The organism is Moorena producens 3L (genome assembly GCF_000211815.1).
Classification (GTDB): domain Bacteria; phylum Cyanobacteriota; class Cyanobacteriia; order Cyanobacteriales; family Coleofasciculaceae; genus Moorena; species Moorena producens.
The window spans coordinates 94,186-151,856 of the sequence record NZ_GL890970.1; the positions used below are offsets into that span (position 1 = coordinate 94,186).

43 protein-coding genes and 4 pseudogenes (1 of these 47 running past the window's edge) are annotated in these 57,671 nt (G+C 43.5%); 27 read left to right on the top strand and 20 right to left on the bottom strand.

The window, feature by feature from the left end; all coding sequences use genetic code 11:
* Positions 1 to 27: 27 nt before the first annotated feature.
* The 5 genes from LYNGBM3L_RS29085 (at position 28) to LYNGBM3L_RS29105 (ending at position 6,217) form a co-directional block, all read left to right on the top strand.
* The gene (locus LYNGBM3L_RS29085) at positions 28 to 1,080 is read left to right on the top strand and encodes a hypothetical protein (protein WP_008189873.1); all 1,053 of its coding nucleotides are present in this window, start codon (positions 28 to 30) and stop codon (positions 1,078 to 1,080) included.
* A gap of 5 nt (positions 1,081 to 1,085) precedes the next feature.
* Complete coding sequence (locus LYNGBM3L_RS29090; protein ID WP_008189877.1) at positions 1,086 to 2,810, top strand: formylglycine-generating enzyme family protein; 1,725 nt, start codon at positions 1,086 to 1,088, stop codon at positions 2,808 to 2,810.
* Positions 2,811 to 3,173: 363 nt separating this feature from the next.
* Positions 3,174 to 4,067, top strand: a complete 894-nt coding sequence (locus tag LYNGBM3L_RS29095) for a formylglycine-generating enzyme family protein (protein ID WP_008189878.1) — start codon at positions 3,174 to 3,176, stop codon at positions 4,065 to 4,067.
* A 324-nt stretch (positions 4,068 to 4,391) separates the two neighbouring features.
* A complete protein-coding gene (locus LYNGBM3L_RS29100) occupies positions 4,392 to 5,498 on the top strand; it encodes a glycosyltransferase family 47 protein (RefSeq protein WP_008189879.1) in 1,107 nt (368 codons plus the stop codon).
* Between the two features lie 488 nt (positions 5,499 to 5,986).
* The gene (locus LYNGBM3L_RS29105) at positions 5,987 to 6,217 is read left to right on the top strand and encodes a hypothetical protein (protein WP_008189880.1); all 231 of its coding nucleotides are present in this window, start codon (positions 5,987 to 5,989) and stop codon (positions 6,215 to 6,217) included.
* Between the two features lie 196 nt (positions 6,218 to 6,413).
* Here LYNGBM3L_RS29105 and LYNGBM3L_RS50685 read toward each other — a convergent pair.
* From LYNGBM3L_RS50685 to LYNGBM3L_RS29130, 5 genes and pseudogenes are all read right to left on the bottom strand, one after another.
* A pseudogene (locus LYNGBM3L_RS50685) lies at positions 6,414 to 6,725 on the bottom strand (type II toxin-antitoxin system RelE/ParE family toxin).
* A complete protein-coding gene (locus LYNGBM3L_RS29115) occupies positions 6,722 to 6,952 on the bottom strand; it encodes an addiction module protein (RefSeq protein WP_008189886.1) in 231 nt (76 codons plus the stop codon). The pseudogene LYNGBM3L_RS50685 and the gene LYNGBM3L_RS29115 overlap by 4 nt, the downstream one beginning before the upstream one ends.
* Before the next feature lie 389 nt (positions 6,953 to 7,341).
* Entirely contained in the window at positions 7,342 to 7,731 is a 390-nt protein-coding gene (locus LYNGBM3L_RS29120; RefSeq protein ID WP_008189890.1) for a type II toxin-antitoxin system death-on-curing family toxin, read from the bottom strand.
* Positions 7,728 to 8,234: a hypothetical protein gene (locus tag LYNGBM3L_RS46780; protein ID WP_008189891.1), complete on the bottom strand. Its 507-nt coding sequence runs from the start codon at positions 8,232 to 8,234 to the stop codon at positions 7,728 to 7,730. The genes LYNGBM3L_RS29120 and LYNGBM3L_RS46780 overlap by 4 nt, the downstream gene beginning before the upstream one ends.
* A 172-nt stretch (positions 8,235 to 8,406) precedes the next feature.
* On the bottom strand, positions 8,407 to 9,663 hold the full coding sequence (locus tag LYNGBM3L_RS29130) for an ATP-binding protein (RefSeq protein ID WP_008189893.1): 1,257 nt from the start codon (positions 9,661 to 9,663) through the stop codon (positions 8,407 to 8,409).
* Between the two features lie 203 nt (positions 9,664 to 9,866).
* On the opposite strand from LYNGBM3L_RS29130, the gene LYNGBM3L_RS29135 reads away from it, so the two are divergent.
* The 12 genes and pseudogenes from LYNGBM3L_RS29135 (at position 9,867) to LYNGBM3L_RS29200 (ending at position 25,142) form a co-directional block, all read left to right on the top strand.
* Positions 9,867 to 10,202 (top strand): cation:proton antiporter subunit C, encoded by a 336-nt coding sequence (locus LYNGBM3L_RS29135; RefSeq protein ID WP_044495399.1) that lies wholly within the window; start codon positions 9,867 to 9,869, stop codon positions 10,200 to 10,202.
* Positions 10,199 to 11,638, top strand: a complete 1,440-nt coding sequence (locus LYNGBM3L_RS29140; protein WP_008189897.1) for a cation:proton antiporter — start codon at positions 10,199 to 10,201, stop codon at positions 11,636 to 11,638. Before LYNGBM3L_RS29135 ends, LYNGBM3L_RS29140 begins: the two co-directional genes overlap by 4 nt.
* Complete coding sequence (locus LYNGBM3L_RS29145; RefSeq protein ID WP_008189899.1) at positions 11,635 to 12,024, top strand: Na+/H+ antiporter subunit E; 390 nt, start codon at positions 11,635 to 11,637, stop codon at positions 12,022 to 12,024. The genes LYNGBM3L_RS29140 and LYNGBM3L_RS29145 overlap by 4 nt, the downstream gene beginning before the upstream one ends.
* On the top strand, positions 12,021 to 12,296 hold the full coding sequence (locus LYNGBM3L_RS29150; protein ID WP_008189901.1) for a hypothetical protein: 276 nt from the start codon (positions 12,021 to 12,023) through the stop codon (positions 12,294 to 12,296). Before LYNGBM3L_RS29145 ends, LYNGBM3L_RS29150 begins: the two co-directional genes overlap by 4 nt.
* Before the next feature lie 183 nt (positions 12,297 to 12,479).
* Positions 12,480 to 13,556 carry an RRXRR domain-containing protein gene (locus LYNGBM3L_RS29155; protein ID WP_008189903.1) on the top strand — a complete coding sequence of 359 codons (1,077 nt, stop codon included), beginning with the start codon at positions 12,480 to 12,482 and terminating at the stop codon, positions 13,554 to 13,556.
* 409 nt (positions 13,557 to 13,965) lie between these two features.
* Positions 13,966 to 14,244, top strand: a complete 279-nt coding sequence (locus LYNGBM3L_RS29165; protein WP_008189907.1) for a monovalent cation/H(+) antiporter subunit G — start codon at positions 13,966 to 13,968, stop codon at positions 14,242 to 14,244.
* Entirely contained in the window at positions 14,237 to 14,911 is a 675-nt protein-coding gene (locus LYNGBM3L_RS29170; RefSeq protein WP_008189909.1) for a DUF4040 domain-containing protein, read from the top strand. The genes LYNGBM3L_RS29165 and LYNGBM3L_RS29170 overlap by 8 nt, the downstream gene beginning before the upstream one ends.
* Complete coding sequence (locus tag LYNGBM3L_RS29175; RefSeq protein ID WP_008189911.1) at positions 14,911 to 15,573, top strand: Na(+)/H(+) antiporter subunit B; 663 nt, start codon at positions 14,911 to 14,913, stop codon at positions 15,571 to 15,573. The genes LYNGBM3L_RS29170 and LYNGBM3L_RS29175 overlap by 1 nt, the downstream gene beginning before the upstream one ends.
* A 232-nt stretch (positions 15,574 to 15,805) precedes the next feature.
* Entirely contained in the window at positions 15,806 to 16,255 is a 450-nt protein-coding gene (locus tag LYNGBM3L_RS29180; RefSeq protein ID WP_008189914.1) for a DUF29 domain-containing protein, read from the top strand.
* A gap of 204 nt (positions 16,256 to 16,459) precedes the next feature.
* A pseudogene (locus LYNGBM3L_RS50690) lies at positions 16,460 to 17,944 on the top strand (RNA-guided endonuclease InsQ/TnpB family protein).
* 524 nt (positions 17,945 to 18,468) lie between these two features.
* Positions 18,469 to 19,851 carry an ATP-binding protein gene (locus LYNGBM3L_RS29190; protein WP_008189919.1) on the top strand — a complete coding sequence of 461 codons (1,383 nt, stop codon included), beginning with the start codon at positions 18,469 to 18,471 and terminating at the stop codon, positions 19,849 to 19,851.
* Positions 19,852 to 20,279: 428 nt separating this feature from the next.
* Complete coding sequence (locus LYNGBM3L_RS29200; RefSeq protein ID WP_008189924.1) at positions 20,280 to 25,142, top strand: WD40 domain-containing protein; 4,863 nt, start codon at positions 20,280 to 20,282, stop codon at positions 25,140 to 25,142.
* Positions 25,143 to 25,310: 168 nt separating this feature from the next.
* On the opposite strand, the gene LYNGBM3L_RS29205 is transcribed toward LYNGBM3L_RS29200, so the two are convergent.
* Entirely contained in the window at positions 25,311 to 25,553 is a 243-nt protein-coding gene (locus tag LYNGBM3L_RS29205) for a hypothetical protein (protein WP_008189927.1), read from the bottom strand.
* A 452-nt stretch (positions 25,554 to 26,005) separates the two neighbouring features.
* The gene (locus LYNGBM3L_RS29210; protein WP_008189930.1) at positions 26,006 to 26,413 is read right to left on the bottom strand and encodes a hypothetical protein; all 408 of its coding nucleotides are present in this window, start codon (positions 26,411 to 26,413) and stop codon (positions 26,006 to 26,008) included.
* Between the two features lie 742 nt (positions 26,414 to 27,155).
* On the opposite strand from LYNGBM3L_RS29210, the gene LYNGBM3L_RS29215 reads away from it, so the two are divergent.
* Together LYNGBM3L_RS29215 and LYNGBM3L_RS29220 are read left to right on the top strand one after the other, a co-directional pair.
* On the top strand, positions 27,156 to 27,608 hold the full coding sequence (locus tag LYNGBM3L_RS29215) for a GNAT family N-acetyltransferase (protein WP_008189932.1): 453 nt from the start codon (positions 27,156 to 27,158) through the stop codon (positions 27,606 to 27,608).
* Complete coding sequence (locus LYNGBM3L_RS29220) at positions 27,609 to 28,049, top strand: hypothetical protein (RefSeq protein ID WP_008189935.1); 441 nt, start codon at positions 27,609 to 27,611, stop codon at positions 28,047 to 28,049.
* Positions 28,050 to 28,327: 278 nt separating this feature from the next.
* Here the strand turns inward: LYNGBM3L_RS29220 and LYNGBM3L_RS29225 are convergent, their stop codons facing one another.
* A complete protein-coding gene (locus LYNGBM3L_RS29225; RefSeq protein ID WP_008189937.1) occupies positions 28,328 to 29,152 on the bottom strand; it encodes an FkbM family methyltransferase in 825 nt (274 codons plus the stop codon).
* Positions 29,153 to 29,390: 238 nt separating this feature from the next.
* On the bottom strand, positions 29,391 to 30,674 hold the full coding sequence (locus LYNGBM3L_RS29230) for a glycosyltransferase (RefSeq protein ID WP_008189939.1): 1,284 nt from the start codon (positions 30,672 to 30,674) through the stop codon (positions 29,391 to 29,393).
* A 323-nt stretch (positions 30,675 to 30,997) separates the two neighbouring features.
* Here LYNGBM3L_RS29230 and LYNGBM3L_RS29235 point away from each other — a divergent pair, with 323 nt between their 5' ends.
* Complete coding sequence (locus LYNGBM3L_RS29235; protein WP_008189940.1) at positions 30,998 to 31,783, top strand: Uma2 family endonuclease; 786 nt, start codon at positions 30,998 to 31,000, stop codon at positions 31,781 to 31,783.
* 319 nt (positions 31,784 to 32,102) lie between these two features.
* Here LYNGBM3L_RS29235 and LYNGBM3L_RS29240 read toward each other — a convergent pair whose 3' ends face one another.
* From LYNGBM3L_RS29240 to LYNGBM3L_RS29250, 3 genes are all read right to left on the bottom strand, one after another.
* Positions 32,103 to 33,170 carry a M42 family metallopeptidase gene (locus LYNGBM3L_RS29240; RefSeq protein WP_008189942.1) on the bottom strand — a complete coding sequence of 356 codons (1,068 nt, stop codon included), beginning with the start codon at positions 33,168 to 33,170 and terminating at the stop codon, positions 32,103 to 32,105.
* 319 nt (positions 33,171 to 33,489) lie between these two features.
* Positions 33,490 to 34,560: an SGNH/GDSL hydrolase family protein gene (locus LYNGBM3L_RS29245; RefSeq protein WP_008189944.1), complete on the bottom strand. Its 1,071-nt coding sequence runs from the start codon at positions 34,558 to 34,560 to the stop codon at positions 33,490 to 33,492.
* A 903-nt stretch (positions 34,561 to 35,463) separates the two neighbouring features.
* Entirely contained in the window at positions 35,464 to 36,999 is a 1,536-nt protein-coding gene (locus tag LYNGBM3L_RS29250; RefSeq protein ID WP_008189948.1) for an S-layer homology domain-containing protein, read from the bottom strand.
* A gap of 160 nt (positions 37,000 to 37,159) precedes the next feature.
* Here LYNGBM3L_RS29250 and lepB point away from each other — a divergent pair, with 160 nt between their 5' ends.
* Positions 37,160 to 37,792 (top strand): signal peptidase I, encoded by a 633-nt coding sequence (lepB, locus tag LYNGBM3L_RS29255; RefSeq protein ID WP_008189949.1) that lies wholly within the window; start codon positions 37,160 to 37,162, stop codon positions 37,790 to 37,792.
* 992 nt (positions 37,793 to 38,784) lie between these two features.
* Positions 38,785 to 39,570, top strand: a complete 786-nt coding sequence (locus LYNGBM3L_RS29260; RefSeq protein ID WP_008189952.1) for a PEP-CTERM sorting domain-containing protein — start codon at positions 38,785 to 38,787, stop codon at positions 39,568 to 39,570.
* A gap of 66 nt (positions 39,571 to 39,636) precedes the next feature.
* Here the strand turns inward: LYNGBM3L_RS29260 and LYNGBM3L_RS29265 are convergent, their stop codons facing one another.
* Positions 39,637 to 42,342, bottom strand: a complete 2,706-nt coding sequence (locus tag LYNGBM3L_RS29265) for a DUF3536 domain-containing protein (protein WP_008189954.1) — start codon at positions 42,340 to 42,342, stop codon at positions 39,637 to 39,639.
* Between the two features lie 861 nt (positions 42,343 to 43,203).
* On the opposite strand from LYNGBM3L_RS29265, the gene cax reads away from it, so the two are divergent.
* Together cax and LYNGBM3L_RS29275 are read left to right on the top strand one after the other, a co-directional pair.
* Positions 43,204 to 44,322: a calcium/proton exchanger gene (gene cax / locus LYNGBM3L_RS29270; RefSeq protein ID WP_008189958.1), complete on the top strand. Its 1,119-nt coding sequence runs from the start codon at positions 43,204 to 43,206 to the stop codon at positions 44,320 to 44,322.
* Between the two features lie 329 nt (positions 44,323 to 44,651).
* On the top strand, positions 44,652 to 45,713 hold the full coding sequence (locus LYNGBM3L_RS29275) for a serine/threonine protein kinase (protein ID WP_008189960.1): 1,062 nt from the start codon (positions 44,652 to 44,654) through the stop codon (positions 45,711 to 45,713).
* Here LYNGBM3L_RS29275 and LYNGBM3L_RS29280 read toward each other — a convergent pair.
* Positions 45,639 to 46,483, bottom strand: a pseudogene (locus LYNGBM3L_RS29280) (IS630 family transposase). The gene LYNGBM3L_RS29275 and the pseudogene LYNGBM3L_RS29280 sit on opposite strands and share 75 nt — an antisense overlap.
* A gap of 76 nt (positions 46,484 to 46,559) precedes the next feature.
* Between LYNGBM3L_RS29280 and LYNGBM3L_RS29285 the strand changes: the two are divergent.
* A pseudogene (locus LYNGBM3L_RS29285) lies at positions 46,560 to 46,790 on the top strand (serine/threonine protein kinase); the annotation flags it as partial.
* 110 nt (positions 46,791 to 46,900) lie between these two features.
* On the opposite strand, the gene LYNGBM3L_RS29290 reads toward LYNGBM3L_RS29285, so the two are convergent.
* Positions 46,901 to 49,168 carry a hypothetical protein gene (locus tag LYNGBM3L_RS29290; protein ID WP_008189965.1) on the bottom strand — a complete coding sequence of 756 codons (2,268 nt, stop codon included), beginning with the start codon at positions 49,166 to 49,168 and terminating at the stop codon, positions 46,901 to 46,903.
* A 90-nt stretch (positions 49,169 to 49,258) separates the two neighbouring features.
* On the opposite strand from LYNGBM3L_RS29290, the gene LYNGBM3L_RS29295 reads away from it, so the two are divergent.
* Positions 49,259 to 50,650: a proton extrusion protein PcxA gene (locus LYNGBM3L_RS29295; RefSeq protein ID WP_008189967.1), complete on the top strand. Its 1,392-nt coding sequence runs from the start codon at positions 49,259 to 49,261 to the stop codon at positions 50,648 to 50,650.
* Positions 50,651 to 50,776: 126 nt separating this feature from the next.
* Here LYNGBM3L_RS29295 and LYNGBM3L_RS29300 read toward each other — a convergent pair whose 3' ends face one another.
* The 3 genes from LYNGBM3L_RS29300 to LYNGBM3L_RS29310 form a co-directional block, all read right to left on the bottom strand.
* On the bottom strand, positions 50,777 to 51,334 hold the full coding sequence (locus tag LYNGBM3L_RS29300) for an ElyC/SanA/YdcF family protein (protein WP_008189968.1): 558 nt from the start codon (positions 51,332 to 51,334) through the stop codon (positions 50,777 to 50,779).
* Between the two features lie 744 nt (positions 51,335 to 52,078).
* On the bottom strand, positions 52,079 to 52,732 hold the full coding sequence (locus tag LYNGBM3L_RS29305) for a DUF2301 domain-containing membrane protein (protein ID WP_008189970.1): 654 nt from the start codon (positions 52,730 to 52,732) through the stop codon (positions 52,079 to 52,081).
* 35 nt (positions 52,733 to 52,767) lie between these two features.
* Positions 52,768 to 53,559, bottom strand: coding sequence for an SAM hydrolase/SAM-dependent halogenase family protein (locus LYNGBM3L_RS29310; RefSeq protein WP_044495410.1), 792 nt, complete (start codon positions 53,557 to 53,559; stop codon positions 52,768 to 52,770).
* A 296-nt stretch (positions 53,560 to 53,855) separates the two neighbouring features.
* Here LYNGBM3L_RS29310 and LYNGBM3L_RS29315 point away from each other — a divergent pair, with 296 nt between their 5' ends.
* Entirely contained in the window at positions 53,856 to 54,494 is a 639-nt protein-coding gene (locus tag LYNGBM3L_RS29315; protein ID WP_008189975.1) for a DUF1361 domain-containing protein, read from the top strand.
* Positions 54,495 to 54,516: 22 nt separating this feature from the next.
* Here LYNGBM3L_RS29315 and LYNGBM3L_RS29320 read toward each other — a convergent pair whose 3' ends face one another.
* Entirely contained in the window at positions 54,517 to 56,718 is a 2,202-nt protein-coding gene (locus tag LYNGBM3L_RS29320; protein WP_008189977.1) for a GumC family protein, read from the bottom strand.
* Positions 56,719 to 57,212: 494 nt separating this feature from the next.
* On the bottom strand, positions 57,213 to 57,671 hold the 3' portion of the coding sequence (locus LYNGBM3L_RS29325) for a GDP-L-fucose synthase family protein (RefSeq protein ID WP_008189979.1). Its footprint extends 486 nt past the window's final position; 459 of the gene's 945 nt are visible here — the last part of the coding sequence; its start codon lies off the right edge, out of view; its stop codon occupies positions 57,213 to 57,215.

The following is a 57,671-nucleotide window of genomic DNA, read 5'->3' on the forward strand; positions in this document are numbered from 1 at the left end:
CGTGTTACACTGTCTTATGAAATTGGTATGAGTAACGTTAATCCCCGCCCTCTGTTAACTCGCCTCTTTTACCGCTTGCGCCGGGATGGGTTTGCCTTGGGAATTAATGAATATTTAGCTGCCTTACAAGCTATGGAGGGCGGCTGGGGAGTGCAGGATGCCAATGCTCTCAAAAAACTTTTGCGGACGCTTTGGTGTCATTCCCTAGCCCAACAAGACCATTTAGAAGTCATTTTTCGTTCCATTAGCGCAGAAGAGAGCCAAGAGGAAGCAAAACCAAGGGAATTTCCATCAGAATCACCGGAATCATCGTCCTCCCCTAAGAATCCTCCTCCTGTATCCTCTGGGGAACAAGTTACCTCAAGGGTAGACTCTCCTACTCCAGTTCCTGAATTATCCTTACTGCCGGTCAAATCATCAATCAATTCATTAGAACAGACAGAAGACCGGGATTTCCAAGGGTATTATCCCATTTCTCGCAGGTATATGGTTTATAGCTGGCGTTATTTACGGCGGATGGTGGCAGATGGTAGAGAAGATGTTCTGGATGTGGAAGGGACAATTGCCAAGGTCTGCCAACAGGGATTTTTTTTAAAGCCCAAATACAGCCGAAGGGAGCAAAATCACGCTGATTTGCTATTGTTGCTGGATCAGGAAGGCTCCATGACTCCCTTTCACCGCTTTACGCGAGATTTAGTGGAAACTGCCCAACACGACAGTAATATCGAACGGGTGCGGGTGGGCTATTTCCACAACGTTCCACCAGAGTATGTTTATAAAGACCCTTATCTAACCGAAAAGGTAAAGTTTGAATCGATTTTGGCAGAGTCCGATGGGGATACCAGTGTTTTAATTGTCAGCGATGGGGGAGCAGCTCGTGGCGATCGCCGTTCGGAAAGATTTTCAGCAACCGCTGAAGTTTTGTGGCACATTAAACAGCATACCAAGTTAATTGCCTGGTTGAATCCCGTTCCCTCTGAACGCTGGCAGGGAAGCACTGCCCAATTTATCGCTCATTTAGTACCAATGTACCCCCTCGATCCTCATGGGTTAAATCAAGCGATCGCACAGATTCGTTAAGATCTATGACAACTTCCTCATCTGACCAATTAACGGGAGAATTAGCCAAACAACAAATTGAACGGTTTGTGGCCAGGTTTGAACCTAACTATCGATATCTAGCTTGTCATTGTGCCTTGCCCTTGGTCTTGACTCCGGAATTGGTGAATTATATCCGAGTGCAATTTTTACTGAACGAGGAAGTGCCTTGGATAGCAGAAGCGGATTTACTGTTATCGGAGTTATGCCGTCCAGTTGGTTATGAATTATATGCCATGACTCCGGCGGTACGGTCTAATTTATTGGCACAATTTGAAACACCAGAATTTCAGCATAAATTTGGCACAAATCGCCTCAAATCCGTCGCCCAATTGCTGATGGACTACGTGACTTATTTAATGGGAACCCATCCCCCTAGCCGACAGGGAGAATTCCAGGCACAACAATGGGCAGCCATGGTGTATTTAGATCAACATCGCACTCAAGCAGAAGAAGAGATTGCCACAGCCCTACAAGGATTGGTTAACCGAGGAAAAAATGGACAGGCAGAATTAGCCCGATTACAGCGTTTAATTCAAGAATTTAGACCCCAGTTGAGTCAATATGACCGATTAATGAAATTTGCTCAATCCCTCGGAATCTGGCTCAAAGATCAAATTCCCCCTGATGCTGGTCAATCCTATGGTGTTCATGGGGTAAACCTTAGCCTTAATCAAGTCACTCAGCTTGAAGGTTTTCCACCTTTGCAAACCTTTGAATGTGAGGTGGTAACCATTGGGCTGGGAGCAGGGACAGAGATTAACGCTAGACTTTTCCTTTCTTCAGGGGAACGGATATCAATAGATCTTGTGCTAGAACGTTTTACGTTTGAAGTGGCAACTATTGAGTTGAAACCAACACGCCGGTTGAGAACAGAAACAGAACTAATTATCAACCGTCATCAGCATGGAGCTTATGGTTTTACCGAAGACTTAGGGAATGGAGTTGAGCTAGAGATGGTTGGCATTCGTGAAGGGAGCTTTATCATGGGTTCTCCAGAAACCGAAGAGGGGCATAGCAAAAGTGAAAGTCCCCAGCATCAAGTCACCGTTAAATCCTTCTTGATGGGTAAATACCCAGTTACCCAAGCCCAATGGCAAGCTGTGGCCGCCCTACCCGAAGTCAAAACAGAACTTGAACCCGATCCATCCTATTTTAAAGGGGAAAACCGACCTGTAGAGAGAGTCTCTTGGTATGATGCGGTGGAATTTTGTGAGCGACTTTCCCAGTATACGAAACGCCAGTATCGCTTGCCCAGTGAAGCCGAGTGGGAGTATGCTTGTCGAGCAGGTACAACGACTCCGTTTCATTTTGGTGAGACAATTACAACCGACCTAGCTAACTATGATGGCAACTATACTTATGGCTCTGGTTCCAAAGGCAAATATCTTGAGGAAACAACCCCAGTGGGGAGTTTTAGGGTAGCCAATGAGTTTGGACTCTACGATATGCATGGAAATGTGTGGGAGTGGTGTGCAGACCATTGGCACTCAAACTATGAAGATGCACCAACTGATGGTAGTGCCTGGGAAGATGAGTCTAACAATAATAACGATAATGATAATCTATCCCGGCTGTTGCGGGGCGGTTCTTGGCGCAGCGACCCTGGATTCTGCCGTTCTGGGTCTCGCCCCTTCTATAATCCGCTCCTCAGGCGCAGCGGCAGCAAGTTTGGTTTTCGTGTGGTGTGTGGGTGTGCGTGGACTCTTTAGCCCTTTACCCTTTTGCCCTTTTGCCCTTTACCCTGTTTTTTTTATTCTTGTGGAACAGGCTTCTAGCCTGTTGCGGGCATAGCTTGCCTGTGTCAAGCTCAATCAACTAATAATATTGGTCACTGGCAAGATCTAATAATATTGGTCACTGGCAAGATGCCAGTTCTACAACTAATAATAATATCACGCGGCAAGATGCCAGTTCTACCGGTAGAAATCTGTTGTATAAGCATCTCTTGTAGAACAGGCTTCCAGCCTGTGATGCATAATCATCTTGATTACTGGCAAGATCTAATAATATTGGTCACTGGCAAGATGCCAGTTCTACACAAGATGCCAGTTTTACATCAGTAAAACCAAACAATGGTGATGGCAGAAACAAGTAAAGAAGAACAGCAATCAGAACTTAATATCAAACGCCATCGGCGACAAATTCAGTACTTCACTGAAGACTTGGGAAATGGTATCACCTTGGACATGGTTGCCATCCCCGGTGGCACTTTCGAGATGGGTTCCCCAGAAACCGAAGAGGGGCATACAGACACAGAAAGTCCACAGCATCAAGTCACGGTTAAATCCTTCTTCATGGGTAAATACCCAGTTACCCAAGCCCAATGGCAAGCGGTGGCCGCCCTACTCCAAGTCAAAAGAGAACTTGAACCCAATCCATCCTATTTTAAAGGGAAAGACCGACCTGTAGATACAGTCTCTTGGTCTGATGCGGTAGAGTTTTGTGAGCGGCTGTCCGAGTATACCAAACGCCCTTATCGCTTGCCCAGTGAAGCCCAGTGGGAGTACGCCTGTAGAGCTGGAACAACCACCCCGTTTCATTTTGGAGAGACGATTACTACAGAGTTTGCTAATTACAATGGAACAGATGATCAACACGGTGGTTGGAAAGGGTCTTATGGTAATGGGCCATCAGGGATTTATCGTAGAGAAACCACCCCAGTGGGTAGTTTTGGGGTAGGCAATGATTTTGGACTCTACGATATGCATGGGAATGTGTGGGAGTGGTGTGCAGACCATTGGCACTCAAACTATAAAGGTGCGCCGACAGATGGCACTGCCTGGCAAGATGAACCGGATAGCCATAATGAAAATGATAATAAATATCGGGGGTGGCGGGGTGGTTCCTGCTACACCTTGCCTAAAAACTGCCGTTCTGGGTCTCGCGGCGTCTTTAATCCGGCCTTGAGGCACCTCGTCGGCAATATTGGTTTTCGTGTGGTGTGTGCCCAGGAGTGGACTCCGTAACCCTTTACCCTTTTCCCAATGTGGAACAGGCTTCCAGCCTGTGATAGGCAGGCAAAATTTTTGGTATGGCAGTTGTAGTAAAGGTTAAGATATATTTCTGCGTTGAAGCTTCCTACTCCCTAAGAATTTTTCAAACTAAATAATTTGGCAAAAAGGCATGGATATAGCCTAAAAGTGTGATTTAATGACGTCTAAAGTGTTAGAGGGTTTTTTTAGCTATTAGGTGAGCTTGACCTTGGCGAATTAAATTCACCACGGGTCGCACCTGAGGTACACAGGATTTTTTCCCTGTTCCCTATTCCCTGTTCCCTAGAGCCTAAAATTATGACTTTGAAAATTTTCTGTGACCAGAACTATCTGCCAGAGGGCATGACCTATGAGGCAATCCTATACCCCTTTTGGGGCAAGCCTCCCGAAAATCCTGAGGATCCCATTAGTAGTTGTTTTGACCACTATGTAGAGATTGGAAAGTCTCTATTTAAGATGTCGTCTCTGGAGGAAGCAGATTTTGCAATTGTACCAGTTAATTGGGCACTATGCAATTCTGAATTGGAACATAAAGCCAGACAATTAGCAGAAAACGTTAAATCAGCAGGCAAGCCCTTAATCAGTTTTTTTGGTGGAACTTCTTCCCATCTTAACTTACCGATTGAAAGTGATTTTGTATTCCGTAACTCCCTCTATCGATCCCTTAGAAAAAACAACGATTTTACCCTACCTCACTGGAGCGAAGACTTTGTTGAAAACTATCTGGACAACAAACTCAATATCCGCCAAAAATGCTTAAAACCGGTAGTTGGTTTCTGTGGTTATGCCGTCAGGAAAAATCCCAAAACCCACTTAAAATTTTTATGGTCTAGAGTCAAAAAGAATGTCTTGAACTTGACAACTACTATTCCTCCCTATAATTGGGGACATGTGTTAAGAGGTCGAGCCTTAGATATCTTAGCCAAAGACCCTAACATAATCACCAACTTTCTGATTAGAGAACGCCCAGTTTTCTTCAATCAACCGGACTTCAAGTTGAAGCAAAAGCATCGGCTGGAATTTGTGTATAACCTAATAGACAGTGACTATATCTTCTGTTGCCGTGGCTCAGGTAACAATTCCTTTCGCTTCTATGAAGCATTGTGTTGTGGCAGAATTCCAGTTCTTGTAGATACCGATTGTGTGCTTCCCTACGACTTTGACATTGATTGGAAGAAATACTGTGTTTGGATAAAGGAGAATGAACTTCATTTAATTGGCGATAAAATTGCTGAGTTTCACGACAATCTATCATCCCGGGAATTTGTAGATTTACAGTATGAATGTCGCCGGATTTGGAAAGAACGAGTATCCCCAGAAGGGTTCTTTCGTAATTTTCATCGTCATCTGCCTATAGCAAAGGGAACAGGGAACAGGGAACAGGCAACAGTAGGGTGCATCTGATATAGCGCTACGCGCAAGTCAGAAGTTAGAAGTCAGAAGTCAAAAGTAAGCTAGGACTAGGTTTCGGAGTTTAGAAATGTCAAACATCTAAATGCGTAGTGCTATTTTTGTAAAAAAGAAGGGAAGTGTGGGGCGGGGGCGCGGGAATTTTATTAGAATTTTTGCCTAATTTCATAAACTAAAAAATATCAGGTCAGTTTGCACGATGAAAGTCACAACTAAACTAGCACAATTAAGGGCGTTGCTGAATTAAGGAATGAATGCGCGATAATCTGGTTTTATTAAAGCCCCCTAAATCCCCCAATTCTGGGGGACTTTGAGAGTTTTTCCCCCCAGAATTGGGGGGCTAGGGGGGCGAAACCATACTCAGAATCAGCAACGCCCAATTAAGAGCTAATTCCGGAAATATCAGTTACGAAGAAATTTCTGAATCTACGGGAATCGATCGGCAAGAATTAAGGGAACTTGAAAATGGGGAAGCGAATGCGATGAAGCGTTCGCAAAGCGTGGCCCAAAGGCCTCAGCTTCCGCTAAGAGCGATCGCTTTTACTACCCTCGCTCAACTCTGCGCCTTCTTTCACTGTAGTCCCAACGATTTATTGATTGTAGACTGGGAGGGGGAAGAAATAGAGAAAGCTTCACAGATAATGAAACAGACATTTACCAATGCTGAGGCGATGCCACCCCGTTATGCGGAGGAAATTTGGGATACTTTTTAAGGGACTATCTAGCTAGGGCAAACGCATCTAAATTCTAGAAGCCTTACTCAGAAGTGATGTAGTGCGGTCTTGGGGAAGCAGGGTCAAATAGCAAATATGAGATCCACCCACTTCGGATCAGTAAAATGTATTAACTTATAACCTTAGTGCTATAACAGCTTAGTTGTCCGAATGACGTACCAAACCTCAGATCATTTTATGCATCTGATGGTTTCTCCCTGACACGCTCTTTCCAATATCCTGGCTCACGACTACAGTGCATCACCGCCACAATTAAAATGTAATCTTCCTCAATAGTGTATAAAATCCCGTAGGGAAATTTACGTGTCAGACATCGAGGAATATCTTCATCAATAACAGCCCAACGAGTTGGTGACGCAACAATTCAGAAAATTGCATCCTCAACTACATTGATAAATGCCTGTGCCAATTCAACTCTACGTTCTGCGTAAAACTCGACTGCTTCACCATATTCAGTCAAGGCTGCTGGGTGAAAGACATATTTCATGGCTCCAGAAGTCGCCTCACTCTAGCTAACCCTTCCTCTCCAGGAATAGGCTGAACCATACCACTTCGGATTTCATCTCGACGCTTCTTAGCTTCACTTACCCAAAGTGCTTGTAGGTTTTCGTCTACATCAAACTCAAGACTTTCAACCAGCTTCTGAGCCAACAATGCTCTCCATGCACTGGGCAAAGATAAAGCTTCTTTGATTACTTGCTCAACAGAGACCATAACATTCGGGCATCATAGATAATACCCAGAGTCTAGCAAAAAAGTAGTAAACATAACACAGAATAAAAATGCGATTGGCCGTAGGTCATCGCTACTTGAGGTGCATCTACTGAATTTGATATCAACTCAATCGCTGGCAAAGCCACAAAGCAAAGACTGGAATTGTGCTTGGGGCTCAACCAATTCAAATGGCGCTGATAAATCCAAAAGATTCACGGGCTTTTGCATCCCAATCCCAAGTGTAGACATCTTGCGGTGGTACACCTTCACTGTTCATGTTTTCTACAGCGTACTAATTTAAGCTTGTACCCATTATCCCCTCAATCGACACAGCAAAGCGCTAGAGCATCGGTTTAGTAATCAAAATCAAAAAATATTGTTATTATTACTTACACTTCCTGGGAGTTACCTGCAATCCAAGTAGCTATAGACTCTTGATTTTCTATTCCTTCTACTAAATTATTAATCTTGATCACGGCTTCTTCTTCTGCGGCCACTAACTCATATCCGTTTAAACGTAAAAAAACGTCGATGACAGCAAGGGCAATTCGCTTGTTACCATCGACGAAAGGATGATTTTTTGCCAAACTAAAAGCGTAGGCTGCTGTCAGATCAAACAGACTAGCACTATCACTGTAAGCAAATAAATGTTTAGGTCTAGCTAAACTACTGGAAAGTAAATTCGGATCTCTTAATCCAAAACATCCGCCATGCTCTAGGATTAACTCGTCATGGATAGCTATTACTGCTTGCTCTGGCACCCAGCGAGGCTCTTTCACTTAGCTAATTCCCGAAAAGCATTGCGATAGTTTTTGCGAGTTATCGCGAAAGCTTCCATTGCTGCCTCGAATTCAGAATTATCTGGAATACTAGCAGGATTTGACACTGTAATACTCATTTCCTTTTGAAGCTGAACCAGAAGTTGCTGAATTGGGACTGATTCTTGAGCTATTTCCTTAGCTGAAGCTACAGAGTCTGAGGCATTTAACACCGTAATAAAATTCCGAAGGTCTTCTTGATAACTCTCGGCTGCATCTTCAAAATCAGACCCAGCGCAATTGAGGCGTTCTCCTGGGTCAGCTTGCAAAATACCACGAGCCTTCTTGTAAGCCTCTTCCAAGGGAGCCAAACCCTTAGCCAAGAAATGAAGATTGGAAACACCGGAGGGAAACTCCTTCCCAAGGGCATTTAACTCACCCTGAAGTTCCGCTGAGAGTGAATCCTCTAGCTGAGTTAGGGCGACCAAGAAGGCTTTGAGGGTGATTGCATCTAGGGAGTTCATGGCTTGAAGTGTGCGTTTATTAGCTCAGGCAAGTCAAAAAGGATAAAGCGTCTTTCATTGGGCATCATAGATAATACCCAGAGTGTAGCAAAAAAGTAGTAAACATAACACAGAATAAAAATGCGATTGACCTACAGTCACGCTACTTGAGGTGCATCTACTGAATTTGAGATCAACTTAAACGCTGGCAAAGCCACAAAGCAAACAGAGGTAAAGCCAGTCGGTAGCCTTGCTCGGAGCCATAAATCAAACCTTTGTGCTGCAACCCAGCGATCGCTCCTTGGAGAGAACCCCCTCTCGATAGGTAATGCTTTTGAATGTAATCTCGACTTTGTGGCTTGTCGGTAGGGTCTAGGGCCAGGGATTCTAAAAGATGGGCTTGATTAGCTGGAAGCAGCATCAGTAATGACTCGAAGACCATGGATAAGTCCGCTAGCAGTTCTTGGATGGCCTGCTGAACATGGCCATCACGAATTAGCCCATCAGAAACTCGTACCGACTTGAGGCGTCGCACCAGTGCCGAAGCATCACCGAAGTGTCCTTGGACGGCATTGACAAAGATTTCCAGTGCTTGCGATCGCGGATCGAAGGTCAGCCGTTGCGTATGCAAAACTTCAGTTACCCAAGCCGCAACCACATCATTAGCTAAAGGAGCCAGCTGCACGATTTCCAAATTATTCCCTGGTTCATGGGGATAAATACTAGTTTCTGCAATCGTTGCCACTAGTACATAACTTACCTGAGTCTGACCCTCGATCTGTTCCCTCAAAAATTTTTCCCACACCCCATGACGATCCCAAGAGCGGATGTGGGGGAAACTTTCCAAAATCAACACTACCCGTTCCCCCTCAGATTCAGCTAACCTTTGCAGGAGATCGAGTAATGCTTCAAATGCTTTCCGTTGCAGCTCTTTGCTCTGGATCCGAACTGGTTTAAGTCCCTCTGTGCCACTGGCTTCATCCTTCAGGACAAATAATTCCGCTGCCTTACCTTCAATCCAATCTGCCATTAGAGCTTGAACCGTTGCCATTGGAAAGGTCTGGTTTATGCTCTCCCACAGCAGTTGCACAAAGCGCTGACCATCCGTAACCCGGATGCAGTCAACCTCCAGGATTTTAACTCCAACTTCCCGTGCGGCCCGCCTTACCAAAGTCCGCCGTCCGCTTCCGGGCACTCCCACAATCAGCAGATTGCCATCACGGGCTAAAACTTGAGTGATGCGCTGGAATTGTGCTTGCCGCCCAACCAATTCAAATGGTACTGATAAATCCAAAAGATTCACGGCTAATGCATCCCGATCCCAAGTGTAGACATCCTTCGGCGGCACACCTTCACTAGTTGGCAACCCCCCAATTGTATCGCTAACTGTATCGCTGACATCCTCAGGGCTGAGGTTAACCATTGATTTGCCATCAGTCGATTCTGTCATCTGCTATTGCCCGTGTTTTTCCCAATTCCAAGCTCAAACCAAAACCTTGGTGTGGCATGAGTCTATAGTTTACCTTGGAACTTTTCAATAGTGTCAATCGTTCCTAGCACTATTAAAACGTGCTATATATTTTATAGCACTGTTCGACAGTATCATTGTATAAAGATAATTACCACCAACCCTTACCCAATAGGCAAAAACCCGTGTTAGAAGCATTCATATTTGCCACAATATTGTGCGGATTTTTCGGCATCATCCTGAAAAAGAACCTGGTTATGAAAATCATCTCTATGGATATCATGAGCACGGGGGTGATTGCCTATTACGTGTTGGTTGCATCCCGAGATGGTTTATTCACACCCATTCTTTCAAACGTCGAAAATAGGGCTTACGCAGATCCAGTTCCCCAGGCAGTGATCTTGACAGCGATTGTGATCGGCTTTTCGATTCAAGCCTTGATGCTAGTAGGTGTTATGAAACTGGCACGGGACAATCCCACCCTGGAAAGCAACGAGATCGAGAATAATAATACCCCATGAGTACCATTACCATTGCCTGGATTGCCCTACCGCTATTTGTGGGATTCAGCATTTATCTGATCCCCAAACTTGACCGATACCTCGCCCTAGGCGTTGCCATGGTTTCGGTTGAATATGGGACACAGCTATTTCTTCGAGCAAAATCGCCATTAACCTTACAGCTGCTAGATAATTTCGGTGTCACATTACTAGTTGATCAATTAAGCGCCTTTTTTATCTTGACCAATGGGCTGGTAACGGCAGCAGTCATCCTCTACTGTTGGCAAAGTGGTAAAACAGCTTTTTTTTATACCCAAACCATTATTTTACATGGCAGTGTCAATGCCGTATTTATCTGTGCAGATTTGATCAGTTTATACGTAGCATTAGAGGTAATCAGTATTGCTGCGTTTCTGTTGATTGCCTATCCCCGAACCGACCGATCAATTTGGGTAGCCTTGCGCTATCTTTTGATCAGCAATACAGCCATGCTGTTTTATCTGATCGGCGCAATTTTAGTCTATCAGGCCAATCATTCCTTTGCCTTTGAAGGCTTGGGCGGAGCAACTCCAGAAGCTCTTGCCCTGATCTTTCTGGCACTGTTAGTCAAGGGGGGAATATTTGTATCAGGATTGTGGTTACCCTTGACCCACTCCGAATCTCAGAGCCCAGTGTCGGCGTTGCTATCGGGAGTTGTGGTCAAAACGGGAGTCTTTCCACTGTTGCGTTTTGCTCTGATTGTGGAGGAACTTGCTCCCATCGTCAGGATATTTGGAGTGGGGACAGCGCTTCTGGGAGTAGGCTATGCCGTCTTTGAAAAAGATACCAAGCGTATGCTGGCTTTTCATACCATTTCCCAGTTAGGCTTTATCCTCGCCGCACCAGAAGTGGGGGGCTTTTATGCCCTGACCCACGGCCTGGTGAAAGGGGCGCTCTTTTTAATCGCGGGTGTTTTGCCCAGCCGCAACCTCAAGGAACTGCAACATCAGCCGATTAATACCCAAATCTGGATTGCCCTGGCTATAGCTAGCTTCTCAATTTCCGGCTTTCCCTTATTGTCAGGCTTTGGGGCGAAGGTGTTGACCATGAAGAATCTAGTGCCCTGGCAAGTTATCGGTATGAATATTGCTGCCGTAGGAACAGCAATATCCTTTGCTAAATTCATTTTTCTGCCCCATGGGGATGGCAGCCAAGGGCAGGTAAAGGTCGGTTTTTGGTTAGCGATGATACTGTTGCTCGGTGGGCTGATTGCCGTCAATGGTGTGTATTACCAAGCATATAATTATGCCAATATTATCAAACCCCTGGCAACCATTGCCCTTGGGTGGTTGGCATATTTGTTGATTTTCAAACGATCTGTAATCAAGCTGCCCCGTGTGCTTGAAGAATTTGACCATCTCATTGGGATGATGAGTCTGATGTTAATCCTACTGTTCTGGATGGTGTTTCAACCATGATTGGGCATCTAAATCTAATCTTACGACTGGTTATCTGGTTTTTGCTGACTGCCAATCTGAGTCCGTCAAATATCATCATTGGCATTGCGATCGCATTCCTATTACCAGGACGCCCCAAAACCCCAGAAGCCTTAAAGGATTGGCTCCGGGTGCTCGGTGAAGTGATAGTGGCGATTCCCCAGGCATATATTGAGGCATTTGAAATCATGCTCCGTCCCCATAAGCACGAAGATGTGATCATGGAAGGAGTCAAACCCCAACGGACCCCTGGGCTAATATTCCTGGATATATTCCTGATCACCTTTACACCAAAAACCATTGTGTTGAAATACCACCAAGATGGCAGGTACGAAGTACACCGGGTTAGACGGAGGAGAAAGCGATGACACTGATCCTGATTGCCATGATTCTGGCTCTGCTCATCCCCATTTATGAGGCTTGGCAAGATGATGATATTTGGCAAAAAATGTTGGCATTTGCCAGTATTGCCACCAAAACATCGATCATGATCCTAGTGGTATCTGTTTTGCGCGATGATTGGATGATCGGTGTTGTCGGGGTGATCATCCTGAGTGTGGGGAATGCTGGATTAATGCTACTGGCACATGTAATTAAACGAGTCAATAACCCCAACCTAAGAGGATGGGGCGAGGGATGACGACCAACTGTCCGTGTTTGACTAGACCATTGAGCCGAATTTTGGTACGAACATCCGGATGCTTCCCCAGTCCGGATCTCTTCAAAACTGTGTCGTCAGTTGCTCTTAGACAGGACATCTTAGATTCGGTGGTCGAGGGGACGGGTAATCAACCCAAATACTTTTCTCGTGAGGTTTATCACCATGCTACGAGTTCCAGTTATTTCACCTGATGGCAAACCATTGATGCCTACAAAAGCCTCTCGTGCTCGGCGTTGGCTTAATCAAGGTTTAGCTGTTATTTACCAAAACGATCTAAATGTTTTTGCTGTTCAGTTAGTCAACCAACCGTCTGGAGAACAAACTCAGGACATTGCTATTGGGATTGATCCTGGAAAGATGTTTTCTGGTATTGCTGTTCAGTCAAATAATGCCACTCTTTGGACAGGGCATTTAGTGTTGCCGTACAAAAAAGTCCGCGTACGCATGGATACTCGACAAATGATGCGAAGAACTCGTAGAAGCCGTCGAATAAACCGCAAGGTACCTTACTCGCAAAGGTCTCATAGACAAAAACGATTCTCAAATAGAGTAAGCAAAAAGGTACCTCCTTCAATTCGAGCAAACCGCCAGTTAGAGCAAAGAGTAGCCAAAGAACTTAGCCTTTTGTACCCAGTAAAAGCCATCGTTTATGAAATAGTCAAGGCTAGAGGAAACAAGGGTTTTTCTCCTGTTATGGTAGGCCAATATTGGTCAATATCTCAGCTAGAAAAAATAGCCCCAGTCACTCAAAAACAAGGCTGGGAGACTGCTCTAAAAAGGGAAGCGTTAGGACTAGTCAAGGACAAAACCGACAAAAGTCGGCAGTCAGTCAACACTCATGCGGTAGATGGGATAGCTTTAGCTGCTACTCATTTCTTCCGGCGCAAGAATTACTATCACAGCAAAGGCAAATTGAGTGTTCCAGAAAACTGCAATATAACTAACACTTTGATCTTTGTGATTAGACGTGCTCCTATAAGTCGTCGTCAATTACACCTGTTGCAATTTTCTAAAGGTGGAAAACGGCGCAAATACGGTGGAACAACTACTAGTCATGGTTTTCGCAAAGGAGATTATGTTGAAGCTGTTAAAGCCGGAAAAGTAACCCGTGGTTGGGTAAGCGGTGAAACAGCAAGACAGGTTTCTGTGAGCGATATCGATTGGAAGCGGATAGGACAATTCACCGCCCGGAAAGTCCGACTCCTAAAACGTTCAACGGGCTTAATTGTAAACTACTAATTGGAGGCGCGGCTTTCCTCCCCACCCTGTAGAGGGATGGGGTATCCAGCCGCGAAGACTGATGAGCGATGTATAGACTTCTTTCAGAAGTCGGGAACAGCGGATCTGGGAACAGGGAACAGTGGACAAGAATTCACGAAAAGCGATGCAGTCGGCCAAAGGGGGTTACCCCCACTCGCGCTTTGCATCAAGAACAGTATCAGAAAACTACTTTTTCAAGAGGTCTTATAGCAATTTGCATATAAGTTAATGATGAAAATGGGGCAAACACAATAAAATTTACTTCTTAATTGGCAATAATAAATAACTTATGTTGGATGCAAAATGCTCTATTTACTGTTCCCTATTCCCTGTTCCCTGTTCCCTAAAAAACTATAAATATGTACTTAACAAAGTCGCAAAACGCTATATGATTAATGCACTGAGTTACACTTGCATAGGTGTCGGAATCCTATTCTGGTTTTGGGGAACCTTTCCCCTAATCGGTCACCGATCAGTATTATTCAAGCTGCATAGTCTTTCAGTGGCAGATACCCTGGGATCGATGAGTATCATCGTCGGGCTGCTCCTGAAGATACCCAGTGAATGGCCGCTGCTGATTCTCGCCATTATCTCCTTGGCGATCTGGAATACAGTGTTGGGATATGTGTTGGCTTACTGTTCCAGTAGTGGGGGTGACAATGACTGATAGCTATATTTATGTCATAACCGCCCTACTGCCTTTGTCCGCCTGCATGCTGGTATTTCAGGTCAATCCATACCATGCTCTGGTGATCCGAGGCATACTGGGAGCGGTGGCGGCTTTGGTCTATGCAATGTTTGGGGCAGCGGATGTGGCTTTGACTGAAGCGTTGGTGGGTACAATGCTAGCCATTACCCTCTATGCGGTTGCGGTGCGTTCATCCTTAACCATGCGTCTGGGAGTAATCCAAGACTGGGAAGAAGTTGAGGCAGATGGGGAGTCTTTAGCAGAGGGCAAGACCAAACCGGATTTTGGGGAACTGATGGATGACTTACGGACAATTCTGAGCAAACACTATATGCGCCTTGAGCTGGTAACCTACACAGATAGGGAGACCTTGCACCGGGCGCTGATAGAAAAAGAAGTCCATGGGACCTGTACCGAAGATGAGGGATGGCTCTTTGAGCAAGACCAGAGGGGATTAGCTCCAGGAGCTACCCAGAAGGCATCACCACAGGATGATCAAGACCAGGTAGGGCAAGAGTATGAAACCCTACCTTATCACACCCAGACCAGGGTTCAACGCCTCTATGAGATCATGCAAAGTGAACTTTCATTATCGGCGACAAGCTTGACTTATTTAAATGTACCAGAGGCAGGGGGAGATCATTAATGAAATGGATTTACATTGCAGCAGGGATAGCGCTGTACGTCAAATTTATGGTTTTGCCCAATCCGGCGGCAGACTTATCAGATATGTCTATCGTCGAATCCGTTGTACAAGATAGTGGGGTGCCCAATGCGGTTTCGGGTATCATTTTCCGGAATCGGCTCTATGACACCATCTTTGAAGTGGTGGTATTTTCGATCGCGATCATGGGAGCTAAATTTCTACTGGCCGATGAAAAGCCCTTCTGCACGATCTACCAATTTACCGATAAACCATCCATTGTTCTAGCCCGTCTGGGAGCGACGATTGCTGCCTTGGTAGGTATAGAGTTGGCGATTCGGGGGCATCTGAGTCCAGGGGGTGGTTTTGCGGCTGGGGTGGCGGGGGGAACCGCAATCGGTCTAGTTGCCATTACCTCATCATTCCAGTGGATGCAGGGGTTCTACAAGCGTTGGCAAGCTGCTAGGTGGGAGAAGGTTTCAGTTCTGATTTTTATTGTACTAGCGGTTATAACCTTGACGGGAGTAGAATTACCCCAAGGGGAGTTGCAGACACTTGTCAGCGCTGCCGTCATCCCCATACTCAATATATTGGTTGCAGTAAAAGTTGCCTTGGGTTCGTGGGCAGTTATTTTGGTTTTTATTCATCATCGGGGATTGCTATGATCGATTACAGCGGTTTTCAATTCAGGGAACAGGGAACAGCGGATCACTGGAACAGAACAAAAATTATGTGTACCTTATAGTTATGAAAAACGGTGCGCTTGACCCGTAATTAAATTCGCCACGGGTCGCACCTCTGCATCGCTTTCTTATCCCCCACACCCCACACCCCACACCCCACACCCTACTCCCTACTCCCTACTCCCTACTCCCTACTCCCTATTCCCTTTGGCTGATGAAATCTCAGATACGTGACTTAAAACAACTTTATGAAACTGAGTACGATCAGTGGTTAACTGAAACAGTTAAGCGACTGAAAAATCGTCAATTAGAAGAATTAGATTATGACAACTTAATCGAGGAATTAGAAGCCTTGGGACGCAGCGAAATAAATGCTGTTAAAAGTTTACTGTTGCAGATAATCATTCATCTAATGCTGTACCAATTTTGGGAAGCAGAGAGGGGTAGAAATGCTAATCACTGGGCGGGGGAAATTATTACCTTTCGAGTTCAACTAGAGGATAAACTTACCACTAATTTACGAAATTACTTAGCCGAGGAATTACCCAAGATCTACCAAAATGCTTTATTGATTGTCCAGAAGAAAACTCAGCTTAAGTCTCTACCAGAACAATGTCCTTATTCCTTTGAGGAATTACTGGATAAGGATTGGTTTCCCAAGTGATATAGCAGTCTCCAATCTTGTTCCTCAACGACGGGACTGACCAAATCCCCCAAAGTTCTACCAAAATATCCAGAAATGTGAGAGCCCTGCGTCTTTAGACCGGGGATGAAACAGAGCGACGGGATTAATCCCGTCGTATCCATAAACTTGGGAACTCTTTTAGTTTTAAATATGTCATAATATGTATAAGGAGGTGATAGCAAAATGTATAGGACAATTCCAGTAAAAGCAATATTCACAGATGAAGAAAAAGCTTTTTGGCTATTTCAAGGCGAACAAGCGAATAGCTTATGGAATTGTGCTACCTATTACTCCAAGCAAAAACATTATACTTGGCTAAAACAGCAACCAGAAGCTTTTACTACTTACTGGAAAGAAGATGTGCTGCGTTATGGTTGGAAGACGTATAAGTGTAATGTTAATTACGCGGAACTTTGTAAAGAGCTAAAAGATAATCCTCATTACAAAGCGATGGCGGCTCAATCAGCACAGCAAACTTTAAAGTCTGTGGCTGAATCAATTACAGGTTATAACCAATTAGTCGGACTTTATTATAAAGGCCAGGTAGATAGACCAAGACTTCTTAGATATCGCCAAAAAGGCGGGTTGACTGGTGTGACTTTCCCGAGACAAGCTCTTACCTATAAAAAAGGCTTATTTTATCCCTCTGTCAGCAAAGAGAGTAAACCAGAACTGCTAACAGAAATTGTACTAGAAGCTCCAGATTTTATAGATCCAGATTGGGTCAAAGAGGTGACAATTCGCCCGTACCTGGGAGAATTATGGATTGATTGGGTGATCGACGACGGGAAGCAACCAGTCGAGAACAACCCCAATCTTGATTATTCACAGGCTTGGAGCTTCGATCATGGTGGGGATAATTGGCTAACCGGAGTTTCGACCCATGGAAAGAGCCTGATTATTGGGGAGCATCTCATTTTGGAAACAATATTACCCAAAGCAACTATATTTCAAGGGTTTCAGCCCCCTAACAAGAGCTAACGTGCCAAATTGGGATGCTCCCGATTATTGATGGTCGGAAACTCAAATCCATGAATCAGGGGTACGCCAGATTGGTTGCCAAATATAAAGCCGGTAAATCAGATTTTTACTGGGATAGCAACCTGGATCGTGTCCAACGGAAACGCAACAATCAGATGCGAGATGCGATCAACAAGGCAGCCAGATTTATAATTAACAGATGCCTCAATGATCGTATTGGAAACTTGATAGTTGGATGGAATGAACGTCAAAAAGATTCATCAAAGATGGGGAAACGGGAATCAGAACTTTGTAGTTATTCCCACTAAGAGGTTAATCGAAAGACTAAAGCAACTAGCCTGCGAATATGGAATAAAACTAACGATTACCGAGGAAGCGTACACCAGTAAAGCGTCTTACCTTGACGACGACAGCCTCCCAAAACATGGCGAAAAACCCAAAGGATGGACACCGTCGGGCAAAAGGGTAAAACGTGGATTATACAAGTCTTCTGAAGGGCACCTAATCAATGCTGACTGTAACGGGGCAGGCAATATTGCTAGGAAAGTAGCTGCACAGTTAGGAATTGACTTAACCAAGGCAGGTAGGGGATCAATGACAGTCCCACACCGGTACGATCTGTTTAACTCTCTTTCTAGATCGTACAGGACAAGAAGTGAAGTGGCACGGGTTCACCCTGCCACGTAACAACATTGTAGAATCCCCCGTGCTTTAGCCGGGGGAGATGTCAACTTTACCCGCAATCGACGCAAGGGGAGTCCGGCGCAATACTTTTGGTTCAGTATCGGAAATATAGCGATTTCTATCCTAATGAGGTAAACAAGATTTTTCCCTGTTCCCAGATCCGCTGTTCCCTGCTCCGAAGTCCCTGCTCCCTGCTCCCTAAAACCAAGGTACCCGATCGGGTACTGCTTCTAGTCTGACTGATGAGCCACACTAGGAGTAGGGAGTGTGAAGGGAGGATAGCATTTATGAAATTTCAGGCAACTTTCTGCGCAGCTACGGCATCATATACCATCAGGATTGAGAATAATGTTACGTTTTATTGCAGTTAATGGAAAATGTCAATTGCATAATGTGTAGCTATTAAGTCGATAAATTATATAGAGGCTGTATATCCGTTTGCAGCGTAAATTGGTCAGCGATGTCGATCTGGCAGATATCGGGGTGTAATCTGACAATAGTCAATTCGTCTACCGGGGGGAAGTTTAATGACAGTGAATTTCAGCAGATTTTTTCGGGTCTGTAATCCCAGTAAAACCCTGAATGTGGGGAGGGCTGAAGACCAACAATATTACATTGATTTTTCCAAGGTGCGGGGCAGCAATATTATTCGAGAACTCAGACGCACCATTACCTTCTCAGAAGACGAACCCACCTGTCAGTTGTTTACCGGACACATGGGCTGTGGCAAGTCTACCGAGTTATCGCGATTGAAACGGGAATTAGAACAACAGGGATTTCATGTCGTCTATTTTGAGTCCTCTAATGACTTGGACCTGGCAGATGTAGAGATCAGTGATATTTTGCTGACCATTGCTCGTCAGGTGATTCAAAGTCTGGAGGACGCTAAAATTAGACTCCAACCCACCCGCTTCCGAGGGTTAGTGCAAGGGGCGGCTAAGTTGTTAAACTCCGAGGTGACCGGGTTGAAATTCAAAGTTCCTGAGTTTCAGGCCGCTGGTGTAGGGGTTAACATACCTGATGAGATTGGCATCAGCTCACAAGAGGGGGAGTATTCCCTAGCCTTTGGGATTGGGGAAATTACCACCAAAGCTAAGAATTCTAAGGACATTCGCTCCCTATTGCGACAACATCTAGAGCCACGGGTCAACAATATTGTAGAAGCGATTAATACAGAACTGATTGAACCAGCTCAACAGCAGCTGCAACAGCAGGGTAAAGCTGGACTAGTGGTGATTGTGGATAATCTTGACCGGATCCATAATAAACCTAAGTCAGGGCAACGCAATCAGCCAGAATATTTGTTTGTAGACCAGGGGGAGTATCTTAATCAACTCAAATGCCATGTGGTCTACACCATTCCCCTGATTTTGGCATTTTCCAATGACCAAGAAAACCTCAGGAATCGCTTTGGTTGTGAGCATTTACTGTTACCGATGGTACAGGTACAAGAACCAGATGGTAGTCCCAGTGATGCCGGAATTGCTTTGCTGCGACAGATGGTCTTAGCCAGAGCCTTCCCAGATCTGGAGCCAGAGCAACGGATCGGTTTAATTACAAAAGTGTTTGATAGCCCACAGACCTTGGATCGGCTGTGTCTAGTCAGTGGGGGTCATGTCAGGAATTTGTTGGTGCTGCTCCGTAACTGCCTCAGGAAAGACGAGCCGCCTTTATCTCGTAACTTGGTAGACAGTGTGATTAGTCAGCGTCGCAATGAATTGAGCAGGGCAATTACACCGGATGAGTGGGAATTGCTCAGACATGTGGCTGAACACAAAACTGTCAGGGGTGAGGAGGAATACCAAATCCTGTTGAAGAGTTTGTTTGTGTTTGAGTATTGTAATGACCACGGATGTTGGTATGATATCAATCCGGTGTTAGATGATGCCAAAGAATTGAATGGAAGCTAAATATAATATCAGCTATCAGCCGTCAGCTGTCAGCTATCAGCTATCAGCCGTAAGCTATCAGCTATCAGCATTCAGCATTAACCTCTACCTGAAATTACTCAGTTCCATGACTCCCTGTGTAAGCATTCAGCTATCAGCTATCAGCTATCAGCTTTTAAATAACACAATTAAGCATTCGTTTAATCTTTGTTACGTCAGCTGAATGCTGACGGCTGACGGCTGAATGCTGAATGCTGAATGCTGAATACTTACCTCCCTGTCCGGTTAAAGGGCGTAAATGAAGTCATAAAAATATCAGGCTCATGATGTACACATAGTTGTTTAACACTCCCTCCCTTACCTGCGTCCAGTTTACGACCTAATCCCTGCTCCCTGCTCCCTAAAACCCAAAACTTTGTGCCTCACCCAATTGAGAAATACTATAAGTCATGCTAGATACAACCGCAAATCACAACCAAGATTCCTTGAGAGAACTAATCCGACTGATTACTTTTTCTCAGGGAGAATTTTCGTTGATTTTGGCGGTTGGTAACTATGGGGTATTGAGGACACAAATTATTGAGCAGTTGCAGGAGCAATGTTCTATTCCGATCAGGGAGCTGGTCTTAGAGCAATCGGTTAAAACTCTCTATACCACTATTGTGGAAGAGCTAGGTCCGGAACAGCCAGAGGCGTTGATGGTATCTGGGATAGATTCAGTAAGTTGCATTGAGGAAGTGCTGACAGCAACTAACCAGATCCGGGAAGAGTTTCGGAACTTTCGGTTTCCACTGGTGTTGTGGGTGACGGATAAGTTGCTGCAAATGCTAATTCGGTCAGTGCCAGATTTCCACAGTTGGTCAAGCTGTGTTGAGTTTGTGATTAGCAGCGGTCAATTAATTCAGTTTATTGAGCAAACCACTGATCAGGTGTTTGCCAAGATGGTAGCTTCCCGTGAAACTGAGTTTTTGCAGAGTTGTACTCTTAATTTAAACAAAGACTCTGGATCCTATGTGGAATTACACTCAGCACGACAGGACCTGGAAAAGCGGGGAGTGGCCTTAGCACCTGAGTTAGAAGCCAGTTTGGAATTTGTGCTTGGTCGAGTGGCTGATAATTGTCAAGAAGAGTCTCGACAGCATTATGAGCGCAGTTTAGCTCTGTGGAAACAAACCGATAACCTGGAACGCCGTGGACATGTACTATTCTGTTTAGGCTTGTGGTGGGCTGGTTATGCACTGTGGCATCAAGCTGAGAAGGAGCAAGCTTGTGAACAAGCAAAAGTTTATTTTCAGGAATCGGTTGAGGGTCTTGAGCAGGCTAACCGCCTCGACTTAGCTGCCAAATATATTAATTTTTGGGCAGAGGCACTTCGGCACCAGTCAAATTGGGAGGAGTTAGAGAAAGTTGCCAACAAAGCCTTGGCGCTCCATCAAACCTATTCTGATCCGTTCAGAATGGCACAAGCTTATGGCTTTTTGGCTGAAGTAGCCCTAGCCAAATCAGCCTGGACTAAAGCCCAAGAGTATTCAAAACAAGCGCTTTTTCTGCAATCAACGGCATCAGCTAAGATAGTCAATCCCTCACCAGAAGAAGAGGTTTTCTTAGACTGGAACAAGTCTTTTGCTAAGGGTTGGTATTTATTTTCCTTGGGACGAGCACTGCTTGGGGCTATGCGATCGCAAAAACATGTTGGTCAATTACAAGCAGCACTTTATAACTTGGAAACCGCGAGAGCAGAAACCAAACCCCACTATGATCCAGAACTTTATATTGGTATCTTGAAGGAATTACATCAGGCCTATTGCCAACAAGGGGACTATCTCACTGCCTTTGAGATTAAACAAGACCAACAGGGGATTGAGAGCCGGTTTGGGTTTCGGGCATTCATTGGTGCTGGTCGATTGCAGCCTAAGCAGCAGGTAACTAACCCAGTTTTAGCAACGGTTGAGTGCTCAGAAAGGATAGCGCCAGAAATTGCCGCTTCTGGCAGGGAACACTATGTTAATCGCCTGATTGAGCGCATGGAACAGGAGCGCTCTAGACTAACTGTGATTCATGGACAGTCCGGGGCGGGGAAAAGTTCGATGATTGAGGCGGGATTAATACCAGCATTAGAACGCAAAACCATTAATACCCGTCGGGTATTACCGGTTTTGCAGCGAGTTTATAGGAATTGGATTCAAGCACTAGGCAAATCCTTAAAAAACACTCTGGAGAAGAGAGTAAATTTAGCCTCTGTGCCTAGTAAGCTTGATTCAACCGCCCTCATTCTTGAGCAGTTGCACAAAAATGCTAGGCAAAATTTGCTTACTGTTTTAATATTTGACCAGTTTGAAGAGTTTTTATCAGTTTGCTCAAACCCCAACCAGAGGCGAGGTTTTTATGAATTTTTGCGAGCCTGTCTGAATATTCCTTATGTGAAGGTAATCTTGTCGGTGCGGGAGGATTATTTACATTGGTTGTTGGAATGTTGTAATAAGTTCAAAATCGATTTAGAGGTTATTAATAACAATATTTTAGAGAAGAGGATTCTGTTTTACTTGGGGAATCTTACCCCACCAGATGCCAAATTATATCTTCAAAGGTTAACGGAGCAAGCTCAGTTTCCCCTAGAGCAAGCACTGATTGATAAATTAGTGGAGGATTTAGGGAAAGAATTAGGAGAAATTCGACCAATTGAGTTGCAAGTGGTAGGGGCGCAACTGGAACGAAACCAAATTACTACCCTAGAACAGTATCAACAGCTAGGATATAACCCAAAAGCTGAATTAGTCAACCAATACTTAGAAGAAGTTCTGGAAGAGTGTGGTTCGGACAACAAACGGGTTGCTGAATTACTATTGTACTTGCTAACGGATGAAAACAACACCCGCCCTCTCAAAACTCGCCATGATTTGGAAAAAGAATTAAAAGCGTTGGAGGCTGATGTAGACACAGAGCTAAAACGATTAGATTTAGTGTTGGAAATTTTTGTAAAATCTGGCTTAGTGCTGCTGTTAAGAGAATTTTATGGTGATCGCTATCAATTAGTCCATGATTATCTGGTCGATTTCATTCGACAAAGAAAAGGGGCTGACATCATAGCCGAACTTAAAGCTGACATCAGAGCAGAACTTGAAAAAGAACGAGCAGAACTTGAAAAAGAGCAAGAGGCGCGACAACGGCTTCGGAAATGGTTGCTGAGCGGGTTAGGGGGATTTAGCGTGGTGATGACTATACTAGCGGTGATTGCAATCGGGCTGTGGCAAGAGGCAAAATTTTACCAAAGACAGGCGACCCTTGCTAAATTCAACGCTGACTATCAGCTCTCTCTTCTGGAAAAAAATCAACTTGATGCCCTTTTAAGCAGCATCAAGGGAGGGAAACTATTAAACCATAAAATAGCCAAATCAGAAATTGGAAAAGAGATTGTATCTAACCTCTGGCAAGCAGTCCAATTCACCCAAGAACGCAATCGTTTAGATGGACATCAAGGTAGTGTCTTGAGTGTTAGTGTCAGTCCTGATAGTCAGCTAATTGCCTCAGCTAGCTCTGATCAAACCATCAAACTGTGGAGTCGTGATGGCCAATTGATTAAGGACTTAAAAGGACATGAAGATACAGTGTGGTGCGTCAGTTTCAGCCCTGATAATCAAATAATTGCTTCAGCTAGTAAAGACAAAACCGTTAAACTCTGGGGTCGGGATGGAAGGTTAATTAACACCTTGACCGGACATGGTAAGGGGGTGAAGTGGGTAAGTTTTAGCCCGGATGGTGAAACCATTGCTTCCGCCAGTGGTGATCAAACTATTAAACTCTGGAAGCGTGATGGGACTTTGCTCAAAACCTTGAAAGGACATCAGGATGCTGTTTTGAGCGTTAGTTTCAGCAATGACGGAGAGTTAATTGCTTCAGCCAGTAAAGACAAAATGGTCAAACTCTGGAGCCGTGACGGTAAATTCATCAACACTCTAGAGGGGCATGACAAGGCTGTTTGGAGTGTAATTTTCAGTCCCAATAGTCAGACCATTGCTTCAGCTAGTGATGATCAGACCGTGAAACTGTGGAACCGTGATGGAACCTTACGGAAAACCTTGGCAGGACATGATGATGCGATCAACAGCGTCAGCTTTAGTCCTAATGGTGAGTGGATTGCCTCAGGGACTAGTGACGGAAAAATAAAACTCTGGACTGGTAATGGTACACCAATTTCAACCCTTCCAGGTCATAAAGATACTGTCAATCAGGTTAGTTTCACTCCTGACGGTAAGATGCTAGCCTCAGCTAGTCTTGATTTCACTGTCAAACTTTGGAGTCTTGACCAAATCTTGCCTAAGGTTTTCCAACCTACCAGCTATACAGTCTATGGTTATGGTGCTAGTTTTAGCCCTGATGGTGAGATAATTGCCTCTGGTAGTCGAGATGATAACACAGTCAAACTCTGGAACCCCAAGGAGGAGATTAGGAAACTAACCCTCCAGGGACATCAGGGTTTTGTGAATGGGGTTGATTTCAGTCCCGATGGTCAGTTAATTGCCACTGCCAGTAATGACAAGACAGTGAAACTCTGGAATCGCCAGGGCAAACTGCTACATACTCTAGCGGGGCATAGCGATCGAGTTTATAGCGTTAGTTTCAGTCCTGATAGTCAAATCATTGCCTCTGCGAGTGAGGATAGCACAGTGAAACTCTGGACCAGGGAAGGGAAATTGCTACGTACTTTAGCGGGACATACAGATGCCATTAATCGTGTCAGTTTCAGTTCCGATGGTCAGTTAATTGCTTCTGCCAGTAATGACAAGACGGTGAAACTCTGGAAGCAGGACGGAACTCTAATTACTACCCTTCCTGGGGATAGAAAGTTGTCCTCCGTTAGTTTCAGCCCCGATGGTAAGCGGATTGTGGCAGGTGCTGCTGGTGGTTCTATAGTAATCTGGAGTCGTCAAGACATCTCCTGGCAGCAATTCGAGTCTAAAAGAGTAGTAGGGGATACAAAAACTGTTTATGATGTCAGTTTCCACCCTAATCAAGACATTATTGCTTCTGGCAGTGCAGACGGAACAGTTAAACTATGGAACCCCAATGGAATTTTAATCGCAACCTTAAAGCAGGGTTCTGAACCTGTGGAGTCTGTGAATTTTAGTCCAGACGGTGAAACCCTAGTCTCGATTAACGCAGCTAATCGGGTGAGTATTTGGAATTTAGATTACAGTCAATTAAACGATGTGAATTCCTTACTGAAGCGTGGTTGTGATCAGCTCGGTAATTATCTGAAAAATAATCCGAACGTCAATAAAGAAGACAAAAAACTCTGTCAGGGAATTGAGTAGCAAGAGTAAATCAGCTGGAATATATAGCAGTTCTCATAGTAATCAGGTACACAAGATTTTTTCCCTGTTCCCTATTCCCTACTCCCTAAAACCCACAACTTGTGTAACTCACCCAATTAAGAACTGCTATATATGATCAAGCTCTGGGTGAGGCAGACTCTACCTAACTCACCATCGTGACGTTTCGCGGCTTGGTGGTACAGGCTCTTCCTCTCCGGGCTCTCTAGCGCTAGCAGCGTTATCAAATATAGTGTATTCAAGGAATGAAACATCCTCCAATAGACTATTGCTAGTAGAGTCAGGTTCGGTGATTAAGTTCCAGGAAGCTGTATCCATAGCTAAAACCTGACTAGCAGTGATTGTCGATACTGCTGTTATCCCCAGAAGGGAGAGAATTTTGTAACGTTTCATAAGTGGACTCCGTGGGTTCTCTGCTAATTCCAACTCGATTCATATATACATTTTTCCCAGATTGATGGCTCAGATCAGGATATTTCCCAGATTGATGGCTCAGATCAGGAAAGTCTCTGAGTGTAGAATATCGTAGCTTTGGCGGCTTTGACGAATCTGCGGAGGGAAAGTTCCCCATGAAGAATTGAGAATGTAGAATTAAGAATTAAGAATTGAGAATTAAGAATTAAGAATTGAGAATTAAGAATTAAGAATTATACATTAGGTATTATTCTTTATACATTATTCTTTATACATTATACATTATACATTATACCTTCAGCCTTCAGCCTTCAGCCTTCAGCCTTCAGCCTTCAGCCTTCAGCCTTCAGCCTTCTCCATTCTAAATTCTAAATTCTCAATTCTTAATTCTGCATTCTACATTCTTAATTCTACATTCTACATTCTTAATTCTAACAACTTTTAACTTTAGAACAGAGCTGATTTAATAACTCCTTTGGAATGGCCTCGAAATTTTCTAAGAGAAAATCCATTAAGGCCAGATGATGCAAGGAATCGGAAGAGGGAGTTTTATAGCGAGCACCTTGGGCTAGCCAGCTGTTGACAGCGTAAGTTGAGCGGGAGCAGATGTTAGCAATATCTTCTTGCTTAACTTGCCATTTCCAGTAAAACTCCTGGGGGGTCATGGACAGTCGGCAGTTGCTGTATAGGTAGATCAAGATTTCTTCTCGCTCGGTGATGGGACCAGGAATTGAATGTTCCCATGTGGATTGGCTCCTGGCAATTTGGGCAAGGCGGTCTAGGGCTCGCTGGCAGTTAATTAGATGATTCAGATGGTCATTTGAGCGATTTGTTGGCATGATGTAATTACCTCACACATAGCTTGTGACTGGGGACATAAGCCGCGCTTCTTGGTTGACGCACAAAGCGCGGCTTTTTGTCCAGAAATATTATCGAAATCTCGGACATTTTTATTATTACTAATAAATTGGCAAATGTCAAGGATATTTTTAGATTTTTGCAACATTTTTTTACAAATTTAAAAATTGATTAGCTTGGGGGTTTGATATATAACAAATATCAATTTTATGATGTATTTTTGGATTATATTTTAGGGAGCAGGGAGCAAGGAGCAGGGAGCAGTAGGAAAGAGCTTGGAGGATTGTTTGATGTTATGATAAATTAACAAGATTGTTAATAACCTATTGATAAAGCGGCTTTGATATTAATCAACTTACAGATTTACCGCCAACAAACACACAGAGAAGCACGCTAGCACTAAGGTATTTGTTGGTGGGTATCTGCTCAAAATGCGATCGCATTTCCCTAGGTTTAAATTGTAAATTAATTATAAATAGTCAGTTTACGGACCTGGGACTAGGGCGTGTTGTCAAACTGGTTGTATCCTAAACAATAAGCGATGGCAGAGTGCATTAATGAATCGAGTCAACTTAAGTAATCAGCCCTGGGAGAGGTGACCAGAACACTATGGAAAGTGGGTGCATCGTGGGAACATGGTTTTATCGGTGGCAAAAAGCCGGGATAGCGATCGCTCCAGCGTAACGCACCGAACCTGTAAAGACACCCACAGCATAAGGATAGATGACTGAATTCCAGATTCGCTTAGCTCAAATTTCAGATGTAGAACCTATCTTGGCATTCTGTCAATATACCTGGGAACATCAAAAAGATTACATGCACTTAGTGTTGGATAAACGGATTAACAATCCTGAAAATAAAGTTTTTGTAGTTACTCTTGATGATATCCCTGTGGCAATGCAGCAAGTAGTTATTTTGTCAAAACAGGAAGCTTGGCGAAGTTCTTTGAGAGTAGATCGTCGCTATCGAAGGCGAGGTTTATCTAAATTATTAGATTCACATATAAATAATTATTTATCTCAAGTCAATATTCCTATATTACGTTACTGTGTCTTGTCTGACAATGAAATAATGTTGAAAATTGTCTCTCGTCGAGGAGATAACAAAATCGCTAATTATAGTATATATAAAGCTAATATTTTGGCTTCAAAAATCAACAAATTGTTTAAATTATAATTGAAAAACTTTGATGATATTTGGTCTTTGGTAGTTAGAGAAAATTTATTAGATCATAAACAAAGTTTGTACACAGAAAATATTGGCAAATGTCAAACCCTTACTCCTGAGTTATTAAAAGAGTGTTTGATTGCTGGAAAAGTTTTCGGATTAATACAAAATGAACGTTTACGAGGTATAGCTATTCAAAGTTACTCGGAAATTTCAGAGGAAGATTTTTATATTGGTTATCTTCATGGAGAGCCAGAAATCTTAACAGAGCTTCTCTGTGAATTATGTAAATTAGCCTATTCTTTAGGTAAGTCAGTGGTTAAAGGTCTTTTTCCGTTGAATGATAGTTTCGGCGATGCTCTTTCCCAAGCTGCTTTTCAAAAAATAAATCAAGGTGAAATAGGGATATATAGCAGAAGTCAGAAGTCAGAAGTCAGAAGTCAGAAGTAAAACTCTTGCGCTTACAAAGGGTGTGAGACTTTTGTCATGTCCTAACTGCCCTGGCGACTGCTATATCGCTCTTCTTTCAAACCGGGTTAATTTCTTGGGTGCATCTCATTGTTGCTGTTTGATCCGGTGGGTGGAATGGGTATCAGGGGTGGAACGGGCATCAGGGGTGGAACGGGCATCTTGCCCGTTACAATTCCCAGGCGGACTGTCCCAACCCGGGCGTTGAGGCGAAAAATTAGGGCTCGCCCGTCTTATCACGCACCCTAAGCAACTCAGTATTATCCTCGCCAGGCATACAGATTGAAAAGATTAGAACCATGTAAAATAGGTTCCTGTTGGACTTGAATTTCGCTAAAGCCGTGTTCTTTGAGCAAATTCGTAATTTTTTGGAGTCGATGCTCTAGGTCGTGAACTTCAACAACAATTTGCTTGATCTTTTGCCAATCCTGAGCTTCGATGCCTAAAAGTACATCCAACTCACTTTTCTCTACATCTATCTTAAGCAAATCAATCTGTTCGAGCTTGTGTTCCCTTATAATCTCTGAGACAGTTTTTAACTGGCAAGTTACCCGCTCGATTTTAAAAGCTTTTTCTATGCTATTTTGGATGAACATTGATCGCACAAACAAAGGAAACCAACGAAGCCAACGAAAGGCTTTAGGGGCGTATTTAATATTGCGAATAACAGCCTGCTTCAGTTGCTTTTTTAGCTCAGTAAAATCCTCTTGATATGCAGTGGATAACATGGTAGCGTTGGGATTATAAGCGAATGTTATACTCTTGGATTCCTGAGAAAGTCCACAGGAAAAGACTTTAATTTTATCTGAATCAAAGCGTTGAGCGTTAGCCTGTAGTACATTAAAAATGGCTGGAATAGGTTCAAAAGCATAAATACTAACATTTTTATTACAATTTTGATATGCCCATAAGGCAAACAAACCAATGTTAGCTCCTACATCAAATATGATATCACTTTCGTGCAGCTCAATTCCATATTTAATGTAGTCTTGAATCTGTTCGTACAGAACTGGTACTTCTTCTTCCCGCAGGCAAAATATTTTCATTCCATTGGGAAGCTTAGTTTCCTGAATTCTAGTTGGCATAAGGATAGAACCATGTGTTAATAAATTTGATTAGGTAGTGACTGAGGGGGTGACATGATCTCTAAAAAGATGACTCTATAAGGCTTTGATGCCAATGAGCTCAGCCAATATACAGTCGCAAATTGACCATATTTTCATTTTCTGGACTGAAGTTATCCGTTCATTTGTACTACTTTAATAGTTAAAGGTTCTCCCCATAAGGGATTTAGACATAAAATTATTCCTTGTAATAATTCTATTATTGTTTTGTTGAAGCCAAAACTGGTTTACCTGTATGCACCACTTGTTCTACAATATCAGCCGCTCGACTCACTCCCCCTGCTCGTATAATTGCCTCTTGTAGCCTCAAGGCATTCTTTTTATAGGAATCTTCCGTTAAGACCAGTTTGATAGCCTTTTGTAGCTTTTCCAGGCTCATTTTTTTCAAAGGTATGACCTCTCCTGTTCCTGTCCAAGCGATCCGCGCCGCCACTCCAGGTTGATCGTTGGTAATGGGAATAGCGACCATTGGTACTCCATTACTCAAAGATTCTAGGGTAGTATTCATTCCGGCGTGAGTGATGGTAAGGGTCGCTTTTTGTAATAGTTCTAATTGAGGTGCATAGCCAACAACTAAGGTATTTCCTGGCAATTCTGGTAAAGATTCTGGACTAGCACCCCCACCTAAAGCAATGACTAATTGAGCATCCAATCCCACACAAGCGTCTGCAATCATTTGGAAAATCCACAGAAGCCGATTTTGTAACGTTCCCATAGAAGCATAAATCAGTGGTTGTCCAGTTAATTTTTCATAAGGGAAAGGTGCAGCTTCTCGACTCGCTGGGTTACTATAAGATCCTGTGAAATGAAAACAAGACGGTAGTTCTTTTCTAGGAAATTCTAATTCAGCAGGCTGTTGACTAATTTGAGCCAACTGTGAAGAGTATTGATTGGCATTATTATAGGTAGATAAATTCCAATGCTTACGATGATAATTAATAACTTTTTTCAGGGATTCACCTATAATATTAAACAGTTCATAACCCACTCGGTTGCGTAGAACTCCCCGCCATGAAGGGTCATAATTCCAGGACATGCTAAAGGGAGGAACGCTCATTTCCCGATTGAACATTAAGGCACTGCATACAGTTACAAAAGGAATGTCTAGATACTCAGCGATAGTTCCTCCTGCTGGAGAAGCTTGATCTACTAATAACAGCTCTATATCTGCTGCTTTAATTACGTCTGGAGCATCCCGAAGAGACATTTTTGCTACATTGACAATCCAATTGATTGTATACTGGAATGCCTTAAATCCACTGAGATTACCTAGTTGAGTAAATAAGTCTTTTGTGGCTCCTTTGGGAAAATCCGACTTGCCAATCAGCTGAAATTCTAATCCTGCAGCTAGAGCTTTTGGTTGAGCGTCTTCAATGCCGAATACAGTGACGCGATGACCACGCTGTTTCAGTTCGTAACCTAACGTAGTCATAGGGTTAAGATGACCAGAAGCAGCAGGACAAATGATGCCAAAATGAGTCATGATAGTTGCTCAGTAAAAGACGTTACCCCGATTTAATGGGACTTAAGCCAAAAGTCAACTCAAATTTAACATAAACTGGCTTGCTAAGGGATGAATAGGTACCGAGACTTGTCTAAGCAGTAGAATGTAGAATGTAGAATGTAGAATGTAGAAGGTAGAAGGTAGAAGGTAGAAGGTAGAAGGTAGAAGGTAGAAGGTAGAAGGTAGAAGGTAGAAGGTAGAATTTAGGATACAGACTTCAATTATAAATTCTAAATTCTAAATTCTAAATTCTAAATTAGTAAGATAGAATAGGATGATCAGCTCTGGTAACAGTATTTCCTATGGTTCAGCAGCTTACTCCCAGCACCGATGACATCTTATATCCCGAAAGTGACGGCAAACCCTTGGCGGACAATACCCTTCAATTTGAACTAATTACTACCATTAAGTATGGCCTGGAAGCCCTATTCAAAGATGACCCCAATGTATTCGTTGCCGGGGATTTGTTGTGGTATCCAGAACTTGGAAAACCCAAAATCAATCAAGCCCCGGATGTGATGGTGGTTGTGGGTAGACCGAAAGGGCATCGGCGTTCCTACAAAACCTGGGTTGAAGATAACATGAATCCCCAGGTAGTATTTGAAATAGCCTCATTAACGAATACCATCAAGGAATTAGAAGAGGATAAACTCAAGTTTTACCAGAACCATCAAGTAGAAGAGTACTATCTTTTTGATCCAAATCGGACAAAACTAAAAGGCTGGTTGCGTTCAGCCGAAAAACTAGAACCAATCCCCCAGATGCTGGGTTGGGTTAGTCCCCGTTTAGGAATTACCTTTGAGTTAGTAGGCTCGGACTTGGTGCTGTATTATCCCAATGGCGAGCCTTTTGCTACGTATTTGGAAATTATTGAGCTCAAAGAACTTGCTCAACAACAGGCAGAGCTCGAAAGGCTAGCAAAAGAACAAGAACGCCAACGGGCAGACCAAGCGGAGGAAGCTTTAGAGCTTGAAAGACTCGAAAAAGAACAGGAACGTCAACGGGCAGAGCAAGCAGAAGCTTCCTTGCAAGCCTTGCTAGAGCAATTAAAAGCAAAGGGCATAGATCCAGAACAGTTCGAGCTATGAACCCCACCATTTGGATATAACCCTACTAAGAATGTAGAAGGTAGAAGGTAGAATGAAGAATGAAGAATGTAGAAGGTAGAAGGTAGAAGGTAGAAGGTAGAAGGTAGAAGGTAGAAGGTAGAAGGTAGAAGGTAGAAGGTAGAAGGTAGAAGGTAGAAGGAAGAATGTAGAATGTAGAATGTAGAATGTAGAAGGAAGAAGGTAGAAGGTAGAAGGTAGAAGGTAGAAGGCAGAAGGTAGAAGGCAGAAGGTAGAATTCAATTCTAAATTCTAAATTCTAAATTCTAAATTCTAAATTCTAAATTCTAAATTCTAAATTCTAAATTCTAAATTCTTCATTCTTGATCACTGAGGAAATATAGGTTTCAAGAATCTCGATACAATTTGCGATCGCACCCAAATGAGAAATTTCAAAACCATGGGTATTTTGGGTAGGAAAACTCAAGCAAGCAGCGCGAGCAACATGACCAAACTTCATGGCGATGGAAGCATCAGAGCCAAAACCATCAATAACAGCTAACTGAATCGGGACCTCACAACTGTCTGCCGCTTGTTGCAATTCCCGATTTAGCCCTTCATCGTAGATGCCATAATTATCTTGAGAGAGCAACACTGGTGCTGGTCCATCTTCGATGGGATACTCCGCAGACAACGGACAAATTTCCAGAGCAATCAAAGCATCTAGAGATTGATTCTGAGTAAAATACAAAGCCCCAATTGCCCCTACTTCCTCCTTTGCTGATGCCACCAAATAAGTATCAACTGCGGGAGTTTTCAACCGTTGGGCTAAGGTTAGCAAAATCGCGATGGATGCTTTATTATCCAGAGTATAGCTAGCAATATAATCCTTAAGCCGCACAGGTCTCTTACGATGTTTACCAACCACCATACGAGTCCCTGGACGCACCCCAGCCTCTGCCAATTCTGTAGCACTACATTTCGTTTCAATCCAGGCATCTTGCCAACGTAGAGGAGCATCATCCTGCAACGCTTTTTGGGGAGATTCATGGGAAACATGACGTGAGCCAAAAGATAGAATACCACTAATGGTATAGTTATCCCCCAACAGATCCACCACACCCTCACCATAAACCCAAGGAAAAGAACCCCCCAACCGGCGCACTTCCACCCGTCCTGCTTCAGCAATCCGTTTAACAATGGCACCAATTTCATCTTTATGAGCAGTAATCGCAATGGGACTAGCACCAGCATCCTTACCAGGGATTTTCGCAATGACATTTCCAGCCCGATCCTGCCAAGTTTCCACCCCTAAAGCTTGAAACCGATGCAGTAACAATTGGTCAATTTCCTCTTCCGCACCACTGGGGGAATGGTGCATAACTAACTCTTCTATGGTTTTGAACAGTTGGTCGTAATTGTTAGTCATTGTTGGGAATAGGGAACAGGGAACAGGGAACAGGGAACAGGGAAGAAGAATTGACGAAAAGCGATGCAGAGGTGCGACCCGTGGCGAATTTAATTACGGGTCAAGCGCACCTAAGCTGTCTTGGGGAGCCAGTTGCTCATCTGATATCATATCGAGATAATTACCCTTAATAACAAACTCCCCAAACTCCCCACACTTCCCACACCTCCCACACTCCCCTGTCTTTCCCGATTCCCGATTCCCGATTCCCGATTCCCAATTCCCGATTCCCGATTCTAAATTCTAAATTCTAAATTCCCTATTCCCGATTCCCTATCCCCTATTCCTTCTTCCTGATTCCCTTAGAACCTATCCCTAAAGCCCCCAAGGCGAATAGACCTAAAGCCGTTGCTGGTTCAGGAACATTAGCTGGGTGTGAATTGTTATTATCTGGGTTTGGATCGTTCAATGCTGACAGGGCTAAATCCGCAATGATTCGATAAACACCAGTAGTTGGATGTTGTAAATCCCAGAAGAAAAACTCCTCGGGATTCTCACATACAAATTGTGCTGGTATATTCAAACAAGGACTAGTTACATTGGTGAAACCAAATTCCGTCGGCTGAGCCAGAATTTCCCTAAATATAGAATTAACATCAACCGGGATGATATTGACATCTGAGTCGGGAGTCTGACTGAATTGATCGAGTAGTTCAGACAAACCAGAGTTATGGTCTTCTGTCAAAGTGTTGAGGGCATCGCTAGTACCAGGAACACGCCCATCAACTCCCAGAGCAATGGGCGTATTGCCCAAATCTGGCAAGTTAACTACCATAATATTCTTAGCCCCAACCTCAGTCAGGTCTTGCAGTGCATCTGACAAATTTGCCAGAGTGGTGTCAGTTTCTGTAAATGGTTCAAAACTGCCTTGGTTGGGTAGATAATCATTAGCACCAGCCCACACTATATACAGAGCATCTGGGTCAGCCGACTGACCGGCTTGTATCAGGGGAACAGTAAAGGCATCAATCTGTGGTTGCAATCCTGGTAAAACTACCAATCCAGAGGAGGTAACAGGGGCAGTTTGTCCAGTGCCTGTAGTAGAACCACCAAAAGCGAAGTTAATGCCAACAGTCGGGATAGCACCTGAGCCAATAGTGGTAAACAGAGTGGGGTTTAATTCCAAATCCCCTGCGAGATAATCCACCCAGTTGGGACCATTGGAAAAACGTCCCTCAAAATAAGGTGGACTGGGGGGAATTCGCTCTGCGGTGGCATTGAATAAATTGCCTTGATCAGAGAGGCTGTCTCCAAAGATATACATCTTGCTAAACAACTCGATAGCATTTGCCTTGAGGGGCAACATTAAAGAGAAAAAGACTAATCCTGTAGCAGCAATTTGTGTCTTCATGATAGTTTTTTACCTTAATTGCAGATAATTATCTCAGATCATGTCCGATTTAATACTTATCCTTCTTGGTTGATAGTAAATTGAACCTTGAAAATTAACTAACCATAAGCAATTAGCAATTCAAAATTCAAAATTCAAAATTCAAAATTCACAGGCATCGGATCAACCATTTTAGACGTGATTAACCGGACTTGATATCATGTCTGGCATTGACACACTTTACCAATCACCACTAATTACTAACCAATGACAATACCTGTTAGGAATTGTGCTTAAGCACAACTAAAAGCTGTTTTCAACTGTTTTTTAGTGAGCATTCAGCCCTCAGCGGTCAGCTATCAGCTTATTTTATTCAAAGGTGCGCACCTAAAAGCACCGATTGCGCTACGCACAAGCTGCGCGAACAGTAGCACCTCAAGTAACCCATAAGCTGATAGCTGATAGCTGATAGCTGATAGCTGATAGCTGATAGCTGATAGCTGATAGCTGATAGCTGATAGCTGATAGCTGATAGCTGATAGCTGATAGCTGATAGCTGATAGCTGATAGCTGATAGCTGATAGCTGATAGCTGATAGCTGATAGCTGATAGCTGATAACTGATAGCTGATAACTGATAGCTGATAGCTGATAGCTGATAGCTGATAGCTGATAGCTGATAGCTGATAGCTGATAGCTGATAGCTGATAGCTGATAGCTGATAGCTGATAGCTGATAGCTGATAGCTGATAGCTGATAGCTGATAGCTGATAGCTGATAGCTGATAGCTGATAGCTGATAGCTGATAGCTGATAGCTGATAGCTGATAGCTGATAGCTGATAGCTGATAGCTGATAGCTGAATGCTAATAGCTGATAGCTAATAGCTGATAGCTGATAGCTGAATGCTTACGTTTTGTATGCACCTAATTCGATGGTGTAGCTTTTGGTGCCCCTGATGGCTGACTGGTTTGAGGTTTAAGAAACAGTGCTTCTTGGGCAGATTGCCCTTCACCCTGAGAACCGAAATACCAAAGCGCTGCTCCTGCTTCAGCACGGGTGACTGGTTTTTTAGGCTGAAACAATATTGTATAACCAAAAACTCGGCGAATGTTTGCCAAATCGCCATTTCGGAAATCAGCTAAGACGGCTCGCAATGCTTTCGGGTCAATTTCAGCGGTATCTTTGAAGCCCCAGGTTTCTTTCACTGCTTCAATAGAGGCTTTGGGCAAGGCTTTACGAGTATCGAGAGGCACTTTCCACAACATCAGATTTTCCCTAGTCAACGGTGCATCTGGACGAAACAATACTGCGGTAGAATCGCCACTGAGGGGACTAGGAATTAATCCAGCATCAGCTAATCCCTGAATATAGGGAAAATCAGGATCCGTACGAGGCACATCCTGAAATGCAGGTTGAGTAGTGTTGGATGCTAAACGGATTTGCAATCCTGGACGATTAGCATAGATTCGATTATTGGCATCCATTAGCCAACGGGCGTACTGACGGCGGTTTATGGTTTGATTCGGGGCAAACTGAATACCTTGACTATCAGTATTAGTTTTTGGGTTAGTCGTGTCTGGCGTTAAGACTCCCAATTTTGCCAAATCTGCCACATACTTACGCAAATCTCGGGGGACTTTATCCAAGTCAGTAAATTTCTCTGGTTGTCCTGACCTGACCTTAGCTGGCTTACTGGCGACCTCAGAGGGTGGTTGTGGTTTCTCAGGTTGTGTTGGTTTTTGAGCTTGTGTTGGTTTCTGGGGTTGTGTTGGTTTCTCAGGTTGTGTTGGTTTTTGAGCTTGTGTTGGTTTTTGAGCTTGTGTTGGTTTCTGGGATGGTTGTGGTTTCTGGGATGGTTGTGGTTTCTCAGCTTTGGTATCCTTACCATCCCGGACGTACTGAATATCAAATGTAGTCACACTGCTGTTGGTAGCAACCGCTGGGGGCTTTGATGAAGAGGCAGCAGTGGATTTGCCAGTAGTGCCACGAGCAGGAATCGAAAGGGTAACATCCAAGTCATTACGACGGACGATGAATGTGCCACCATCTTGATCCTCTGGCTGGTCGAGGACTTGCCAGCCTCCCGACTCAAAGGTCTTTTGGTAAAAGTTCTGAATTAAATTAATTGGGTCAGGGGATGACCAAATCGTCAGCTTACCTGGACCAGCAGCATCTTTGAGGGGTTCCACTTGTTCCAAGGTTGCTTCTTGATAACGGGGAATCTCAGTGGGGAAGTCTTCTGGCAACGGTACTGACTTCTGTTTCTGGGGAGTACTTTGAGGCTTATTCGGAGATGGCCCACTCAAGTTTTTGGGTGGGTTATCTTTCAGTTTGGGGTCTGCTCCCAAAGACCGCTGCAAAGCGTTACCTAGGTTAGTGTTGGCGCAGGCACTCAACAAACCGAGAAGACAAACCGCTAAACTTGCACGTAGGACAGAGTGTGGAAACAGCACGGGCATTGTCCAACAACAGTAGTTACCTTTTAAACTAACGCAAATTCACAAAAGGGCAATCAAGCATGTTATCCTGGCTGAGTTGCCAAACTAGGAAAGATGTTTAGGGCAAGGGCTAGGCCAAAATACCGAGTATTGTCAATTTAAATGTCAATTTAAATCTTGTATGGATGCACAGAAAAAGAAATTAGCAGCACCGAGTGAATCTTCTGAATCTGTTCAGGAGCAGCAAGCAGATGCTCAGGGTCAACAACCGGACAAGGGTGGCACGCCATTTTGGAAGCAAGTACAGGAAAATTTCCAAATTATTGCGATCGCACTAGCCTTAGCTCTATTGATTCGAGTATTTGTGGCAGAACCTCGCTACATTCCCTCGGATTCCATGTACCCGACGTTGGGAGTAGGCGATCGCTTAGTGGTCGAAAAAATCTCTTACCGTTTCCATACCCCAAGAGTCGGTGACATTATTGTGTTTGAACTACCGCCACAATTACAAATTTTGGGTTACTCAAAAGACCAAGCTTTCATCAAGCGGGTGATTGGCACATCGGGTGATACGGTTCAAGTCAAAGATGGCAAAGTTTATCGCAACGGTACTCCTCTAGAGGAGGACTACATTGCCCAACCTCCCCATTATCAGATGGGGCTGGTGCAGGTGCCAGAAGATCAGCTATTTGTGATGGGAGACAACCGCAACAATAGCAACGATTCCCATGTTTGGGGTTTTCTAGGTAAAGACAAAGTCATTGGTCGTGCCTGTTTCCGTTTTTGGCCACTTAGTGACCTTGGTTCGATCTGAACTATAGCAGTTTTCAATTGGGTGAGGTACGTAAGTATTCAGCCGTCAGCTGTCAGCTGTCAGCTGACGGCAGTAATTACCATTACCCATTACCCATTACCCATTACTAATATTAAGGTTGTGTGAACTTAAGCCCTCTACGGATTTCGTAACTTACTATAAGTTTAACTAATCAATTTTACTACTTAGGGCTGATGGGAATTAGATGGTAAACCTATATAGCAAGGGAAGTATAGTTTAGGACATAGTCTTTTGGTTGAAAGGGACTTCGGAGCAGGGAGCAGAGAGCAGAAGATGTCTTAAGCTTTACTTCGACTGCTATATAATTTAGCTCAACTAACGATGTCGCTGTTCAAGCTAATGTTTTAAAGCCTTGAGAGCACAAAGCTAAATTTAATCGACATCAGGGCTTACTTTCTAAGTAAGCGCTATAGTTAAGTATTAAAGTTTAGCAATCATTTATCAATAGTTATTAATTATTATAAGCAAAACTTATAATTCAATAAAATAATGATTTTGTGAATCCTACCGATTCATAGTTTCGGAGAGAGAAAAATCTAGTTAAATTTAATGAATATAAACATAAGCAAAAGGTAAATAATTTTCTCGTTTGTAGGTTTACTATAAGCATTCAGCCGTCAGCTTTCAGCTTTCAGCTGCTGCCAAGGATTCATAGTCTTGGGCTGATGGGCTTTTCCCCAGACTTTGAATTCTCTAAAATCTCGAATGCTTAAATTCTACCGTTTGAGGTTTATTTTAAGCATTAGGCTGACCGCTGACGGCTGATAGCTTAATGCTTAGGATTTACTGATCTTACTTTGGAGTAGTTTATTGATATCAAGTCCGGTAGCATCAGTATTGTCTAAAACAAGAGTATTCAAGGAAAAAGGGCACAAAAAAGCCGACTATAAACCAGGGAATCAAACGGACTTGATATCAAATTTCAGAGTAAGGTCACTGTCTACATCTAAGAGTTGCAGCATAAAACTATCATGAAAAAATTACCAATAGCTATGGCTGGGGCAGTAGTTTTTAGCCTAGGAACAATAGGAACAGCTCAGGCGGCATCCTTCCTCTCTACTTCCAATGGACAAGTTGGAAAAATCGATACTTCAACCGGAAAATTCACACCATTGAACAGCGACGGTATCCCCTTTTTTGATATAGCTTTATCAAATAGTGGGGAGCTATTTGGTGTCACTCCCAGCGCTTTGTATAGTATTGATAAAAGCACGGGTTTATCCTCCCTAATTGGCTACCTTTTTGCGTTTATAAATGCTTTAGGGTTTTCTGATGATGATAACGTGCTTTACGGCGCTGGAGATGATAGTTTTTATACTATTGATACCTCTAGTGGTGCTGCATCATTAGTGGCTACAATTCCTAACTTCAACAGCAGTGGCGACATAGCATTCGATTCTGTAAATAATCAATTTTTTGCCACATCACTCTCTGTTGACGGCAGCTCTGACATCTTGTTCTCTATCGCTAATGACGGTACAGCTACTGAGATTGGTAGTATCGGCTTTAGGGATATATTTGGCTTGTTCTTTGAAAATGGAACCTTGTTCGGTTACACAGCTGATCGACAACAGATCACCATCGATCCAACCACAGGAGCAGGTACTTTTAGTCAAAATGTCGCCTTCGGGGGTATTAATAGGATCTTTGGAGCAGCAGCTGTTTCTAAGACTACTGTTCCTGAACCGATGTCGGTGCTAAGTCTGCTAGCAGTAGGAGCCTTTGGTGCCAGTGTGCTCTCTAATCACAAACTGTAATAGCAACGCTATAGTTAAAAGCTATAGTTAACTGTTGATGATTCACGGTAACCAACCTACACTCTCCTACCCTGGTGAGGGTAGATTGGTTACCCAACCACTGAGATCCACTGCTAAGGTTTGACCCAACTTGAGTAGGGGGCTTGGGGAAAGTGAAGTACTAAGGGAAGCACTGGAGGTACACATGTTACATAGCCAGGGATAGCTGCCATTGCTATCACTATCTTTACTATCTTTCTTTAAGTCTTGGCTTTGGATCAGCTGAGGCAAAAGTTGGTTATGTAAGTACTGCAAGTAAAGTTCTTGGCAACGATCTAAGGATAAGCTTAGATTGAGCTGATTGCCTAGATCAATCATTTTGTCTAGCCGTTGAATATCGACTTCCACTTCCTCTGGGTTGCTATCGTAAAGAATTTGCCAGAGCGTACGCAAAATTAACTTTTCTAAGGTTTGCTTGACTTCTAGGGTATTCAACTGACAGTGGAGATGATTCGCTGCTATTGCGATCGCTTCTAACTCTGCCAAGCTACTCCATACCACCTGCTGATCACTGCTATCACTATCTAATGCCCTAATCACAGTAATACACTGATTGGATATAGCAATTTCTGCTGCTACTTGCAACTCCTTGGGAACAGATAACCCACCCTGATGGAAAGCCATCAAGGCTCTATAGTTATCCCGATAAACCTGGGTATAGAGCTGATCCAAACGGGTCAAGGTTTCCTGGCTCAACAGCTGCATAATCCGGTGTCGCTCTTCAGCAAACAGATGCTGCAAATTAAAATGTTGCTGCCCAAACAGCTGATTCATTACCAAAATTGTGTGGGCTGCACTGCCTTGGTCTAGGGCATTAAATAATGTGTCCAACCGCTGGCGGTAGCCTCGACATTCAGCAAGGGGTTGAATACAGCAGTGGAAGTCCCAACCACCTAGGTATAGCAAGGCAAACACAAAATCATCACTTTCCCTAGTTATTTCAGAAACCAATTGTAACTGTCCCACAGCTAGGGTTAATGCCCCGATTCGTTTTAGCTGGTAATATTGCTGATGGGCATAGTAACAGTAGATTTTGTCTTCTTGGGAATAGTTGTTAAATAGGGAAGTAATGGCATAGTCTGCTACTACTTGCTTCCAGCTAACGTGGGCTGACACCACTAGTTGGCGATAAATCTGGTCACCAGTTTTAAAGCATTCCACATTACTGGGTGCTAGAGCAAGGCGTTGGATAAATTCTTCTTGCAGTTGGACTTTAGCAACATCACCAGCTAACTCGATAGCACGGGCAGCATACCGCAGAATCTGAACCCCTTCTGGACGGGAGATTTCCTCAAAAAACCAACCACAACTGGTATACATCAGCAGAGCATGACGCTGCATTTCCAGGAGTCGTAAGGCATCCACTTGTTGGGCTTGAGCCAGTGGGTGAGTACTATGACGCTCCAGAAAACTTTCCACATTGGCTGGGGAACGGTTCTGAACCACTTGGATATACTCATCCCGGGCTAGCCAAGGGTCATGGAAGAATTGGCTAGCAGTCTCTTGATATACCTGAATCAATTCATCCCGTAACCAATCCAGGGCATTCCGCAGGGGACGACGCCACGTTTGGTACCACTTCCCGCCACCACCACAGCCACAATCATCTTGCCAACGGTCAACCCCATGGGAGCAACTCCAGGCTGTTACTGGCTTCAGTACCACTTCCCAGGTGGGCGGATTAAAGCTAAGGTAGTGGGCAAAGTTGGTTACTGTCCAGTTGCGCTGGGGAAACTCATGGGTAAAAGCGTAGGCAATACACTTCTCAGTGCCTGTTTTGTGATGGCCAAAGGTTTCCCCATCCGTTGCCACAGCAATCAACTGGGCACTGCGATGATCCCCACGTACTGCTTGACCCAAACGCTTGGCGAAGTGTTCAGTACTGCTGAGTAAATCATTGAAGCCCATATCTCTGGAGATTGGGCCATCATAGAAAAAGATATCAATAAATTTGCCATTTTTGAGGAAGCAACGGTAAGGCCGAGTAGGGTCAATCTGAGCACCTCCCACTTCCTGCCATGGAGAATTACTATTGTGTTCACTGGTGAGTTCAGTGGGAATTGGGCGGCAACGTTGAGCTTGGGCAGGGGCTAGGATAATAAAGCGAATATCTTCTGCTACCAATGCTTCCAAGGTGGGATAGTCTACTGCCGTTTCCGCCAGCCACATCCCTTCGGGTTCACGACCAAAGCGGGAACGGAAGTCCGCTTTTCCCCAACGGATTTGGGTGTATTTGTCCCGTTCATTGGCTAAGGGAAGGATGATGTGGTTGTACACTTGAGCGATCGCATTTCCGTGACCATTTAAGCGATCGCAACTCTTCTTGTCCGCTTCCAGAATCCGCTGATACACTTCCACATCGTAATTTTCCAGCCAGGACATTAACGTTGGACCAATATTGAAGCTCAAATACTCATAGTTATTGACAATATCTATTACTTCTCCTTGGTCATTTAATACCCTAGCAAAGGCATTGGGGCGGTAGCACTCATAGTAAATCCGTTCGTTCCAGTCATGAAACGGAGCAGCAGTAGGCTGACGCTCAATCGTATCTAGATCAGGGTTTTCCCGAGGCGGTTGGTAGAAATGACCGTGGATAGTAATATAGACACCTGTGGCAGGATCTAGGGGGTCGTTGTTGAGCGTCGAGTAGTGTTTGATCTTGGCAGTGGACTTAGCAGTGGACTTTATTTCCTCAGCTTGTAACACTAGCAGTTCAGCTACTGAAGTCATGGGAATATGCATTCAAAAAACAGCAACACAGCTCACCCAACCCGATAACTTCATGTTTGGGACCCGGAGCGCGAATACCCTTGAGCAAACTTATACTGGTTTGGCAGTAACGAACAAAAGTAGCGGATAGTTGGGACAGCGGATAGTTGGGACAAACGTTAAATGCTTAACACAATGATTAATTCAACCGCAAGGTTTAATTCAAGTAACTCCAATCAGTTTATGCAAATTGCGGTAATCTTATCAATCTTCACCAGATCATAGCAAATTTCTATGGTTAAAAAATATACCCTAGGACTGATGCGCTTGAGGAATCGTTGAGTTCTGAAAAGCTTTATTGAGCACACCAGGGACAGAGTAAGGTACTTGACTATCTAATTTGTGTATATCAGTTGATCGGCTAACACCCATGTAAATTGAATTTGTTCATGTTATAGCAGAAGTCAGAAGTCAGAAGTCAGAAGTTAAACTCAAGCCAAACTGTAGTTTGAGACTTTTGTCATGTCCTAATTACCCTGGCGACTGCTATATCAAAGAAACCGTCAAACCATCTGCCCACCTCCGTATCTCCCCATTTCCCCATCAGTCTCAACCCAAAAATTAAGTGCGTGACAGCTTAGGGGCGTGACAGCTTAGGGAGACGGGGGGATGGGAAGAGGGATTGACCAAGCCCCTTGTAATACTGCCCTAGTCCCTGAAACTAACTAGAATAGTCAGGACTTACGCGGTTAAGTTGATTTCGCCCCGCTAGCACCCCAATTATGGGGCGGGTAATGATGTCAAAGTCCCCCAGAATTGGGAGACCAACGGGGGCAAATGCGTAAGTCCTCATAGTAATTCTTTTGAGGTAAAGAAACCTAAATGCTCACCAAAAACCAAATTTTGTCAATTTTGCTAGTGTTTATTCCCATTTCAGTAGCCGCTGAATTTCTAGAGTGGAACTCGGCAGTTATCTTCATTACCTCTTGCTTAGCAATTATTCCTTTAGCAGCATGGATGGGAACAGCCACAGAAGAAATTGCTGTGGTGCTCGGTCCAAACCTAGGAGGGCTATTAAATGCCACCTTTGGCAATGCTACAGAATTAATCATTGCCCTAATTGCCCTCAATGCTGGGTTAGTAGAAGTGGTTAAAGCGACCATCACTGGCTCCATCATCGGTAACCTACTCCTAGTGATGGGATTTGCGATGCTGCTGGGTGGATTGCGTTACAAAGAACAGGAGTTTCAGCCCATTGTGGCGCGGGTGAATGCCTCTTCAATGAACCTAGCGGTGATTGCCATGTTGCTACCGACAGCAATGGATACCACATCTATTGGTATTCCTCAATCTACATTACAACAGCTTTCAGTAGCAGTTGCCCTGGTTTTAATTCTGGTTTATGGGCTAACTCTGTTATTTTCCATGAAAACCCACACCTATCTGTTTGATGTAGGCATGGCGGAAATGGAGTTAGAAGAAACAGATCACGGTGAAATTGCCAGTTCCGAATCTAAACATCAACCTAATATTTTGTTGTGGGTAGGAGTCTTGGTAGTGGTTACCCTGCTAGTAGCTCTAGAATCAGAACTTTTGGTGGATAGCTTGGAATCTGCCACATCACAGTTAGGACTAACAGCCCTGTTTACCGGAGTAATTTTACTCCCCGTAGTTGGTAATGCAGCAGAACACGCCACTGCGGTAACTGTCGCCATGAAGAATAAGATGGATCTCTCAGTTTCGGTAGCCGTAGGGTCTAGTCTGCAAATTGCCCTATTTGTTGCCCCAGTGTTAGTGCTAGCTGGGTGGTTTATGGGTCAGCCCATGGATTTGGATTTTAATCCCTTTGAATTGGTAGCAGTAGCCGTAGCTGTGTTGATTACTAATTCAATTAGTTCTGATGGTAAGTCCAACTGGCTCGAAGGAGTTTTGCTATTAGCAGCTTATGTCGTCTTAGGACTAGCGTTTTACTTCCATCCAGTGGTTGAAGGATTGGGTTGAGTTAACGCCTAGTGTGTAGAGTTTGACCGTTGAAGGTGATGATGAACAAAGGGATGCTCGCCCGGTCGTAGCTACGGGAAGGCAAATTTCAAGTGAATAAACTTGTCAACATCCCTGTTATCCCAGAAAAATCTGGCTATATTAAAGCTAGAGGGGTCGAATGTCAATGATAAATCGGTTTGATTTGTAAGACAAATTGATTGGTAAGAAAAATAATCATCTAATCCACCCCTTTAGCCTTTGCCCTTTGCCCTTCATCCACCCATCTAGCTTGAGATTAACCGAGCACGCTGATGGGATGGATGAGCCCCTGAGGACATTAAGCCGAGATGCTGGAAGCCGAACAGATATTACATGAGCGCTATCAACTCAAGCAACAACTGGGACATAATGCTGGACGACAAACTTGGCTAGCTGAGGATCTAGGAGTGTCACCTCCAGAATTGGTAGTTGTTAAACTGCTGGCATTTGGTGGTGACGTTAATTGGGACGATTTAAAACTCTTTGAGCGAGAAGCACAGGTGCTTAAACAGCTCAATCATCCCCGGATTCCCAAGTATCTTGATTATTTTAACATTGATGACCGAGTACTCTGGTTTGGCTTGGTACACAACTATATCCCTGGCTCCTCCCTCAAGGAACAACTAAATCAAGGTAAACGATTTACAGAAGGGGAAGTGCGCCAAATCGCTGTGGATGTGCTGAAAATTATTGAATTTCTCCATCAGCTGAATCCAGCCGTACTGCACCGAGATATTAAGCCTAGCAATCTAATTTTAGGGGATGATGGGCAGATTTATGTCATCGATTTCGGGTCAGTGCAGGATCGGGCATCCCAAGAGGGCGCGACATTTACGGTAGTGGGAACCTATGGTTACGCCCCCATGGAACAGTTTGGTGGTAGGGCAGTACCAGCATCGGATTTGTATGGCTTAGGGGCGACGTTGATTCATTTGCTCACCAGGACTGCACCCGCTGACTTGCCCCAGCGGAATTTGCGCATTTGCTTTAAAGACCAAGTCAACCTCAGTGCTAACCTGATTAGCTGGATTCAGAAGCTGACAGAACCGGCTCCAGAGCAACGCTTCAAAAGTGCGTCTGAAGCAATTCTAGCCCTAGAGTTGGGCATGACACTCAATACTCCCAAAAGCAACAAACTGATCAAACTCCCCCGAAGCAATTTTGTAAATAATTCAGGTCAAGGGGGTGTATTGGATGATCGAGTACCCGTACCAGATGAAATCAAAGGCTGGAACTGGGGAGCTTTTTTGATACCTGGGTTTTGGCCTATAGTTATTTTAAATAAGGAGGAGACACTAAGAAGCACAATATTCACGAATTACTTCATCCAGAGAAGTGTCTATAGAAGTATACATTCTGGCTCTCTTTAAAGCACTAAAATCATGCTCTATATCATTGAAATCTGGAGAGTATTTCGGCAAAAATAATACTTGATGACCGGCTGACTCTACTAATTCTCTAATTGCATTTTTTCTATGAATTGGTGCATTATCCATAATTAATACTGAAGGAATTGTTAATGAGGCTAATAAATATTGGCTTAACCATCCTTCAAATACTTCTGCATTAAGACTACCACTAAACAAGGGGCTATTAAATCTTTTGATTTCTTCCTTCTTCCTGCTACTAAATTTTCTCTTTTTATTCGTTTTCCTGTTTGTTCACCATACAGTTTTTTCCCTTTTTTTGACCATCCATAAAGGCATGACTGTATTTTGTCAAACCCCGACTCATCAATGAATACAAGGCTTTTAATTCCAGATATTTTTATTAATTCTCTTAATGCTCTTAAATACTTTATTCTTTCTTTCCTATCTCTTTCCCGATAACGAAGTTCTTTTTTTTTACGAGTTATTTTCATTTTTTTGAGTGCGTATAATATTGCACTTGGGCGCACTCCAAATTTTTTGGCTCTCTCTATTAATTTAGCATCTGGATTTTCTTTGACATCTTGTTCTAAGGCTTTCCAATCTAGCTTTCTTTGACGACGTTCTACTTTATTAGCCTTTAGTTCGGAACGATTCAACCACTTGTATATTGTCGCTCTTCCTATCCCAAATACTTTCGCTGCCTCTGTAATTTTTCCACCTTTTTCTATATAGTTTATTACTTTTTTTCTGAAATCTAGACTGTATGGCATTGCTGTCAGTTATTGAAAATATACCCTTTTCATTTTACCTCATCACCGTCTTATCCTTAATTGAAACAACTATATGACGAATAATGTTTGGATTGGACTGATAGCATGGGTGCCTCAATTGGGTTGGTTTATGGCGATCGCGCTCGGTGCCAAGGGCAATGAATGGGCTTGGAAAAGTCGTCGCTGGCGGAGTATTGAACACTTCAAAGCTCACCAAAGAGGGTGGGCAATCGTGGGGATTCTCTTTGGCGCACCAGTGAGCCTGATGTTGTGGATATTTGTCTTGGGCTTGGTCTCTGGTTTTTAATTTTTAATACGTAAATTAATACCTAAACGATCTACCTTGCTGCTTCACCCTGGGCAAACTTGAACTCAAACATGCCATATACTTCTAACAAAAACATACCAGTGCAATTGTTAAGAAACAGCAGTATTTATCGCCGTATGTATCAATGACAATAGCGGACCATTCTGCTCTGTGCCACTAACCGCTAATTCGCTATGACACAAGTAAACCCGCTCTGTAACTCTACCGAATAAATCTCGCAAAATTCGCTCTAATCGCTGTTGATCAGCTTGGACTTTATCTTCCTCTGTCCAAGGACGTCCAGACCATTCCTTTAGAAATATATGAGCTCCGAAAAGGGTAGCTGCACCACCACTAAGCCAGAGGGAAGAACCTGCATCTAACCAAAACTGCCAACGGTGGCAGCGGCGAGCGGCACGGTATTGGAAAATAGTAGCAAGGGTGACGGCATTGGTAGCTGTGGGTAGGCGGCGGACAGGATAGGGATTAGCAGTAACGGTGCCACGACGTAGCATCAGAATGAATTGGGCGATAGTTTGGGTGGAACGCTGACGGTTAGACGGTTGTTGGTTGGTTTGGCTCGAATCATTCACCTTCAACTCTTTCCCCAGTCGTCCATTCACTTCCCAGTAGTGTTGAGCAGTTTCCATCAGTTCCCGCAGTGCTGCTAGCTGGTCATAGGCGAGATTAGAACCATGCCACAAAAATTTCTGAATGGCGCGGTCGAAAACTACCAGGCACGAAGGAATCAGACCCTGTTGTTGTTGCTCCCGCTGTAGTTCTAACCATTGGAAAATCTCTGAGTAGGCAGTTGTTGCCTGATGCCCTAACCTATCCCAACGAGGAAACGACTCCACTGGTAACAGACGAGGTTGCTCAGGATCAGGAGCATAGCAGTGATCCGCTAATAAACCAGCACGGACAGGATCAATTAGGGTTGCCGGTTGCAGATTTGAACCCTCAACCTTCAACCTTTCAACATTCAACCTTTCAACCTTCAACCTTTCAACATTCAACCTTTCACCCTTCAACTCCTGTACTTGTGGTTGGCTACTGAGTACTACCAACATTTGTGCGATCGCATCTCGATTCACTAACCGTCCCAAGCCAGGATACACTAGCGCTAGTAGGGTTAGTAATCCCTGAATCATCGGTGAGCTAATTAATGGACGCTGGTCGTTGAGGGGTTCTACGGCAATGCCTTCCTTAGTCAGGATTTCCGTTAAGGTGTAGCGTGCGATCGCATCTAGACCTGGAGCAATGATCGCAATTTCACCAGGCTGCACTTGCCCAGACTTGACCGCTTGACTTATCACCCCAGCCGTTTGCTGCAACAGTTGAGCGCGGGAGGTAGTTTGAATCGATTGGATAGACTCAGGTAGACCTTCAATAAACATGGAATTACTAATTAATTCCACTACTGTGTTTGCCAATTCATCTCGAAAAGCATCAACAGATAAATCCGGTAAGATTTCCACCAAGCAACGGGATGCCAAATCCGCTAGATAATTCGGGTCAGCATTAAGTCCCAAGCGTACCTGTCCATTAGGATTAAAGCTAAAAGCTCCCACAGCCCCTTGATTGAGTAGAGTCTCAAATAAATCCCGAGCGATCGCGGGATAGTCATCCACATCATCCGCCAGCACTGCCTGATAGCGCTGCTGCAAATACTGCTGATAAGTGGGGTCTGGCAACAAATACCGCCAATACAGTTCAGCAATAATCCCGTAGGTTAATAATCCCCTTTCTAGACACCAGCTTCGCCACTCTAGCAAAAGCTTTCCCACAGTTGACCAAAGTTCCGGGTTTCCTTCCTCCTCTGGAATCCCGACCGTTAACATGTGGGGAATGTCTTCAACAGGTATCCCACTCACTGCTGCTAATTGTAACAAGTCCAGGAGCCGACGAACTCTAGTGTAATCATTCCCCCCTGGCAGTTGTAGTAGATCATTATCCAGGTCAGTACGCCAGTGCTGGGTGGCTAAGTCCTGCTCAGTCTCAGGACGCAATCGCAACGGAAACTGTGCCTTGAAGTCCAATCGCCCAATTAACAAGGGCCAAAATAGCATTACCTCATCTTGAAAAAAACCTAAAGGTGTCTTGGAAAGTACGGGATACCGTCCCCGGATTACCTCTGTCAGCCGATCCGCCAACTCACGCCGATTATCGTCATTAGCCGCAAACACCAAAATTCCTGGGGCTTTTGAGGGGGTTCTTTGATATCTTGAACTCGACTTTGGGTTTGACCAATCCAGTCCTCCTTCAACCCATTGGTAAAACTGACTCACAAGGCGAGTTGTTTTGCCAGTGCGAGTTGAGCCAATTATCCACAGTGAATTTTGAACCACGGAATTTTTCTTTAGGTAATTTGTTATCATACCACATGAACTAGGATGTAAGAGTTCTAGGAATAATTAGGTGCAAGAGCGCACCCCTGAGATGTTCAGAGTATGAACCTAAAGAATTGAATGAATCTTCAAACAATCTTACGCACAGCTAGACAATGGTTCTTCAATACACCAGAGAGAGCCTTGGATCAGGCATACAAAGCGGCACTAAAAATTCAAGCGATTGAAGATGAATATTTTGGAGGTAAAAAAATCTCCGCCGATACCAGTCAATATAGTAACAGCGTTATTGCCTATTTTGAGGCAGAAATTAATAAATATATAAAGACTATCAACCTTAGACTAGCAGAATTTAAAACCAGTCGTTCTGTTATAATAAATTCTGAATTAACTGGATCTAATCCTCTCGAAACTAGTCAACAACAAGCTAGGGAAAATTCTCGGTTATCTGAGTCAATCGACCTCAGCGATCAGCAGTCAATACTTATTGAAAAATTAAATTTTATTGATGAAATTATCAACAAGTATGATCCACCAAAACCCGAAAAATCCACCGCAGCCTTGATTCCCATAGACCAAAAGCCAGATAATCAGATTACTAACGCCAGTCCAAGAGAAGTTGTCAAGCAAAATTCCAATCTTAGAGAAGCTGCTTATTTGGAATCAGACAACAATTCATCTCGAAATAATCAAGGAGCTAACTCCAAAAAAATAACCGATAAAACCGGTGTATTACCTAGGTCAATTGTAGGGACAGTAAAAAGAATTCAGCAGGAACTCGATCCACGAGCCGAAGAGAAAGTTGTCAAAACCTTTCGTCGGTCTCAACGTAAAACCGTAATCTCTATTAAATTTATCCTAATTTTAACTATTGTTCCTATTTTAACTCAGCAAATTTCTAAAACGTTTTTAGTTAGTCCCATAGTTGAACACTTTAGAAGTAGCCAGGAATCAGCTATTTTTTTAAATTATGAGATGGAAGAAGAAGCTCTGATAGAGTTAAAAAAATTTGAAGAAGAACTCCACTTTAGAAGCTTACTGGGATTTACTCCTAAACTATCTGAGGAGGAGATGAAAGAAGAGATTAAGCATAAAGCTAATGAACTGGCAGAAGACTATCATAATCAAGGGTCCAATGCCATTAAAAATATTTTTGCTGACATTATAGCTCTAGTTGCTTTTGCCTTAGTTATCATGAACAGCAAACGAGATATAATTATTTTAAAATCTTTTATGGATGATATTATCTATGGACTTAGTGATAGTGCCAAAGCGTTTATCATTATTTTGTTTACCGATATGTTTGTAGGATTCCACTCTCCCCACGGTTGGGAAGTAATCCTAGAAGCCGTATCCCGACATTTAGGAATACCAGAAAGTCGAGAGTTTATATTTTTGTTCATTGCCACATTTCCAGTTATCTTGGATTCGGTTATCAAATATTGGATTTTCCGCTATCTGAATCGGATATCTCCTTCAGCAGTAGCTACCTATCGCACCATGAATGAATAATAATATAGCAGTCGAAGTAAAGGTTAAAAAATGTTTCTGTTCCCAGATCCGCTGTTCCCTGTTCCCTATTCCCTACTCCCTACTCCCTCACCCAATTCACAACTGCTATAGCAGTTTTGGCAATCTTCAAACTTTCCAACTTACAACTTGAGCATAGAGATAAGCGATTGTTTCAGACATGATTGACCGCACTCCTTGACTAGAAACCCACCACTGTTTTGCTTCATAGTCAAGGGAGTTAGCGGCTATTGCTCCAACTTTAACCTCAGGAGCAAGAACTTGCTTAAATAGCATCCAACTTCTGCGAGTATGAACATCAAATGAATAAAGATTAATAGACTTGATTGATTTATCTGAGGTTAATAGCCACTCCCGTAACGCCTGAGCCGATGCTAACGTACGATTGACATTAACATCTGGTGCTGGAACAGCAACTAGTTTATCTGGCTCAACACCCAGTGCGATACACGTTGCCGCAGTCAGTTCAGCATAGGTTTTATACTCTGACAGATAATATCCTTTACGCAGAGGAGGGCCGGTGGTGATCAATTTTTGATAATTACCCCGATAAAATTCTTCGATGGCACCTTTTAAGGCATAGTCCGGTAGCCATCCTTCTACTACTAATGCATCAGCGTTAATCGGAGACTTAATCGATAAAAATGGGTGGATATGAGTTAACATAAAAAGACTGCAAGTAATAATCAAAAAAGTATTCACAAACCATCCTTGAACCGTTAAAACCCACTGTTTTCGCCTACATACTAAACGCATGATTGGGACTTTTAATGAAAAATTATCTCGTCAATAGTCACTAGTCATTAGTAACCACAAATAAATGATATTGTGGTCACTAATGTACGGTATAGTCTACGGTATAGAAAACCGTGGTCACCTAATCACTGATGACTAATAATCACTGATGACTAATAAGGTCTAGAGCATCTCACTTTTCTATTACTTACCAATCAAAGTCCCATCTGTCCGGATTATTTAAAAAAGGATTATAGTCAGTCCCCTTGCTTCCTTCGTTTATAGTATTGTTTTTTGGTAATTGACTAATGACTAGCAGCTTATTAATTCTCTACAGGTTTGTAAGCATTCAGCCGTCAGCTGTCAGCCGTCAGCTGTCAGCCGTCAGGTTAAAATAAACCTCAAACAGTATAATTTAAGAGTTCGAGATTAATGAGAATTTCAAGTCTGGGGAAAAGCTGATCATAAGCATATGCGCTACGGGCACGCTACTTGAGGTGCGGTCAAGCGGTCAGCCGTGAGCCTAAGGCTCACGCTGCTTGAGGTGCTTAATTTTATCCAAAAGCGGTTCGGTGTAGCGTGGCCTTAGGCCAATGGCTGATAGCTGATAGCTGATAGCTGATAGCTGATAGCTGATAGCTGATAGCTGATAGCTGATAGCTATTAGCTATTAGCTTACAGACGCTTCTTTTTGAGATACTCAAAAACCGACTTATCACCAATATCATCGGGAATCGGTTGCAATAGTTTACGCAGGGCAAACACCATAAACAAAACCGCCCATAGTCCTAATAGAATCATCTCCCAATCTGTAGACCAAAATCCAACGATATGTCCCAGTAACAGCATGGGTACTAGGGGAGTTAGGAATTTAGTTTCCAAGCGATTAAAGCAAAATGCTTCCTTGAAATAAATTCCGGTTAACGCTGCAAAGGTAAAACCAATTCCGAATAGAGAAATAGGATGGTTATAAATGTATAGAGCAAGGGGCTCATTGCTGGAAAATGCCAGTACAATGGCGGAAATGCAACCAATGCCCCAAAAGATTTGTAGTAGGCGGTGCAGGGGGGCTAGATAAATATGAATTGTGACTAAGCTAACCCCTAGGGCAAGGCAGAATAAGCCATAAAGAGGAGTCAGGACATTTAAAATACTTGGGCTAGCTCCCCGCAATAGAATTAAATTACTCGCGATCGCAAAGCTCAAGGCTGCTACCACTAAGCCAGCACGGTAGATAACTACGCCAATGCGATCGCTTTCGGTAATGGTAAATTCCCCAAACTGACCTTGGTAAACTACCGGTTCAGATGGTTGTAGTGATGTGGTCATAATATCCTGGAAAGGAACTCGGTACTATTAACATTCTAATTTTTAATGCTTAATTCCACTGTATCTCCCCAATCCAGCTGTAATTGAGACTTAGCGCTCCCACCGTTAACAGCGATTTCCACCCAACCATGACTACCAATTAGGGCAACGTACTCTCCAAGTTGGCAATTGCTGTAGGTTTGAGTATGGGGGATAATGCGATCGCTTATCTTAACCGACCAAATTTTGCCATCAACCTCAGCTCCTGGGATATTGGTGATTAAATTACCAAAATGGTCAACATATTGGATAGAACCAATAATCCCATCATCGGTTAGTCTTTTTATTGGCATATCTAGTGTTACCAAAGTGTTTGGCTCAATTACCTCTCCCAACCTTTCGATTGGTAAGCCACTAGCCAAGTGAGCTCCAAGACTGGCAAAGATATCTCGACCATGAAACGTAGTGCTAGGATTTCTAGTGCGCCAGTAGTCTGAGTTGCTTAGCTCAACTGCTGCCATGAGTGGGTATTGCTCTAAAACTCCACTGAATAGCCCATTATCTGGACCGACCAAGAAACCCTGTGAGAGTTGGATAGCGATCGCTCTGCGGTGACTGCCGACTCCTGGATCAACCACCGCCACATGAACTGTCCCTGCTGGAAAGTAGGGATAGGCATTGAGCAAATTAAACCGAGCAGCGGCTAGGTTTTGAGGGGGGATTTGGTGAGTCAGGTCTACTATAGTCAAAGTTGGGTTAACTTGGGCAATGACACCCTTCATCACACCCACATAAACATCTTGTAAGCCAAAATCACTCAGGAGAGTAATAATCCGATTCTGAGGCATGGTTATCTCAAATCCAGTTGACTGATTATCATATCCCTTCTGGGGTAATGAGGCAGAATTGCTATGAGCTTCAAGGGCTTCCAACTTTAAACCTTAAACTTTCAACTTTCAACTTTCAACTTTCAACCGTCAACCGTCAACCGTCAACCGCTTATTAAGGCTGAAGTATGAAGTATGACCTATGAAAGCTCAAGCTCAAAGCTCAAGGCTGAACGGATGAGTTAGGATAAGGATTAAATTCAATACCACTTAAGAAGGCTAATCTACCCTAGAGCAAAGGTTCACTAATCATGTCTATGGACACATTACTAACTGAGGTATGGAAAGCTTGGCATAGCAACAATGACTGGATGGCTTGGAATTTGTTTCTAGCATCAATACCATTAGCTCTAAGTTTTTGGCTATTCCGCAGTAAATCTGGCTTACACTCCGGATTATGGTGGATAGGTTTAGCAGTTTTTATCCTATTTTTGCCCAATGCGCCCTATCTGCTCACCGATGTGATTCATCTAATTCAAGCCATTCGCAGGAATTACTCAGTATGGACAATTACTCTAGTTGTTATTCCCCAACATCTGCTAGTTATCCTAACCGGTTTTGAAGCTTACGTTCTATCTGTGATGAACCTAGGTGAGTATTTGCAGCGGCGAAGGTTAGGAAAGTTGATCTCCTCAGCTGAGTTAATTACTCATGCTCTGTGCGCCTTTGGTATTTATCTAGGACGATTCCAACGGTTCAACAGCTGGGACTTGGTTGCTCAACCCAATACCTTAGCTAAGGGCATGATTAATGATTTAACCTCGAAAGGTCCACTACTAGTGATGGCCGTAACATTCGTGGTGCTGACAGTATTTTACTGGATGATGAAGCAAATAACCTTAGGAATTATGATCAGAATGCGCCACCAACGTTCTGGCAGCGCAGCTTCTGGATAATAGATTCACAGCGTGCAAGGTTTTACGGCTGATTACATTCAGCCTTTTCTTGACTGACATCTGGCGGAGTATAGTTTTCCCTGTTGTGGTAGATATAGCCGTTAGGTTCGTTTTTGAAGATTACACCATTGGTAACTAACCCCAGAACATTTTGACCTGAGCTGTTGAGAATTTCCTTAGCCGCATTAGCGCTTGCAGAATCTACCTTTTCAGGTCGGGCCACCAGCAAAATGCCGTCAGCCATTTTGCCCAAAATTGGGGCATCAGCCATACCAGCTAATGCTGGAGTATCTAAGATAACGCAGTCATACTCTTGTGAGAACTTCTCCATCAGTGAAGCCATCTTCTGAGAGTCCAGAAGAGCCACAGGATTTGGAGGGATGACCCCAGCCATCAGAACATCAAGACCAGTCATTACTTCCTGTTTAGCCTGATCAAATTGAGCCTCACCCACGAGAATATTACTTAAACCCACTGAGTTAGTTAGTTCCCACAGATGATGTTGAGATGGATAACGCAGATCAGCATCGATTAGTAACACCCGACGTCCTACTTGAGCCATAGCTGCAGCTAAATTAGCACAGACATGAGACTTGCCTTCCTTAGGAACACAACTGGTTACTACAATCGATTGCAGTGGTCGATCAGAACTGATAAATTTCAGATTGGCTTGCAGAATTTGATAGGCTTCACCGATGACAGAGCGGGGCAAATCTCTCGGAAAAATGGGGAAAACATTCTGTTGAGAAAATCCACCAAAATAGCTTGTACTGACCAGCTTGCCGTAGTCTGGAATAACCCCTAACAACGTATATCTGAACAACTCTTTTAACTCTTTGAGCGTATGAACCGATCTGTCTAAGAGGTCGAGCAAGAAAGCCGTAGCGATCGCAACTAAGATACCAGCAAAGGCTCCCCCTGCCAGGATCAGGTTGGTTGGGATCGGAATCGGGTTTTCAGGAACGATAGCCTCTGAAATAACACGGGCATTACCTACATTTTGATTTTCCGCAACTCGGGTTTCTTGTAGTTTGCTTAACAAAATTTGGTAAGTTGCTTGTGCAGCAGCTACCCGTCGCTCCAGTTCCCGCTGATTCTGCTCTAGTCTCGGTAGGACTCTAGACCGCTGTTTGTAAGCCGACTGAGTATTGGTCAGAACAGCTAGCTGGCTAGTCAGCCCTAAACGCTGTACCTCGGACTGAACCAGTTCTGCAGTCAGTTGTTGCTGGATCGGTCCAAACTCTAACAAACTATTAACCGGTGGCGCTGGTTGTTGGCTACCAATGACCTGTGCTATTCGCTCTTGTAGTAGTTCTAATAGTGCAGCTTCCTGAAGAGCCAACTTAGCCACTGTCGGGTATTCATCGTTGAAGCGGGTGCGCTCGACTGCTAACTGAGCTTGTACCTCTTGGAGTTGTCTAAGTGCCTCCTGCACCCCAGTAGACTGGTTTAAAGACGTAGCTGCGACAGCTTGCTGTGTATCCAGACCGATCTTATTGCGCAAGCCCTCAGACTGAGCATTTATCTGTGCTAACTGAGCCTGAAGTTGAGAAATTTCGTCGTCTAATTTGGCAATCGACCCGACTGCAATGCTAGCTTCTTGTTGCAGATCTAATATTTTATTAGCTTCTTTGAATCTACGCAAATCCGCTTCTGCTTGGCTGACAGTAGCTTCAACTTTTGGGAGTTGTTTCTCAATAAAGTCACGAGCGGCGACAGCTTCCGCTCGGTTAGTTTGGATATCATTCTCTATGTAAACCCTAATCAGTGTGTTAACGATCTTTTCTGCCCAATTAGCATCAGGGGATTGATAGGAAATGGTTAGGATGTCTGTCCCCAAAATTGGTTTGACACTCAGTCCTCCTAAAATGACCCCAGGAGGGTAAAATTCACCGTTTTCATCCCTGAGGTTGAGAGCTCTGATGGTTTTTTCTATAATTGGTCTGGAACGAATAATTTCTACTTCCGTAGATAAGGGGTCGCTCTGGCGAGCCACATTATCAATCGTGCCAGTTGGATTATCCAACCCGGTCAGAGAAGAGGAATTATCTGTCTTTAACAGCAGTTGAGCTGCTGCTAAATAAACAGTTTTTTGAGAGGAGGCATACCATGCAGCAAGACCGAGAACACCACCAAAGGCTAGGGTAGCTGGCAAAAAGCGCCGTTTGAGAACTAGCCAGTATTTCTGAAAATCTATTTCTTCTGAATAGTCTATAGCTTCCATAATTGCTCAGGAAAAAAGTTTAATACTCACTGCAAAAAAAAATTAGTAGATTACTCACCCTTTTTTCACCGTCAGAAGCTAGGTATTTTTTTTATAAATCTATCTATAGTTAGATGCTATATAAATTAAAACAAATTAGGATGTTGGTTGATTATAGTTGATTAAGTTAGAGTTGTTAACAAGAATAAAAAAAAATTTTCCTATCATGTATATTTGGTTTTAGTGTTAATTTTATAAGTTTTTATGGTAATGGGTAATAGTTTGGTAGTCATCACAATTCCCAGTTACCCATTACTAATTACCAAATCTTACACTCTTAATGCTTCCAGACAGGATATAAATTGTCTTTTGATTACTCTTCTACTAAAGTCTGTCTGGCTTTCCCCTTAGAGGGCGAAGTATTTGTATACAAACTGGCACTCTTGGAGCTACTGTTTAAGCTACATATCCAGGTACAAATACTTCGCCCCTACCTAAAATGGGTTTGGGTAGATTTAGCTAGCGTGTTGTCGATACCAGTCGATAGTATTCTTCAACCCCTGCTTAAACTCCATCTGAGCAGTGAAGTTAAACTCCTCCTTCGCTCGTTCAATATCCAGACAACGGCGAGGCTGACCATTGGGTTGATCAGTTTCCCAGACAATTTCTCCCTTAAATTCCATCAATTCGCAAATCAACTCAACTAAATCGCGAATTGAGATTTCATAGCCTGTACCCAAATTAACTGGCTCTGGTTGATTGTAATCCGTGGTAGCCATCACAATACCCCGTGCTGCATCAGTTGAGTAGAGAAACTCACGGGTAGGACTGCCATCACCCCACGCTGGCAATTTCATTTCTCCCTTTTGTTGGGCTTCATAGACTTTACGAATCAGGGCAGGGATTACGTGGGAACTGCTGGGGTCGAAATTATCTTCCGGACCATACAAGTTCACGGGTAACAGGTAGATGCC

Excerpts from the sequence above, each read along its gene's own strand:
- LYNGBM3L_RS29180 (WP_008189914.1), top strand. The coding sequence starts at position 15,806 with ATGAAATCTCAGATACGTGACTTAAAACAACTTTATGAAACTGAGTAC.
- LYNGBM3L_RS29170 (WP_008189909.1), top strand. The coding sequence starts at position 14,237 with ATGACTGATAGCTATATTTATGTCATAACCGCCCTACTGCCTTTGTCC.
- cax (WP_008189958.1), top strand. The coding sequence starts at position 43,204 with ATGCTCACCAAAAACCAAATTTTGTCAATTTTGCTAGTGTTTATTCCC.
- LYNGBM3L_RS29115 (WP_008189886.1), bottom strand. The coding sequence starts at position 6,952 with ATGGTCTCTGTTGAGCAAGTAATCAAAGAAGCTTTATCTTTGCCCAGT.
- LYNGBM3L_RS29100 (WP_008189879.1), top strand. The coding sequence starts at position 4,392 with ATGACTTTGAAAATTTTCTGTGACCAGAACTATCTGCCAGAGGGCATG.
- LYNGBM3L_RS29225 (WP_008189937.1), bottom strand. The coding sequence starts at position 29,152 with ATGCCAACTAGAATTCAGGAAACTAAGCTTCCCAATGGAATGAAAATA.
- LYNGBM3L_RS29175 (WP_008189911.1), top strand. The coding sequence starts at position 14,911 with ATGAAATGGATTTACATTGCAGCAGGGATAGCGCTGTACGTCAAATTT.
- LYNGBM3L_RS29295 (WP_008189967.1), top strand. The coding sequence starts at position 49,259 with ATGAATCTTCAAACAATCTTACGCACAGCTAGACAATGGTTCTTCAAT.
- LYNGBM3L_RS29260 (WP_008189952.1), top strand. The coding sequence starts at position 38,785 with ATGAAAAAATTACCAATAGCTATGGCTGGGGCAGTAGTTTTTAGCCTA.
- LYNGBM3L_RS29290 (WP_008189965.1), bottom strand. The coding sequence starts at position 49,168 with ATGATAACAAATTACCTAAAGAAAAATTCCGTGGTTCAAAATTCACTG.
- LYNGBM3L_RS29105 (WP_008189880.1), top strand. The coding sequence starts at position 5,987 with ATGAAGCGTTCGCAAAGCGTGGCCCAAAGGCCTCAGCTTCCGCTAAGA.
- LYNGBM3L_RS29215 (WP_008189932.1), top strand. The coding sequence starts at position 27,156 with ATGACTGAATTCCAGATTCGCTTAGCTCAAATTTCAGATGTAGAACCT.
- LYNGBM3L_RS29300 (WP_008189968.1), bottom strand. The coding sequence starts at position 51,334 with ATGTTAACTCATATCCACCCATTTTTATCGATTAAGTCTCCGATTAAC.
- LYNGBM3L_RS29275 (WP_008189960.1), top strand. The coding sequence starts at position 44,652 with ATGCTGGAAGCCGAACAGATATTACATGAGCGCTATCAACTCAAGCAA.
- LYNGBM3L_RS29240 (WP_008189942.1), bottom strand. The coding sequence starts at position 33,170 with ATGACTAACAATTACGACCAACTGTTCAAAACCATAGAAGAGTTAGTT.
- LYNGBM3L_RS29265 (WP_008189954.1), bottom strand. The coding sequence starts at position 42,342 with ATGACTTCAGTAGCTGAACTGCTAGTGTTACAAGCTGAGGAAATAAAG.
- LYNGBM3L_RS29320 (WP_008189977.1), bottom strand. The coding sequence starts at position 56,718 with ATGGAAGCTATAGACTATTCAGAAGAAATAGATTTTCAGAAATACTGG.
- LYNGBM3L_RS29095 (WP_008189878.1), top strand. The coding sequence starts at position 3,174 with ATGGTGATGGCAGAAACAAGTAAAGAAGAACAGCAATCAGAACTTAAT.
- lepB (WP_008189949.1), top strand. The coding sequence starts at position 37,160 with ATGGATGCACAGAAAAAGAAATTAGCAGCACCGAGTGAATCTTCTGAA.
- LYNGBM3L_RS29315 (WP_008189975.1), top strand. The coding sequence starts at position 53,856 with ATGGACACATTACTAACTGAGGTATGGAAAGCTTGGCATAGCAACAAT.
- LYNGBM3L_RS29130 (WP_008189893.1), bottom strand. The coding sequence starts at position 9,663 with ATGACAGAATCGACTGATGGCAAATCAATGGTTAACCTCAGCCCTGAG.
- LYNGBM3L_RS29165 (WP_008189907.1), top strand. The coding sequence starts at position 13,966 with ATGATTAATGCACTGAGTTACACTTGCATAGGTGTCGGAATCCTATTC.
- LYNGBM3L_RS29155 (WP_008189903.1), top strand. The coding sequence starts at position 12,480 with ATGCTACGAGTTCCAGTTATTTCACCTGATGGCAAACCATTGATGCCT.
- LYNGBM3L_RS29190 (WP_008189919.1), top strand. The coding sequence starts at position 18,469 with ATGACAGTGAATTTCAGCAGATTTTTTCGGGTCTGTAATCCCAGTAAA.
- LYNGBM3L_RS29250 (WP_008189948.1), bottom strand. The coding sequence starts at position 36,999 with ATGCCCGTGCTGTTTCCACACTCTGTCCTACGTGCAAGTTTAGCGGTT.
- LYNGBM3L_RS29230 (WP_008189939.1), bottom strand. The coding sequence starts at position 30,674 with ATGACTCATTTTGGCATCATTTGTCCTGCTGCTTCTGGTCATCTTAAC.
- LYNGBM3L_RS29140 (WP_008189897.1), top strand. The coding sequence starts at position 10,199 with ATGAGTACCATTACCATTGCCTGGATTGCCCTACCGCTATTTGTGGGA.
- LYNGBM3L_RS29200 (WP_008189924.1), top strand. The coding sequence starts at position 20,280 with ATGCTAGATACAACCGCAAATCACAACCAAGATTCCTTGAGAGAACTA.
- LYNGBM3L_RS29150 (WP_008189901.1), top strand. The coding sequence starts at position 12,021 with ATGACACTGATCCTGATTGCCATGATTCTGGCTCTGCTCATCCCCATT.
- LYNGBM3L_RS29210 (WP_008189930.1), bottom strand. The coding sequence starts at position 26,413 with ATGCCAACAAATCGCTCAAATGACCATCTGAATCATCTAATTAACTGC.
- LYNGBM3L_RS46780 (WP_008189891.1), bottom strand. The coding sequence starts at position 8,234 with ATGAACTCCCTAGATGCAATCACCCTCAAAGCCTTCTTGGTCGCCCTA.
- LYNGBM3L_RS29090 (WP_008189877.1), top strand. The coding sequence starts at position 1,086 with ATGACAACTTCCTCATCTGACCAATTAACGGGAGAATTAGCCAAACAA.
- LYNGBM3L_RS29205 (WP_008189927.1), bottom strand. The coding sequence starts at position 25,553 with ATGAAACGTTACAAAATTCTCTCCCTTCTGGGGATAACAGCAGTATCG.
- LYNGBM3L_RS29245 (WP_008189944.1), bottom strand. The coding sequence starts at position 34,560 with ATGAAGACACAAATTGCTGCTACAGGATTAGTCTTTTTCTCTTTAATG.
- LYNGBM3L_RS29310 (WP_044495410.1), bottom strand. The coding sequence starts at position 53,559 with ATGCCTCAGAATCGGATTATTACTCTCCTGAGTGATTTTGGCTTACAA.
- LYNGBM3L_RS29305 (WP_008189970.1), bottom strand. The coding sequence starts at position 52,732 with ATGACCACATCACTACAACCATCTGAACCGGTAGTTTACCAAGGTCAG.
- LYNGBM3L_RS29235 (WP_008189940.1), top strand. The coding sequence starts at position 30,998 with ATGGTTCAGCAGCTTACTCCCAGCACCGATGACATCTTATATCCCGAA.
- LYNGBM3L_RS29145 (WP_008189899.1), top strand. The coding sequence starts at position 11,635 with ATGATTGGGCATCTAAATCTAATCTTACGACTGGTTATCTGGTTTTTG.
- LYNGBM3L_RS29085 (WP_008189873.1), top strand. The coding sequence starts at position 28 with ATGAGTAACGTTAATCCCCGCCCTCTGTTAACTCGCCTCTTTTACCGC.